Source organism: Qipengyuania sp. SM2507, from assembly GCF_053714505.1.
On the sequence record NZ_CM132307.1, the window covers coordinates 1,364,550 to 1,419,908 of the forward strand.

The 55,359-nt window shown below is 65.7% G+C and carries 55 protein-coding genes (2 of these 55 running past the window's edge); 32 read left to right on the forward strand and 23 right to left on the reverse strand.

Going from position 1 to position 55,359, the window contains the following annotated elements:
- Nucleotides 1–1,792, forward strand: the 3' portion of a protein-coding gene (locus ACWIKC_RS06665) for an acyl-CoA dehydrogenase C-terminal domain-containing protein (RefSeq protein ID WP_454599328.1). Its footprint begins 14 nt before the window's first position; only the last 1,792 of its 1,806 coding nucleotides appear in the window; the start codon falls outside the window, past its left edge; the stop codon is at nucleotides 1,790–1,792.
- Between the two features lie 146 nt (nucleotides 1,793–1,938).
- Here ACWIKC_RS06665 and cysK read toward each other — a convergent pair whose 3' ends face one another.
- The 4 genes from cysK to tyrS all read right to left on the reverse strand — a co-directional run bounded on the left by cysK (nucleotide 1,939) and on the right by tyrS (nucleotide 5,915).
- On the reverse strand, nucleotides 1,939–2,859 hold the full coding sequence (cysK, locus tag ACWIKC_RS06670; RefSeq protein ID WP_454599329.1) for a cysteine synthase A: 921 nt from the start codon (nucleotides 2,857–2,859) through the stop codon (nucleotides 1,939–1,941).
- On the reverse strand, nucleotides 2,856–4,082 hold the full coding sequence (locus ACWIKC_RS06675) for an MFS transporter (protein ID WP_454599456.1): 1,227 nt from the start codon (nucleotides 4,080–4,082) through the stop codon (nucleotides 2,856–2,858). Before ACWIKC_RS06675 ends, cysK begins: the two co-directional genes overlap by 4 nt.
- Nucleotides 4,083–4,237: 155 nt before the next feature.
- Entirely contained in the window at nucleotides 4,238–4,576 is a 339-nt protein-coding gene (locus ACWIKC_RS06680) for a PilZ domain-containing protein (protein WP_454599330.1), read from the reverse strand.
- Nucleotides 4,577–4,685: 109 nt separating this feature from the next.
- Nucleotides 4,686–5,915, reverse strand: a complete 1,230-nt coding sequence (tyrS, locus tag ACWIKC_RS06685; protein ID WP_454599331.1) for a tyrosine--tRNA ligase — start codon at nucleotides 5,913–5,915, stop codon at nucleotides 4,686–4,688.
- 32 nt (nucleotides 5,916–5,947) lie between these two features.
- Here tyrS and ACWIKC_RS06690 point away from each other — a divergent pair, with 32 nt between their 5' ends.
- Nucleotides 5,948–6,481, forward strand: coding sequence for a DOMON-like domain-containing protein (locus ACWIKC_RS06690; RefSeq protein WP_454599332.1), 534 nt, complete (start codon nucleotides 5,948–5,950; stop codon nucleotides 6,479–6,481).
- Here the strand turns inward: ACWIKC_RS06690 and ACWIKC_RS06695 are convergent.
- Nucleotides 6,478–6,963, reverse strand: a complete 486-nt coding sequence (locus tag ACWIKC_RS06695; RefSeq protein WP_454599333.1) for a TspO/MBR family protein — start codon at nucleotides 6,961–6,963, stop codon at nucleotides 6,478–6,480. The two genes, ACWIKC_RS06690 and ACWIKC_RS06695, sit on opposite strands and share 4 nt — an antisense overlap.
- A gap of 84 nt (nucleotides 6,964–7,047) precedes the next feature.
- Here ACWIKC_RS06695 and ACWIKC_RS06700 point away from each other — a divergent pair, with 84 nt between their 5' ends.
- Nucleotides 7,048–8,247: an exo-beta-N-acetylmuramidase NamZ family protein gene (locus tag ACWIKC_RS06700; protein WP_454599334.1), complete on the forward strand. Its 1,200-nt coding sequence runs from the start codon at nucleotides 7,048–7,050 to the stop codon at nucleotides 8,245–8,247.
- Nucleotides 8,248–8,329: 82 nt separating this feature from the next.
- Nucleotides 8,330–9,622, forward strand: coding sequence for a spinster family MFS transporter (locus ACWIKC_RS06705; protein ID WP_454599335.1), 1,293 nt, complete (start codon nucleotides 8,330–8,332; stop codon nucleotides 9,620–9,622).
- Nucleotides 9,623–9,679: 57 nt separating this feature from the next.
- Here the strand turns inward: ACWIKC_RS06705 and ACWIKC_RS06710 are convergent, their stop codons facing one another.
- The 4 genes from ACWIKC_RS06710 to ACWIKC_RS06725 form a co-directional block, all read right to left on the reverse strand.
- Nucleotides 9,680–10,087: a hypothetical protein gene (locus ACWIKC_RS06710; protein WP_454599336.1), complete on the reverse strand. Its 408-nt coding sequence runs from the start codon at nucleotides 10,085–10,087 to the stop codon at nucleotides 9,680–9,682.
- 85 nt (nucleotides 10,088–10,172) lie between these two features.
- Nucleotides 10,173–11,030 carry a DUF817 domain-containing protein gene (locus ACWIKC_RS06715; RefSeq protein WP_454599337.1) on the reverse strand — a complete coding sequence of 286 codons (858 nt, stop codon included), beginning with the start codon at nucleotides 11,028–11,030 and terminating at the stop codon, nucleotides 10,173–10,175.
- Nucleotides 11,031–11,081: 51 nt separating this feature from the next.
- A complete protein-coding gene (locus tag ACWIKC_RS06720; RefSeq protein WP_454599338.1) occupies nucleotides 11,082–11,450 on the reverse strand; it encodes a hypothetical protein in 369 nt (122 codons plus the stop codon).
- A 2-nt stretch (nucleotides 11,451–11,452) separates the two neighbouring features.
- Nucleotides 11,453–12,634, reverse strand: coding sequence for a vWA domain-containing protein (locus tag ACWIKC_RS06725; RefSeq protein ID WP_454599339.1), 1,182 nt, complete (start codon nucleotides 12,632–12,634; stop codon nucleotides 11,453–11,455).
- 134 nt (nucleotides 12,635–12,768) lie between these two features.
- Between ACWIKC_RS06725 and ACWIKC_RS06730 the strand changes: the two genes are divergently transcribed.
- Entirely contained in the window at nucleotides 12,769–14,169 is a 1,401-nt protein-coding gene (locus ACWIKC_RS06730; protein ID WP_454599340.1) for a methyl-accepting chemotaxis protein, read from the forward strand.
- A gap of 11 nt (nucleotides 14,170–14,180) precedes the next feature.
- Here the strand turns inward: ACWIKC_RS06730 and ACWIKC_RS06735 are convergent, their stop codons facing one another.
- The 4 genes from ACWIKC_RS06735 to ACWIKC_RS06750 all read right to left on the reverse strand — a co-directional run bounded on the left by ACWIKC_RS06735 (nucleotide 14,181) and on the right by ACWIKC_RS06750 (nucleotide 17,569).
- Nucleotides 14,181–15,032, reverse strand: coding sequence for an AAA family ATPase (locus ACWIKC_RS06735; protein ID WP_454599341.1), 852 nt, complete (start codon nucleotides 15,030–15,032; stop codon nucleotides 14,181–14,183).
- A gap of 75 nt (nucleotides 15,033–15,107) precedes the next feature.
- Nucleotides 15,108–16,403, reverse strand: coding sequence for a serine hydrolase (locus ACWIKC_RS06740; protein WP_454599342.1), 1,296 nt, complete (start codon nucleotides 16,401–16,403; stop codon nucleotides 15,108–15,110).
- Between the two features lie 60 nt (nucleotides 16,404–16,463).
- A complete protein-coding gene (locus tag ACWIKC_RS06745; protein WP_454599343.1) occupies nucleotides 16,464–17,048 on the reverse strand; it encodes a hypothetical protein in 585 nt (194 codons plus the stop codon).
- Entirely contained in the window at nucleotides 17,045–17,569 is a 525-nt protein-coding gene (locus ACWIKC_RS06750; RefSeq protein WP_454599344.1) for an RNA polymerase sigma factor, read from the reverse strand. Before ACWIKC_RS06750 ends, ACWIKC_RS06745 begins: the two co-directional genes overlap by 4 nt.
- Before the next feature lie 144 nt (nucleotides 17,570–17,713).
- Between ACWIKC_RS06750 and ACWIKC_RS06755 the strand changes: the two genes are divergently transcribed.
- Nucleotides 17,714–18,937 carry a bifunctional alpha/beta hydrolase/OsmC family protein gene (locus ACWIKC_RS06755; RefSeq protein ID WP_454599345.1) on the forward strand — a complete coding sequence of 408 codons (1,224 nt, stop codon included), beginning with the start codon at nucleotides 17,714–17,716 and terminating at the stop codon, nucleotides 18,935–18,937.
- Nucleotides 18,938–18,984: 47 nt separating this feature from the next.
- Nucleotides 18,985–19,566 (forward strand): DUF1353 domain-containing protein, encoded by a 582-nt coding sequence (locus ACWIKC_RS06760; protein ID WP_454599346.1) that lies wholly within the window; start codon nucleotides 18,985–18,987, stop codon nucleotides 19,564–19,566.
- Between the two features lie 2 nt (nucleotides 19,567–19,568).
- On the opposite strand, the gene parE is transcribed toward ACWIKC_RS06760, so the two are convergent.
- Nucleotides 19,569–21,560 carry a DNA topoisomerase IV subunit B gene (parE, locus tag ACWIKC_RS06765; protein WP_454599347.1) on the reverse strand — a complete coding sequence of 664 codons (1,992 nt, stop codon included), beginning with the start codon at nucleotides 21,558–21,560 and terminating at the stop codon, nucleotides 19,569–19,571.
- An 85-nt stretch (nucleotides 21,561–21,645) separates the two neighbouring features.
- Complete coding sequence (locus ACWIKC_RS06770) at nucleotides 21,646–22,803, reverse strand: penicillin-binding protein activator (protein ID WP_454599348.1); 1,158 nt, start codon at nucleotides 22,801–22,803, stop codon at nucleotides 21,646–21,648.
- A gap of 38 nt (nucleotides 22,804–22,841) precedes the next feature.
- On the opposite strand from ACWIKC_RS06770, the gene rsmI reads away from it, so the two are divergent.
- The 4 genes from rsmI to ACWIKC_RS06790 are packed head-to-tail and all read left to right on the forward strand — an operon-like array spanning nucleotide 22,842 to nucleotide 25,685.
- Nucleotides 22,842–23,699 (forward strand): 16S rRNA (cytidine(1402)-2'-O)-methyltransferase, encoded by an 858-nt coding sequence (rsmI, locus tag ACWIKC_RS06775; protein WP_454599349.1) that lies wholly within the window; start codon nucleotides 22,842–22,844, stop codon nucleotides 23,697–23,699.
- Nucleotides 23,696–24,046: a YraN family protein gene (locus tag ACWIKC_RS06780; RefSeq protein ID WP_454599350.1), complete on the forward strand. Its 351-nt coding sequence runs from the start codon at nucleotides 23,696–23,698 to the stop codon at nucleotides 24,044–24,046. The genes rsmI and ACWIKC_RS06780 overlap by 4 nt, the downstream gene beginning before the upstream one ends.
- A 40-nt stretch (nucleotides 24,047–24,086) precedes the next feature.
- Nucleotides 24,087–25,052, forward strand: coding sequence for a glutathione synthase (gene gshB, locus ACWIKC_RS06785; RefSeq protein ID WP_454599351.1), 966 nt, complete (start codon nucleotides 24,087–24,089; stop codon nucleotides 25,050–25,052).
- A 30-nt stretch (nucleotides 25,053–25,082) separates the two neighbouring features.
- Nucleotides 25,083–25,685, forward strand: coding sequence for a DedA family protein (locus tag ACWIKC_RS06790; protein ID WP_454599352.1), 603 nt, complete (start codon nucleotides 25,083–25,085; stop codon nucleotides 25,683–25,685).
- Between the two features lie 3 nt (nucleotides 25,686–25,688).
- Here ACWIKC_RS06790 and ACWIKC_RS06795 read toward each other — a convergent pair whose 3' ends face one another.
- Both ACWIKC_RS06795 and hemW read right to left on the reverse strand, forming a co-directional pair.
- Complete coding sequence (locus ACWIKC_RS06795) at nucleotides 25,689–26,588, reverse strand: tyrosine recombinase XerC (protein WP_454599353.1); 900 nt, start codon at nucleotides 26,586–26,588, stop codon at nucleotides 25,689–25,691.
- Nucleotides 26,585–27,736, reverse strand: coding sequence for a radical SAM family heme chaperone HemW (gene hemW, locus ACWIKC_RS06800; RefSeq protein ID WP_454599354.1), 1,152 nt, complete (start codon nucleotides 27,734–27,736; stop codon nucleotides 26,585–26,587). Before hemW ends, ACWIKC_RS06795 begins: the two co-directional genes overlap by 4 nt.
- Nucleotides 27,737–27,821: 85 nt before the next feature.
- Between hemW and ACWIKC_RS06805 the strand changes: the two genes are divergently transcribed.
- Complete coding sequence (locus ACWIKC_RS06805; RefSeq protein ID WP_454599355.1) at nucleotides 27,822–28,382, forward strand: CAP domain-containing protein; 561 nt, start codon at nucleotides 27,822–27,824, stop codon at nucleotides 28,380–28,382.
- Between the two features lie 25 nt (nucleotides 28,383–28,407).
- Here the strand turns inward: ACWIKC_RS06805 and rdgB are convergent, their stop codons facing one another.
- Both rdgB and rph read right to left on the reverse strand, forming a co-directional pair.
- A complete protein-coding gene (rdgB, locus tag ACWIKC_RS06810; protein ID WP_454599356.1) occupies nucleotides 28,408–29,034 on the reverse strand; it encodes an RdgB/HAM1 family non-canonical purine NTP pyrophosphatase in 627 nt (208 codons plus the stop codon).
- The gene (rph, locus tag ACWIKC_RS06815) at nucleotides 29,031–29,747 is read right to left on the reverse strand and encodes a ribonuclease PH (RefSeq protein ID WP_454599357.1); all 717 of its coding nucleotides are present in this window, start codon (nucleotides 29,745–29,747) and stop codon (nucleotides 29,031–29,033) included. The genes rdgB and rph overlap by 4 nt, the downstream gene beginning before the upstream one ends.
- A gap of 108 nt (nucleotides 29,748–29,855) precedes the next feature.
- On the opposite strand from rph, the gene hrcA reads away from it, so the two are divergent.
- The 4 genes from hrcA to ACWIKC_RS06835 all read left to right on the forward strand — a co-directional run bounded on the left by hrcA (nucleotide 29,856) and on the right by ACWIKC_RS06835 (nucleotide 33,096).
- Complete coding sequence (hrcA, locus tag ACWIKC_RS06820) at nucleotides 29,856–30,899, forward strand: heat-inducible transcriptional repressor HrcA (RefSeq protein ID WP_454599358.1); 1,044 nt, start codon at nucleotides 29,856–29,858, stop codon at nucleotides 30,897–30,899.
- Between the two features lie 64 nt (nucleotides 30,900–30,963).
- On the forward strand, nucleotides 30,964–31,500 hold the full coding sequence (locus ACWIKC_RS06825; RefSeq protein ID WP_454599457.1) for a nucleotide exchange factor GrpE: 537 nt from the start codon (nucleotides 30,964–30,966) through the stop codon (nucleotides 31,498–31,500).
- 7 nt (nucleotides 31,501–31,507) lie between these two features.
- A complete protein-coding gene (locus tag ACWIKC_RS06830) occupies nucleotides 31,508–32,737 on the forward strand; it encodes a threonine synthase (RefSeq protein ID WP_454599359.1) in 1,230 nt (409 codons plus the stop codon).
- A gap of 65 nt (nucleotides 32,738–32,802) precedes the next feature.
- The gene (locus tag ACWIKC_RS06835; protein WP_454599360.1) at nucleotides 32,803–33,096 is read left to right on the forward strand and encodes a hypothetical protein; all 294 of its coding nucleotides are present in this window, start codon (nucleotides 32,803–32,805) and stop codon (nucleotides 33,094–33,096) included.
- Between the two features lie 84 nt (nucleotides 33,097–33,180).
- Here ACWIKC_RS06835 and ACWIKC_RS06840 read toward each other — a convergent pair whose 3' ends face one another.
- Entirely contained in the window at nucleotides 33,181–33,690 is a 510-nt protein-coding gene (locus ACWIKC_RS06840) for a vgr related protein (protein WP_454599458.1), read from the reverse strand.
- On the reverse strand, nucleotides 33,687–34,172 hold the full coding sequence (locus tag ACWIKC_RS06845) for a copper chaperone PCu(A)C (protein ID WP_454599361.1): 486 nt from the start codon (nucleotides 34,170–34,172) through the stop codon (nucleotides 33,687–33,689). Before ACWIKC_RS06845 ends, ACWIKC_RS06840 begins: the two co-directional genes overlap by 4 nt.
- Before the next feature lie 164 nt (nucleotides 34,173–34,336).
- Between ACWIKC_RS06845 and dnaK the strand changes: the two genes are divergently transcribed.
- Nucleotides 34,337–36,265, forward strand: a complete 1,929-nt coding sequence (gene dnaK, locus ACWIKC_RS06850; protein ID WP_454599362.1) for a molecular chaperone DnaK — start codon at nucleotides 34,337–34,339, stop codon at nucleotides 36,263–36,265.
- Nucleotides 36,266–36,339: 74 nt separating this feature from the next.
- Complete coding sequence (gene dnaJ / locus ACWIKC_RS06855; RefSeq protein WP_454599363.1) at nucleotides 36,340–37,455, forward strand: molecular chaperone DnaJ; 1,116 nt, start codon at nucleotides 36,340–36,342, stop codon at nucleotides 37,453–37,455.
- 6 nt (nucleotides 37,456–37,461) lie between these two features.
- Here the strand turns inward: dnaJ and ACWIKC_RS06860 are convergent, their stop codons facing one another.
- Nucleotides 37,462–39,780 (reverse strand): patatin-like protein, encoded by a 2,319-nt coding sequence (locus ACWIKC_RS06860; protein WP_454599364.1) that lies wholly within the window; start codon nucleotides 39,778–39,780, stop codon nucleotides 37,462–37,464.
- Between the two features lie 71 nt (nucleotides 39,781–39,851).
- On the opposite strand from ACWIKC_RS06860, the gene radA reads away from it, so the two are divergent.
- From radA to ACWIKC_RS06910, 10 genes are all read left to right on the forward strand, one after another.
- On the forward strand, nucleotides 39,852–41,219 hold the full coding sequence (gene radA / locus ACWIKC_RS06865; RefSeq protein ID WP_454599365.1) for a DNA repair protein RadA: 1,368 nt from the start codon (nucleotides 39,852–39,854) through the stop codon (nucleotides 41,217–41,219).
- Nucleotides 41,220–41,240: 21 nt separating this feature from the next.
- Nucleotides 41,241–41,780, forward strand: coding sequence for a CvpA family protein (locus tag ACWIKC_RS06870; RefSeq protein ID WP_454599366.1), 540 nt, complete (start codon nucleotides 41,241–41,243; stop codon nucleotides 41,778–41,780).
- Nucleotides 41,777–42,217, forward strand: coding sequence for an iron-sulfur cluster assembly scaffold protein (locus ACWIKC_RS06875; protein WP_454599367.1), 441 nt, complete (start codon nucleotides 41,777–41,779; stop codon nucleotides 42,215–42,217). The genes ACWIKC_RS06870 and ACWIKC_RS06875 overlap by 4 nt, the downstream gene beginning before the upstream one ends.
- A gap of 55 nt (nucleotides 42,218–42,272) precedes the next feature.
- Complete coding sequence (locus tag ACWIKC_RS06880) at nucleotides 42,273–43,937, forward strand: MFS transporter (RefSeq protein ID WP_454599368.1); 1,665 nt, start codon at nucleotides 42,273–42,275, stop codon at nucleotides 43,935–43,937.
- Entirely contained in the window at nucleotides 43,930–44,964 is a 1,035-nt protein-coding gene (locus ACWIKC_RS06885) for an alanine racemase (RefSeq protein WP_454599369.1), read from the forward strand. The genes ACWIKC_RS06880 and ACWIKC_RS06885 overlap by 8 nt, the downstream gene beginning before the upstream one ends.
- A gap of 84 nt (nucleotides 44,965–45,048) precedes the next feature.
- A complete protein-coding gene (gene phaR / locus ACWIKC_RS06890; RefSeq protein WP_454599370.1) occupies nucleotides 45,049–45,609 on the forward strand; it encodes a polyhydroxyalkanoate synthesis repressor PhaR in 561 nt (186 codons plus the stop codon).
- 99 nt (nucleotides 45,610–45,708) lie between these two features.
- Nucleotides 45,709–47,253, forward strand: coding sequence for a proline--tRNA ligase (gene proS / locus ACWIKC_RS06895; protein WP_454599371.1), 1,545 nt, complete (start codon nucleotides 45,709–45,711; stop codon nucleotides 47,251–47,253).
- A gap of 87 nt (nucleotides 47,254–47,340) precedes the next feature.
- Nucleotides 47,341–48,690: a M28 family peptidase gene (locus ACWIKC_RS06900; protein ID WP_454599372.1), complete on the forward strand. Its 1,350-nt coding sequence runs from the start codon at nucleotides 47,341–47,343 to the stop codon at nucleotides 48,688–48,690.
- 22 nt (nucleotides 48,691–48,712) lie between these two features.
- Nucleotides 48,713–51,193, forward strand: a complete 2,481-nt coding sequence (gene rnr / locus ACWIKC_RS06905) for a ribonuclease R (protein ID WP_454599373.1) — start codon at nucleotides 48,713–48,715, stop codon at nucleotides 51,191–51,193.
- A 102-nt stretch (nucleotides 51,194–51,295) separates the two neighbouring features.
- Nucleotides 51,296–51,811 (forward strand): redoxin domain-containing protein, encoded by a 516-nt coding sequence (locus tag ACWIKC_RS06910; protein WP_454599374.1) that lies wholly within the window; start codon nucleotides 51,296–51,298, stop codon nucleotides 51,809–51,811.
- Nucleotides 51,812–51,864: 53 nt separating this feature from the next.
- On the opposite strand, the gene ACWIKC_RS06915 is transcribed toward ACWIKC_RS06910, so the two are convergent.
- Entirely contained in the window at nucleotides 51,865–52,317 is a 453-nt protein-coding gene (locus tag ACWIKC_RS06915) for a universal stress protein (RefSeq protein WP_454599375.1), read from the reverse strand.
- A 141-nt stretch (nucleotides 52,318–52,458) separates the two neighbouring features.
- On the opposite strand from ACWIKC_RS06915, the gene ACWIKC_RS06920 reads away from it, so the two are divergent.
- The 4 genes from ACWIKC_RS06920 to lpdA form a co-directional block, all read left to right on the forward strand.
- Nucleotides 52,459–53,799, forward strand: a complete 1,341-nt coding sequence (locus ACWIKC_RS06920) for a pyruvate dehydrogenase complex dihydrolipoamide acetyltransferase (RefSeq protein ID WP_454599376.1) — start codon at nucleotides 52,459–52,461, stop codon at nucleotides 53,797–53,799.
- 14 nt (nucleotides 53,800–53,813) lie between these two features.
- Nucleotides 53,814–54,308, forward strand: a complete 495-nt coding sequence (locus ACWIKC_RS06925) for a hypothetical protein (RefSeq protein WP_454599377.1) — start codon at nucleotides 53,814–53,816, stop codon at nucleotides 54,306–54,308.
- On the forward strand, nucleotides 54,305–54,727 hold the full coding sequence (locus ACWIKC_RS06930) for an acyl-CoA thioesterase (protein WP_454599378.1): 423 nt from the start codon (nucleotides 54,305–54,307) through the stop codon (nucleotides 54,725–54,727). The genes ACWIKC_RS06925 and ACWIKC_RS06930 overlap by 4 nt, the downstream gene beginning before the upstream one ends.
- A gap of 254 nt (nucleotides 54,728–54,981) precedes the next feature.
- Nucleotides 54,982–55,359: the 5' portion of a dihydrolipoyl dehydrogenase gene (gene lpdA / locus ACWIKC_RS06935; protein ID WP_454599379.1), read on the forward strand. Its footprint extends 1,032 nt past the window's final position; only the first 378 of its 1,410 coding nucleotides appear in the window; the start codon lies at nucleotides 54,982–54,984; the stop codon falls past the right edge of the window.

Consider the following 55,359-nt stretch of genomic DNA (forward strand, 5'->3'; position numbering starts at 1 on the left):
CGCTCCGACCCGTGACACCCGCTTCATTCTCAACGAGATGCTCGATCTCGCCGGTTTTGCGCATCTGCCCGGTTTCGAGATGGCCACCCCCGATGTCAGCGATGCCGTGATCGGCGAAGGCGGCAAGTTCTGCGCCGAAGTGCTCGCCCCGCTCAACCGCATCGGCGACGAAGAAGGCTGCACCCGCCACGAGGACGGCTCGGTCACCACGCCCGCGGGCTTCAAGCAGGCCTATGCGCAGTTCATCGAAGCGGGCTGGGGCACGATCTCGGCTCCGGAAGAATTCGGCGGGCAGGGCATGCCGCACGCACTCGGCTTCGCGCTCGAGGAGTTCATCTCCTCGGCCAACCAGGCTTTCGGCATGTATCCCGGCCTCACCAATGGCGCGGTCTCGGCGCTGATCGCCAAGGGATCGCAGGAGCAGAAGGACATGTATCTGCCCAAGATGATCTCTGGCGAATGGTCGGGAACCATGAACCTGACCGAGCCGCAATGCGGCACCGATCTGGGCATGATCCGCACCAAGGCCGAACCGCAGGCCGATGGCAGCTACGCGCTGACCGGGACCAAGATCTTCATCTCCGCCGGCGAGCACGATCTCACCGAGAACATCATCCACCTTGTCCTCGCCAAGACCCCCGGCGCGCCTGACAGCACCAAGGGCATCTCGCTGTTCGTGGTCCCCAAATTCCTCGTCAACGATGACGGCTCGGTCGGCGAGCGCAACACCGTCGTCTGCGGCTCCATCGAGGAGAAGATGGGCATCCACGGCAATTCGACCTGCCTGCTCAATTACGACGGCGCCAAGGGCTGGCTGGTCGGCGAGGAAAACAAGGGTCTCGCCGCAATGTTCATCATGATGAACGCGGCCCGGCTCGGCGTCGGCATCCAAGGTCTGAGCCAGGCCGAAGCCGCCTATCAAAACGCGGTCGCCTATGCGCTCGACCGGCGGCAGGGCAGGGCGCTGACCGGCGCCGCCGAACCCGAGGCACAGGCCGACCCGATCTTCGTCCACCCCGATGTCCGCCGCATGCTGATGGACGCCAAGGCCTTCACCGAGGGCATGCGCGCATTGTGCCTCTGGGGGGCGCTGCAGGTCGATCTGAGCCACAAGGCCGAGACCGAAGAAGAGCGCGAACAGGCCGATCTGATCATCGGACTGCTGACCCCGGTGATCAAGGGCTATGGCACCGACAAGGGCTACGAGGTCGCGACCAATATGCAGCAGGTCTTCGGCGGCCACGGCTATATCCGCGAATGGGGCATGGAGCAGTTCGTCCGCGACGCCCGCATCGCGCAGATTTACGAGGGCACCAACGGCATCCAGGCGATGGACCTGTGCGGTCGCAAGCTGGCTCAGAAGGGCGGCGCAGCGATCCAGGCCTTCTTCAAGATGATCGGCGACGAAGTGGAACAGGCCAAGGGCGACGAGACGCTCGGTCCGCTCGCCGAACCGCTTGGCAAGGCTCTCGCCGAGCAGCAGGCATCGACCATGTGGTTCATGAGCAATGCGATGCAGAACCCAAATCATCTGGGCGCCGGGGCGCATCACTATATGCACATGATGGGGATCGTGACTCTCGGCTTCATGTGGCTGCGGATGGCCAAGGTCGCGCAGGCGAAGCTGGCCGAGGGCGGGGACGACGCCGCGTTCTACGAAGCCAAGCTGGCAACCGCGCGCTATTTCATGGATCGCTATCTGCCCGATGTCGGCGCCTTCCGGCGCAAGATCGAATCGGGCAGCGACAGCATGATGGCACTGGACGAAGAGGCTTTCGCCACCGCGGCCTAAGCGCCCGATTTCAGGGTTGGTTGATCAAACACATCCGCGTCGCAACTCCTCGGGGAGGTCCGACGCGGAATGGTTTTGAAGGATGGGCGAGCGAAGCTAGCGGGTGGTTTGCCTGGAGGAAAACGCGATTCCGGCTGCTGCGCAGATCAATTCTCCGGCAGGAAATCCGGGACCGACAGATACCGCTCGCCGGTGTCGTAATTGAAGCCCATCACCCGCGTCCCATCGCCGAGCTCGGGAAGCTTGGCTGCGATTGCCGCCAGCGTAGCGCCGCTCGAGATGCCGACCAGGAGCCCTTCGACGCTGGCCGATTTGCGCGCCCATTCCTTGGCATCCTCGGGCTCGACCGCGATCGCGCCGTCGATCGACTGGGTGTGGAGATTGTCGGGAATGAAGCCTGCGCCGATGCCCTGGATCGGGTGCGGTCCGGGCTGTCCGCCGGCGATCACCGGTGAGCCCACCGGTTCGACTGCATAAGCCTTCATGCCCGGCCACTTCGCCTTGAGCACTTCGGCACAGCCGGTCAGATGGCCGCCGGTGCCGACGCCGGTGATCATCGCATCGAGCGGCGAATCGGCGAAATCGGCAAGGATTTCCTCCGCCGTGGTGCGAGCATGGACCTTCCAGTTCGCCTCATTGTCGAACTGGCTCGGCATCCAGGCGCCCTCGGTCTGCGAGACCAGCTCGCCGGCGCGCTCGATCGCGCCCTTCATGCCCTTGGCCTTGTCGGTGAGATCGAAGCTGGCGCCATAGGCCAGCATCAGCCGGCGACGCTCGACGCTCATGCTCTCGGGCATGACCAGCACGAGCTTGTAGCCCTTGACCGCGGCGACCATCGCCAGCCCGATACCGGTGTTGCCGCTGGTCGGCTCGATGATCGTGCCGCCGGGGCGCAATTTGCCCGATTTCTCGGCATCCTCGACCATCGCCAGCGCAATCCGGTCCTTGATCGAGCCGCCCGGATTGCCGCGCTCGCTCTTCACCCAGACCTCGTGATCGGGGAACAGCCGGGAGAGGCGGATATGCGGGGTGTTGCCGATGGTGGCGAGGACGGATGGGGCTTTCATGGGTTTCGCTCCTGGAGTTTTTCTTCGGGTGTCTCTTCTACCAATTCCTCAGGCGGGTCGAAGGTCCGGGTGGTGCGCAAAACAGGGAACACCCGGGCCCACAGCGCCACCGTGACGATCGCGCCGATCCCGCCGCTGGCGACCGCAGCGACCGGGCCGATCATAAAGGCGAGCGAGCCGGAAAAGAAATCGCCGAATTCGTTGGAGGCGCTGATCGTCAGCAGGCTGACAGACGACACGCGACCGCGCTTGTCGTCCGGTGTGTGCAGCTGGATCAGCGACTGGCGGATATAAACGCTGAACATGTCGGCCGCGCCGATGATGAACAGCATTGCCAGGCTGAGCGGCATCCAGGTCGAGACGCCGAACACCACCGTCGCGCCGCCGAACACCGCCACCGACCACAGCATCTTGGGGCCGACGTGGGTTCTGAGCGGAAAGATCGAGAACCACAGCGCGGTCACCACCGCGCCGCAGGCGGGCGCCATCGCCAGTTGCGCCAGCCCGGTTTCGCCGACCTCGAGGATATCGCGCGCATAGACCGGGAACAGCGCGGTTGCCCCGGCGAGGAAAACCGCGAACAGATCGAGCGTTATCGCGCCCAGCACCATCTTGTTGCGCCCGACATAGCGCAATCCGTCGACGATCTGGGCGATCGGGCGCGTGGTGCCGACGCTGTTCGAGCGCGGGACATGGCCGATGGTGCTGAGCGCGGTGAGCGAGACGAGAAAAAGCGCGGCGGCGATCGCGTAGGGCAGCGCCGGAATGATCGCATAGGTGTAACCGCCGATCGCCGGTCCCGCGATCATCCCGACCTGCCAGGCGATGCTCGACAGCGCGATCGCGTTGGGGAGGATGGTGCGCGGGACCAGATTGGGCGCGAGTGCGGAGAGCGCGGGGCCGCTGAAGGCGCGCACTACGCCCATCACAACCGCGATCGTGTAAAGCCATTCGAGCGAGATGGTCTGCTGCCAGGTCAGCCAGCCCAGCACGGCGGCGCAGAAGAACTGCACCATCACCGTGATCCGCGCGAGATTGCGGCGGTCGAAGCGGTCGGCGGCGAGCCCGGAGAACGGCGTCAGGAAGAACAGCGGGACGAACTGGAACAGCCCGATCAGCGCCAGCTGGCCGGAGGCCTCGGCCACCGACGAGCCGCCATCACGGGCGATGTTGTAGACCTGCCAGGCGATGATCAGCATCATCGCATATTGCGCCAGAGTCATCGCCAGCCGGCTGACCCAATAGGCGCGGAAATTGTGAATGCGGAAAGGGTGGCTCGGCTCGTTCACGCGCGCCCCATGGCAGCGGGCGCGCGGCATGGGAAGAAACTTCCCCTCCCAGCGGCTAAATCATCGCATTTCGGTGCGACGTTCAGGTGTCAGCGGGTGCGGCGCAGCCGCGGATTGGGCTGGAGCTCGTCGATCATGGCGAGGAAATCGTCGGGGCGAATGATCCGCTCGAACTGGAAACCCGCGCGGTTGTCGCGCATCCAGATGCAATAGGCCTCGATCCGGCCGACGATCGGCAGGCGGATGATCACCCGGTCGCCACGCGCCAGTTCGTTGGCATCGTCGATCATGAAGCCGGTGGCGGAGATGTTCGAGACATGCATCCGCACGTCGCCGGCGCGGAAATGCTCCGCGATCACGGGGTGATCGACTGGATGGCGCGCCATGCGCCGCTGGTCGGTGACGCTGAGCTGAGCTCCGGCACCCATGATAGCCAATCCTCCGTTTTCGCTGTGGTCCGACATATTGCAGCGCAAAGGCTGACAATTGGTAAAGCTGCACCCGCGAACCGACCGGATTCAAGCGCCCTGACGCAAGTCAGCCCCGGAGTATCGCATGCTTCTTCTTGCCAAGGCTCAGTCGCGCCTCGCTACCGGGTGCCAGAGTGAGCAGATAGCCGACATCGTCGAGCGTCACGCCATCGAGCTTGACCGCGCCTTCGGCCAGCTTGCGCTTGGCCTCGCCATTGGAGGCGGTGAAGCCCAATTCGGTCAAAGCGGCGCCGATCCGCATGCCTTCGGGGCCGAGCTGGAGCATGGGGAGATCCTCGCCTAGCCCGCCGCCGGCGAAGGTTTCGGAAGCCGTGGTTTCGGCGAGGGCGGCAGCCTCGGGTCCGCGCACCAGCGTGGTCACCGCATTGGCGAGGACGATCTTGGCGGCGTTGATCTCGCTCCCTTCGAGCGCCTCTAGCCGTGCGATCTCGTCGAGCGGAAGGTCGGTGAACAGCTTGAGGAAGCGGCCGACATCGCGGTCGTCGACATTGCGCCAATATTGCCAGAAATCGTAGCCGGGCAGTTGCGCCTCGTTGAGCCAGACCGCGCCCGAGGCGGTCTTGCCCATCTTGGCGCCGTCGGCGGTGGTCAAGAGCGGGGTGGTCAGCCCGAACAGTTCGCGCCCCTCCATCCGTCGGCCCAGCTCCATGCCGTTGACGATATTGCCCCACTGGTCGCTGCCGCCCATCTGCAAGCGGCAGTCGTAGCGCCGCGCCAGTTCGAGGAAGTCGTAGGCCTGGAGGATCATGTAGTTGAATTCGAGGAAGGTCAGCGGCTGTTCGCGCTCGAGCCGCAGCTTGACCGAATCGAAGGTCAGCATCCGGTTGACGGTGAAATGCGGCCCGACATCGCGCAGCAGCTCGATATAGCCGAGCTCGCCCAGCCATTCGTCATTGTCGACCATCACCGCATCGCTCGGGCCGTCCCCGAAGGTCAGCAGCCGTTCGAAGACGCTGCGGATGGAGGCGATGTTGTCCGCGATCATCTCCGAGGTCAGCATCCGGCGGCCCTCGTCCTTGCCGGAAGGGTCGCCGATCTTGGTGGTGCCGCCGCCCATCACCACGATCGGCTTGTGCCCGGCCTGCTGGAGGCGGCGCAGCATCATGATCTGCACCAGGCTGCCGACATGAAGGCTGGGCGCGGTGGCGTCGAAACCGATATAGCCGGGCACGACCTGCCCGGTGGCGAGCGCATCGAGGGCCTTGGCATCGGTCGCCTGGTGGATATAGCCGCGCTCGTCGAGCAGGCGCATCAGTTGGGATGTGTAGCTGGTCATGATGGTCAGCGCGCTAGCATGGGGGAGCCGGGGTGCAACAGATTGATTTGACGCCGCATCCCGCGAGCCCGCCTGAGGGCGAGTGGCAGGTGCGCTTTTCGTGTCAGGTGAGCGCGCACTGGCTGACGCTGCGCTGGCGGGTTTCGGGCAAGGGCGAACTGGCGGTCCCAAGGCTGGCGGGGCGGGGCCGGGCGGACGGATTGTGGCAGGCGACCTGTTTCGAGCTGTTCGTGCGGCATGGCGCGGGGCCGGGTTATTCCGAGTTCAATCTCTCGCCGTCGGAGCGCTGGGCGGCGTATGATTTCAGCGATTATCGCGAGGGTATGCGGGGGCGCGATCTGCCGCACGCACCGGTCTGCGCCTGGCGCGCGGGCTCGGCCTTCTCGCTTTTCGATGCAGCGATACCCTTGCGCGGACTACCGGAACTGCCCGCCGCTTTCGCGCCAAGCACGGTACTGGAGGAGGACGGGGGGACGAAGAGCTACTGGGCGCTTGCGCACCCCGCCGACAAGCCCGATTTCCACCATCCCGATGGTTTCATTCTGGCTCTCGAAACCGAGCGCTAGACCCGCTTGAACGGGCCGTTGAGCTGGACGATCTTGCGGTTGAGCAGCGTCGCGAAGGTTACCCAAGAAATATACGGCACGTTGAGCCAGGCGGCGAGGTCGGAATAGGGCGCGAGGCCCACCACCAGCGCCAGGACCGACAGCCACAGCAGCACGACCTCGCGCAGCGCCCAGTCGGGCCGTTTCGCCACGAAAAACAGCGGCGACCAGGCGAGATGCGCGAAGAAGTTCACTCCGAACAGCACGCCGATCAGCATCCGGTCGCCGGGTGCCGGGGCGTTGGTCCAGGCAAGGTAGAAGCTCCACCCGGCGAGCCCGAGGATCACCGTCCAGGCGGGGCCGAACAGCCAGTCGGGCGGCTGCCAGCTGGGTTTTTCGAGGTTGCGGTACCAGTCGCCGATCTCGGTCAGCAGACCGCCCGCACCGCCCAGCACGATCGCCCAGGCGGCACCGATGAGGGCAGGGGTCCAGTCGATATCCATGATGCAACATCAAGCCTTAGCCGCGGGGGTTCCCCCGTTGGAAAAACCTTTGCCTTTGTTGCCCCCTTGATACAACCGGTGAGGATGAAATTCGGTATCGACCGGCTGCTCGCCGACCCCGCCCTGCGCCGCCCCCTTGAGGGCAAACGCGTCGCGCTCGTCGCGCATCCTGCCTCGGTGACCGCGGACCTCACGCACTCGCTCGACTCGCTGATCGCGGCGGGGGTCAACGTCACCAGCGCCTTCGGCCCGCAGCATGGCCTGAAGGGCGACAAGCAGGACAATATGGTCGAGACCGGCGACGAGACCGACCCGGTCTACGGAATCCCGGTGTTCAGCCTCTATGGCGAGGTCCGCCGTCCGACCGGACAGATGATGTCCAGCGCCGATGTGTTCCTGTTCGACCTGCAGGACCTGGGCTGCCGGATCTACACTTTCGTCACCACGCTGCTCTACCTGCTCGAGGAAGCGGCCAGGCACGGCAAGGAAGTCTGGGTGCTCGATCGCCCCAATCCGGCGGGCCGACCGGTCGAGGGAACGCTGCTGGTACCGGGGCAGGAAAGCTTCGTCGGCGCGGCCGAGATGCCGATGCGGCACGGGCTGACGATGGGCGAGATGGGGCACTGGTTCATCGAACGCTTCGGTCTCGATGTCGATTACCGCGTGGTGGAGATGGAGGGCTGGCAGCCTGCGGGTTTGGGTCATGGCTGGCCCGAGGACCGCATCTGGATCAATCCTTCGCCCAATGCCGCCAACGTCAATATGGCGCGCGCCTATGCGGGCACGGTCATGCTCGAGGGCACCAATCTGAGCGAAGGGCGCGGCACCACGCGCCCGCTCGAAGTGCTGTTCGGCGCGCCCGATCTCGACGCCGGCGCGGTGCTGGCGACGATGCGCAAGCTCGCCCCCGACTGGATGGCGGGCTGCACCGTGCGCCCCTGCTGGTTCACCCCGACCTTCCACAAGCACGCGGATCAGCTGTGCGCTGCGCTGATGATCCACGCCGAGGGGCCGCAATACGACCACGCCGCCTTCCGGCCCTGGCGGCTGCAGGCGCTCGCCTTCAAGGCGATCCGTACACTCCACCGCGATTACGATCTGTGGCGCGATTTTCCCTACGAGTACGAGCTCGAACGGCTCGCGATAGACGTGATCAACGGTGGGCCTTCCTTGCGCGAATGGGTCGACGATCCGCAGGCCATTCCGGGCGATCTGGACCGGATCGCCAGTGCGGACGAGTCCTTCTGGTGCGAACAGATCGCGCCGATACTCCTCTACTCCTAATCGCCGGTTGACGCGGGACAGCGACTAGGGAAGGTTCGCTCCCGGCGACGGGCAGACCCGCGCATCGGGAGAGGGTCGAACCATGGCGACAGCCGCGCAATCCACAACCACGCAAAGCTCGCTCAGGGCCACCTTGTGGATCCTGCTGATCGTCTACATCTTCAATTTCATCGATCGCCAGATCGTCAACATCCTCGCCGAGCCGATCGCGCTCGAACTGGGGCTGAACGACACGCAAATCGGGCTGATGACCGGGCTCGCCTTCGCGCTGTTCTACACTGCGCTGGGCCTGCCGATCGCGCGCTATTCCGACCGCGCCACCACCAACCGCCCGCGGCTGATCGCGATCGCGCTGGCGACCTGGTCGGCGATGACAGCGCTGTGCGGGCTGGCGCAGAATTTCTACCAGCTGCTGCTCGCGCGGATCGGCGTCGGGGTCGGGGAGGCCGGCTGCACCCCGCCGGCGCATTCGCTGATCAGCGACCTCGTCCCGCCCGAGAAGCGCAGTTCGGCGCTGGCCTTCTATTCGCTCGGCATCCCCATCGGGACCTTGCTGGGGATGATGATCGGCGGGCTGCTCGCCGACTGGGTCGGCTGGCGGATGGCCTTTCTGATCGTCGGCCTGCCCGGCGTGGGGCTGGCACTGGTGGTGCATTTCGCGCTGCGCGAACCGCGCAAGGAGATGGCAGCGGCGCTCGAGGCGCACCGCACCCCGGCGCCCGAGATGTCGCTGTGGGTCTCGGTGCGCACGGTGATGCAGTCGCGCGCCTTCGTGCTGCTGCTGCTTGCCGGATCGACCGCCTCATTCCTCGCCTATGGCAAGACCACCTGGACGACGATCTTCTTCCAGCGGACGCATGAGCTGACTCCCGGCGAGGTCGGCTTCTGGTTCGGCATCGTCAGCGGCGCGGCAGGCATCTTCGGCACCTGGCTGGGCGGCTATCTCGCGGATCGTTTCGGCGCCAAGAACCGCCGCCATGTGCTGACCGCACCGGGGGTGGCGATGGCGGTGGCGGCACCGATCGCCTTCCTCGCCTATCAGGCCGCGACCTGGCAGGTCGCGCTGGTGCTGCTGATCATCCCGACGCTGTGCAATTCGATCTATTACGGTCCGACCTATTCCGCCGCGCAGGGCCTCGTTCCCTTACGCGCACGGGCGATTGCTGCTGCGGTGCTATTGTTCTTCCAGAACCTGATCGGGCTCGGGCTCGGCCCGCTGTTCTTCGGGATGCTCTCGGACCTGCTGCAACCCGCCTATGGCGAGGAAAGCGTGCGCTATGTGCTCTACGGCGCGGCGTTCCTGGGGCTGGTCCCGGCGTACTTCTTCTGGCGCTGCAGCCTGCGCTTGCAGGAGGAACTCGACCAGAAGGGCTAGCAGGTTCGCCCTGTGGCAAGGGGAGCGGGAGGGGGAGGCGGTGCCTTCCCTGCCACATTACTTGGCGGGACGAAGCCCGAATTGCTCCTCGATCTCCGGGATCGGCCGAATGTCCTCGGGATCGCCCATCGCGACGAGCACCGCGCAACCGTCCTCGCGGCGATCGACCGCCCAGATCGCCATCGCTTCGTCGCCGGTCGCGGGTTCGCGATCGAGCTCGGGCTGACCCATCTGCTCGCGCGCCTTGTGAATGCGGTCGCGGCAGATCGACTTGTCGATCTCGGCATCCTCACGGTTCTTCCAAGCCACCGCCGGCTCTTGGTAGGACGGCATGGCAGACAAGGGGTGGTTCGAAGTGGCGGTCGCACCGATTGGGGCGACATCCAGGCCCTGGTCCTGTGCCGGGGCAGGGCCCACTGCGGCGATGACCAGGAACGCGCTGGTCAGGACGATCGGTGTACCCATGGTTACTCTCCTTGAGCGGGCGAATACACCAATTCTGCTTGCATCTCAATTCGCACCTCGGCGGCCATTGCGCCGAACGCGCCCTTTAGTTCGTCGGTTCGGGCCCGCGGATCGGCTGGACCAGGCTGACGAGCACGAAGCTGATCAGCATCAACAGGAACCAGCTGCCGAGCTTGGCCAGCCCGACCATTTCCCAACCGTCTTCCTGCCCCGGATAGGACCAGGCGCGGGCGAAGGTGCTGATGTTCTCGGCGAACCAGATGAACACTGCGACGAGGAAGAACCCCAGCAGCAGCGGCATCCAGCGGTGCTCGCGCCAGTTGCGGAAGTGAACCCGCGTTCGCCAGAACAGCAGCGCGGTCGCGGCGAACAGCAGGTAGCGGATGTCCACCGTCCAGTGATGCGCGAAGAAATTGACGTAGATCGCGGCGGCGAGCAACCAGACCGCCCAGCGCGGCGGAAAATGGCTGTAGCGGAAGTCGAAAATCCGCCACACCCGCGCGATATAGCTTCCCACCGCGGCATACATGAAGCCCGAGAACAGCGGCACATCGCCGATCCGCAGCAGGCTCGGCTCGGGGTAGATCCACGAACCGGCGGCGGTCTTGAACAGCTCCATCACCGTGCCGATGACGTGGAAGATCAGGATGACCTTGGCCTCACCCCAGGTCTCGAGCCGAAAGCCCAGCATCCCCGCTTGGATCGCCAGCGCCGCGAGCGTGAGGAAATCGTAGCGCGCGAGCGGCGCATCGGCGGGGTACAGGTAATGGGTGCCCAGCAGCAGCGCCAGCATCAGCGCGCCGAACAGGCACGCCCAACCCTGTTTGAAGCCGAACAGCAGGAATTCGTACACCGCGAGCCGCCAGCCGGTGCCGGGATCGAAACCTTCGAGCCGCTGGCGGATCGCCTCGAAGCGGGTGTGGCGTTGGACGCTATTCGTCATGGAAGCGAGTGGTGAGTCTTCGACGAGAAGCATCGATACCACCTAAATCGCCTAAATGCGTGGCTCGGCCTGTCTCTTCCGTAAAGCCGCGGTTGCGCTTTCGGTCTCGCGGCATTCTGTCGGCAGAAGCTTTCTTGTATGCTTGTCATACAGTCGATCTCCCCATTCGGCGTGCGCTTTGTAGCCGACAGCAAGGGCAAACATGGCATACGCAATTCCGGGGATGGCGACGAAAATCAGCGGAAGGACTAAAGGCAGCGGAGCGTGCGTCGCTAGAGCGAACAGCGCCGGCACCGCGAAAACCCAGCCTTTGGCTGCTTCTCCTTCGAGCCCGCTGTTGAGGCGGAAGTAGCTTGCCCGGTGAGAGCCGAACAAACGCTTTCTGATTTCACAGCGTCTTCCTGCCAGGAAAGCGCGCAACCTCACCCCTGCTTGCGGCTCAATTCGCGCGTTGCCGCTTCCAGACCGTCGAGCGTCAGCGGATACATCCGATCGTTGACCAGCTGCTTCATCACCTTGGTGGACTGCGAATAGCTCCACTGCTTCTCGGGCACGGGGTTGAGCCAGACGGTTGCGGGATAGGTGTTGGTCACCCGCTTCATCCAGGTCGCGCCCGCTTCCTCGTTCATGTGTTCAACGCTGCCGCCGGGATGGGTGATCTCGTAGGGGCTCATCGCCGCATCGCCGACGAAGACGATCTTGTAGTCGTGGCCGTATTTGTGGAGGATGTCCCAGGTCTTGGTCCGCTCGGCCCAGCGGCGGCGGTTGTCCTTCCACACGCCTTCGTAGAGGCAGTTGTGGAAGTAGAAGAACTCGAGGTTCTTGAACTCGCTGGTCGCCGCGCTGAACAGCTCCTCGGTGACCTTGATGAAGGGATCCATCGACCCGCCGACATCGAGAAACAGCAGCAGCTTGACCGCATTGTGCCGCTCGGGCCGCATGTGGATGTCGAGCCAGCCCTGCTTGGCGGTGCCCGAGATCGTGGCGTCGATATCCAATTCGTCCGCCGCGCCTTCGCGTGCGAAGCGGCGCAGCCTACGGAGCGCCATCTTGATGTTGCGGGTGCCCAGTTCCTTGCTGTTGTCGAGATTCTTGAACTCGCGCTTGTCCCACACCTTGAGCGCGCGCTTGTGCTTGCTCTCGCCGCCGATCCGCACGCCCTCGGGATTGTAGCCCGAATTGCCGAAGGGCGAGGTGCCACCGGTGCCGATCCACTTGTTTCCGCCCTCGTGGCGTTCCTGTTGTTCGGCGAGCCGCTGTTTCAGCGTCTCCATGATCTCGTCCCAGCCGCCCAGCTTCTCGATCTCGGCCATCTCCTCGGGCGAAAGGAATTTCTCGGCGACCGATTTGAGCCAGTCCTCGGGGACATCGACCGGGTTCTGGCCGTAATCCGAGATGATTCCCTTGAAGACTCGCTGGAACACCTGATCGAAGCGATCGAGCATGCCCTCGTCCTTCACGAAGGTCGCGCGACTGAGATAATAGAACGCTTCGGGGGTCTGCTCGATCACCTCGCGGTCGAGCGCCTCCAGCAGCGTGAGGTGCTCCTTGAAGCTGGCCTTGATCCCGGCCGCCCGCAGCTCGTCCATGAAGTCGAAAAACATATGGCTTGCATAACGACGCTCCAAGCGGAGCGCCAGCCTCGCGGCGCACATTTCGGAGATGGCGCGCATGCTTAAGATGCCGATAACACATTGCGATTATGACCAGCCCCGAATTACGGGGGATTAGGCTCATCATGGATTGCACTGCTCTGGACGCACGCGGGGCATCCGCGCTTGATTCGATACCCGAGGCTTGTGGCAAGGTCACCGTAGGGTGCTCCGATGTCGCAGGTATCGTCCAGGCGGTGATCGACACCTCGGGCGTGCTGCGCGCCGAACATCTCGAACTGCAGGGCACGGTCCACGAGCTCGAGAAGGACCAGCGCCGCGTCGCCGAAGCCAGCGACGAGGCGCGGCTGCTCTCGGCCAGCGCGATCGAGCGGCTGGGGCAGGGCACCAGCCAGATCCAGTCCTCGCTGTCGCAGATCACCAAGCTGCTCGACATGGTCGAGACGCTTGCGACCCATGTCACCGGCTTTGCCGCGGCGATGGACCAGGTGAAACGCTGCTCAAAGGACATCGCGCAGATCGCCGAGACCACCAATATCCTCGCATTGAACGCCACCATCGAAGCGATGCGTGCGGGCGATGCCGGACGCACCTTCGCGGTCGTCGCCAACGAGGTGAAATCGCTCGCTGGCGAGACCCGCAAGGCGACCGACGAGATCGGCGAAGTGATCGAGACGCTGGGGACCGAAGCCACCACCGTGATCGACCGGATCGAGGAGGGCGCCAAGGCCAGCAGCCACGCCAAGAACTCGGTCGCCAGCATCGAACAGACGCTCACCGGGGTCACCGATCTGGTCCAGGAGGTCGATGCCCAGAACGACCAGATCGCCAAGGCGACCGCTATGATGACCGGCAATGTCATGCGGGTACAGGGCGTGCTCGAGAGCTTCGACAAGGCCGCCAACGGCAACGAGCAGAAGCTCGCTACGGTGCACAGCCGTATGGAAGACCTCGAGATGGTCGCCAGCGACATGTTCGACCGCCTGGTCCAGGCCGGGCTCTCGCCGCAGGACGGCCTGATGGTCGAAAAGGCGCAGAACCAGGCGCGGCTGATAGAGAAGCTGGCAGAGGAGGCGATCGCTGAGGGCGAATTGAAGCTCGAACAGCTGTTCGACCAGGATTATCGCCGGATCGAAGGTTCGAACCCGCCGCGCTTCCGCACCGGGCTGATGGACTGGGCGCACCGCCACTGGCGTCCGGCGCTCGACGCACTACCGGCGGAAGACGAGCGGATCATGGCAGCCGCCTGCACCGACATGAAGGGCTATCTGCCCACCCATATCAGCAAGCATTCGCGGGCCCCGACCGGCGATCTCACCCATGACACCGAGTTCTGCCGCGACGGACGGATGATCCTCGAACCGATCGACCAGAAGGCCAAGCGCAGCTTCGCACCCTACATGATGGCGGTCTATCGCCAGGAAGGCGACGGTAGGACCTATCGCGTAGTGCGCAACGTCTATGTGCCGATGACCATCCAGGGCCGCCGCTGGGGGGATTTCGAAGTCGCCTATTCGATCGACTGATCGGGCAAGAACTAGCCCGGATTGCGCCGTGCCATGAAGGCGAGCCGTTCGAACATCATAACGTCCTGCTCGTTCTTGAGCAGCGCGCCGTGGAGCGGGGGGATCGCCGAATTGGGGTTGCTGTCCTGGAGCACCTCGAGCGGCATGTCCTCGTTGAGCAGCAGCTTGAGCCAGTCGAGCAGCTCGCTGGTGCTGGGCTTCTTCTTGAGCCCGGGGACCTCGCGCAGTTCGTAGAACATGTCCATCGCCTTGGTGACGAGCGTCTTCTGGATATCGGGGAAGTGGACCTCGATGATCTCCCGCATCGTGTCGCGATCGGGGAATTTGATATAGTGGAAGAAGCAGCGGCGCAGGAAGGCGTCGGGCAGTTCCTTCTCGTTGTTCGAGGTAATGATCACGATCGGACGCTCGGCGGCGGTGATCGTCTCATGCGTCTCGTAGACATCGAAACTCATGCGATCGAGTTCCTGCAGCAGATCGTTGGGAAACTCGATATCGGCCTTGTCGATTTCGTCGATCAGCAGCACCGGCAGCTCGGGCGCGGTGAAGGCTTCCCACAGCTTGCCCTTCTTGATGTAGTTGGCAATGTCGTGAACCCGCTCGTCGCCGAGCTGGCCATCGCGCAGCCGGGCGACGGCATCGTATTCGTAGAGGCCCTGCTGCGCCTTGGTGGTCGATTTGACGTTCCACTCGATCAGCGGCGCGCGCAGCGATTTGGCGACTTCTTCCGCCAGCACCGTCTTGCCCGTCCCCGGCTCGCCCTTGACCAGCAGCGGCCGCCGCAGCGTCACTGCGGCGTTGACCGCGACCTTGAGATCGTCGGTGGCGATGTAGTTCTGGGTGCCTTCGAAGCGCTTCGTCATCATATTCCCCGAAATTGTCAGATTGCGATTTGCAACCCGGTTAGGGATGCAGCCGCGTCGGGGCAAGGGTGCGCGTTACCGGGGCAGCGCGAGGATCCGCTGGGCGATCGCCAGCAGGGTCGTGGTGTCGGTCTCGGCAGCGGGATTGTTCCAGCTAAGCGCCAGCATGTACCAGGTCCCCGCCTCGTCGCGCAGCAGCCAGCTTAGGTTGCGCACGCCCGGCTCCGAGCCACCCTTGTAGCCGACATAGCTCCAGTCCGCCCGGGCGCCGTCGTCCAGCGCGGTGTTCACCGCCATGATTTGCCGCGCGGTGTCGTCCTCGGTCTCGGCGAGCCGCCGCATCAGCCTGCGCTCGTCTTCCATGCTGGCGAACCATTCGATGCTGTCGATCATCACCGGGGTTCCGCCCGCAAAGACAGCGAGGATCGGAGCGGGATCGGCGCCGGTTGTGTCCAGCTGCGCGAGGATGGCGCGGCGCCCCGCTTCGTCCGCCTGCGCATAGGCCGCGCCCTGACCGCCGCCCTTGAGCACGAACATCTCGATCGTCTTGAGGAAGGGGGTCGAAAGTTCAGGCGCCGAATGACCGGTCGCGCGCATCTCCGCTTCGATCGCCTCGCGTCCGACGGCGTCGATCAGCAGGTCGGTGGCAGTGTTGTCGCTGATCGAGATCATCAGCGTGGCCGCGGTGTGCAGCGTCAGCGGCGCGCCATCGGGCCAGTTCTGCGTGATGCCGCTGGGAAAGCTCTTGTCGCCCAGCGTGACGACATCGTCCCAGTCCAGCCGTCCTTCCTGCACCGCGCGATCCAGCGCCGAGAGGATATAGAGCTTGAAGGTCGAGCCCAGCGCATAGGGCTGCTGCGGATCGCCGAAGGCGAAAGCGGGCTCACCCTCGAGCGGGCCGAACCAGACCGCGGCGCTGCCGGGCAGGGCGGTGAGATCGGCGGTGACCTTGTCCGCGCTGTCGTCGAGCGGCTCGAAGGACTGGAAGAGCAGTTCGGTAATCTTGCCCGGCGCTTCGGCCTGGATCGCGATCCCGCCGCTCGCCAGCGCGCGTTCCATGCGGATGGTGATTGCGGCGCGGGTGGGGCTGACCGCCTCGATCGATTCGACCGACAGCGCCTGGCCGAACTGGCCCGTCAGTTGACTGCCGATGATCTTGAGCTGCTCGGCCGAAACGCTTTGCAGGAATGTGTCGGCCATCGCCTCCTCGGGGACGAGCGTGCCGTTGATCAGCTCCACCACCTGCGCGGTGCGCTGCTCGAGCATACTGGCCTGGGCCGGCTCATCCATCGCCATCTCCTGCGCCGCGAGCGGAACGACAGGGGCGAGGGCAAGGCCAAGCGAGAAAAGGGCGGGGGCAAGAAATTTCATGCGAATACTCCTTCATTGCGATATCGTAGCGGGGAATTCGGGTGGCTCAAGCTTGCGGGCTCACCCATGGCGGATCAGGCTGTCGAGGTCGGCAATCTGGCGGTCGAGGCGGCTGGCCGCCCACCGGTTGAGTGCGATCACCGCGGCGAAAATGCCCAGCGCTCCCGAAGCGGGCCCGGCGATTCCCGAGAGCGCGACCGACCAGCCCGCCTGCTGCGCGACCTTGAAGGTCACCGTTCCGAAAAAGACCAACACCCCGGGAACCAGCGGCCCGATATACCAGACCGGGACCGAGCGCAGCGCGACGCTCTGATGCGCAAGCTGGCGCCTCAGATGCGCGACGCAGCTGTCTTCGGGGTGCCGTTCGAGGTTGGAGCCGCGGCGATGCAGATTCCACATCAGCACCAGCGCCCCCGCGATCACCAGCAGCGGACCGAGCGCCAGCAGCCATTCCCCAATTGCGAATGCGGCGATGGCACCCGCGCCGAACAGCGCGATCACCAGCACCCCGGCGGCATATTCGATGCCGTTGCGTCGCCGGATCACGCGCTCGAAGCGGGTGGCGCGCGCCGTGCAGGCGTCGGGGGCGGCGAAATGGGCATCGCCGGCCAGCGCGGCCCAGCCGTCAAGTCCGGGTTTGCTCATCGCTCGTCTCCTGTTTCTGGGGGAAGTTCGAAATGGTGCGCGAGCTGCACGCGGATGCGGTGAAGCCGGGTCGTCGCCGCGCCCGGCGAAAGCCCGGTGATATCGGCAATGTCCTGTCCGGCCTCGCCCTCGAGCCACAGCAGGATGAGCTGCGCATCGAGCGCGGGAAGGCGGCGGATCAGTTCGGCGACCCGGTCGAGAGCGTGCGCCTCGGCGGCCTGCGCTTCCGATCCGCTCTGGACGAGGAATTCGTCGATCTCCTCGATCCCCATTTTCGCCGGTTGGCGCAGCGCATGCGCGACATGCTCGGCGGCGACATTGTGCGCGACGCGGAACACCCAGGTCTTGAGGCTGCAGCGCCCGTCGAAACGCTCGAGGCTGCGCCATATTTCGCAATGAATGTCCTGCTCGAGATCGCGCGCCTTCTCGGCGTCGCGCTCGAACGCGCGCGCCAGCCGCGCGACCGCCGGGGCGAATTGCCTGCCCGCCTTAGCATAGAGAGCGTGTCTGTCCGTCTGCATGGTCCTTTAGTCCGGTGCGGCGGGACTTTCTTACACGGACGGCGAGATTTTTGCGTTGCCGCGCGCGCAGGACTTCCTAAGCCGTCGCGGCAAGAGGGCGCCACACAGGTTTGCGCCCGAACCGACCCCGAAACCGGAGACCCCATGCCGACCGAGACCATCACGATCCAGACCGAGGCCGGACACGCGCTCGAAGGCTCGCTCGAACTGCCGACCGGGCTGACACGCGGTATCGCGCTGTTCGCGCATTGCTTCACCTGCACACGCCAGAGCAAGGCGGCGGTGGCGGTGGCACGCGCGCTTTCGAAGGAAGGCATCGCCTGCCTGCGGTTCGATTTCACCGGGCTGGGGGGCAGCGGCGGAGAATTCGGACGCGCGGGCTTCGCCACCGATGTCGCCGATCTGGTGCTGGCGGCGCGCTATCTGGTCGAACGCTTCGAGCAGCCGGTGCTGCTGGTCGGGCACAGCCTAGGCGGTGCGGCGGTGCTGGCTGCGGCGGAGGATATCGGACCCGACAACGTCGCCGCGATCGCTACCATCGGTGCGCCTTCGGACGTTCCTCACGTACTCGAACGGATCGAGGGCGATCTCGCCGCGATCCGCGAGACCGGCGAGGGCGAGGTGTCGATCGGCGGGCGGCCCTTCCGGCTGGGGCGCGAATTCATCGAGCGGATCGAAAACGCCGATCTGCTCGCCGAGGTCGGCAAATTGCGCAAGCCGGTGCTGCTGCTGCATTCGCCGACCGATGCCATCGTCGGGGTCGACAATGCATCCGCGCTGTTCCGCGCAGCCAAGCACCCCAAGAGCTTCGTCAGCCTCGAGGGTGCCGACCACCTGCTGCTCGACGCCCGCGATGCCGAATTCGCCGCGAGTATGATCGCCAGCTGGGCGCATCGCTACCTGCCGCTGCGCGACGACTGGCCGATGCCGGAAGAGGGCGTGGTGGTGAAGACCGGCCACGGCAAGTTCGGGACCGAGGTCCACACCCGCGACCATCGCTTCCTCGCCGACGAGCCACGCAGCTACGGTGGCGACGATACCGGCCCCACGCCCTACGACCTGCTGCTCGCCGCGCTTGGCACCTGCACCGCGATGACTATGAAACTGTACGCCGACAAGAAGGGCTGGCCCTTCGAAGGCGCGTCGATCCAGCTGACGCATGAACGCGACCACGAGGCGGATTGCGCGGAATGCGTGCGGGCAGAGGGTGGGGCCGCCGGAGTCCAGGCGCTGACACGGCGGATCGAACTGCTGGGCGACGAATTGACGGGCGAACAACGCGCGCAGATCATCGCAATCGCGGATAAATGCCCGGTCCACCGGACGCTCGAAGGGCCACTCCATATTCAGACTACTGCCGAGATTTGACAAATTGTTCCCATCGCTGTTTATTGGAGCAGTATTTGGGGGCAAATATGAAAAATAAAATTCTCTTTATAGTCGCAATGTTTGGCGTAGCTGGCTGCGCGACGATCCCGACGCCGAAGATTGATCCTGACAGGGATGACTACTTCGGCATCGTTACCGAACCGCTGGTCTGGAAAATCGGAAACACCAACGAACGGATCGTCGTACCGGCCGGTTTCGTGACCGATTACGCCAGTATACCGCCCGGAGTTCGCATTTTCATCGGAAGGCGGGGACGGCACAGCCGTGCAGCGATCGTCCATGATTACCTCTACTGGTCGCAGAAATGCAGTCGCGAGCAGGCAGACAATCTGATGGCGATCGGTATGCGTGAATCGGATGTTCGAAACTTTACCCGCTGGAGTGTCGATCGGGGGCTCGATGCTGGCGGAGTTTTCGCCTGGCGAGGGAACAGGAAGCGCCAACAGTCAGGCGAAATCAGGATCCTGCCGACCCGGTACATCGCAGAGTTCGGATCGCGATCCTGGATGAGTTACCGACAGCAATTGGAGAGCTCGGGCGTGAACGACGCGCCTGTCAGCGACAACGGATCCTATTGCCGGCTCGGGAGCAGCGACCGAGTGCCCTAAATCTAGGCGTCGATCAATTCCTTGTCGAGTTCACCGGCCCGGTTCTGGATGAAGTTGAAGCGGTGCTCAGGGTTGCGGCCCATCAGATGGTCGACCAGTTCCTTGACCACCGCGCGGTCCTCGAACTCGGTCGGCAGGGTGATGCGAATGAGACTGCGGCTGTCGGGGCTCATGGTCGTCTCGCGCAATTGCTGCGGGTTCATCTCGCCCAGGCCCTTGAACCGCCCGACATCGACCTTCTTGCCCTTGAACACCGTGGCCTCGAGTTCGGCGCGGTGTTCGTCGTCGCGCGCGTAGCGGCTCTCCTTGCCAGCGGTCAGCCGGTAGAGCGGCGGCTGCGCGAGGAACAGGTGCCCGCCGCGCACGATCTCGGTCATCTCCTGAAAGAAGAAGGTCATCAGCAGCGTCGCAATATGCGCGCCGTCGACATCGGCATCGGTCATGATGATGATACGATCGTAGCGCAGCGAGCCCGGGTCGCAGTCCTTGCGCACCCCGCAGCCCATCGCCAGCGTCAGATCGGCGATCTCGGCATTGGCGCGGATTTTGTCGGCGCTGGCGCTGGCGACGTTGAGGATCTTGCCGCGGATCGGCAGGATCGCCTGCGTCTTGCGGTTGCGCGCCTGTTTGGCGCTGCCGCCGGCGCTGTCGCCCTCGACGATGAACAGCTCGGTCTCGGCATCGGTCTCGCCCGAGCAATCGGTGAGCTTGCCGGGCAGCCGCAGCTTCTTGGCATTGGTCGCGGTCTTGCGCTTGATCTCGCGTTCCTGCTTGCGGCGCAGGCGCTCGTCCATCCGCTCCATCACCTCGCCGAGCAGCGCCTTGCCGCGCTCCATATTGTCCGAGAGGAAATGGTCGAAATGGTCGCGCATCGCGTTCTCGACCAGCCGCGCCGCCTCGGGCGAAGTCAGCCGGTCCTTGGTCTGGCTCTGGAACTGCGGTTCGCGGATGAAGACGCTGAGCATCACCTCGGCGCCGGTCATCACGTCGTCGGCGCTGATGTCCTTGGCTTTCTTGGTCCCGGTCAGCTCGCCGAAGGCACGCAAGCCCTTGGCCAGCGCGGCGCGGAGTCCCTGTTCATGGGTGCCGCCATCGGGGGTGGGAACGGTGTTGCAATACCAGCTGGTCGAGCCGTCGGAATAGAGCGGCCAGGCGATCGCCCATTCGGCGCGGCCCTGCGAGATGCCGTCCTCGCCCGCGGCGAAATCGTGGCGACCGGCAAACGGCTGCGCGGTGACGCAGGGGCGCTCGCCGATCTGCTCGGCGAGATGGTCGGAGAGCCCGCCGGGGAATTTGAACACCGCTTCCTCGGGCACCTCGTCGCTGGCGAGACTGGCAGCACATTTCCAACGGATCTCGACCCCGGCGAAGAGATACGCCTTGGAGCGGGTGAGCTTGAACAACCGCTTGGCGCTGAAGGAGCGGTCGCCGAAAATCTGCGTGTCGGGGGTGAAGGCAACGGTGGTGCCGCGGCGGTTGGGGGTGGGGCCGAGCTCTTCGATCGGCCCGAGCGATTCCCCGCGCGCGAATTCCTGCGCATAAAGCTGCCGGTCGCGCGCAACCTCGACGCGGGTGTGGCTCGATAGCGCATTGACCACGCTGATCCCGACGCCGTGCAGTCCGCCGCTGGTGGCATAGGCCTTGCCCGAGAACTTGCCGCCCGAATGCAGGGTCGAGAGGATCACCTCGAGCGTCGACTTGCCGGGATATTTGGGGTGTTCGGCCACCGGAATGCCGCGGCCGTTGTCGGCGACCGTGACACGGTTGTCCTCGTCGAGCCGCAATTCGATCCGCGTGGCGTGCCCCGCGACCGCCTCGTCCATCGCGTTGTCGAGCACTTCGGCGACGAGATGGTGCAGCGCGCGGTCGTCGACCCCGCCGATATACATGCCCGGGCGCCGCCGGACCGGCTCGAGCCCTTCGAGCACCTCGATCGAGGATGCGTCGTAATCGCCGCTGGAGGCGGGGGTGTTTTCGAACAGATCGTCAGACATTCGGCCGCTATATCGCGCGCGATTCCCCGGCGGCAAGCGAAGGCACGGTCTTATCGTCAGTGTTGGCCCTCAAGGATGGGGGCGCTCAGTCCTCGAAGCGGGTCGGCGCGGCATCGACGATCACCACTTCGCCATCGCGGACCTCGCGCACTTCGAAGCTGCGCTCGACAACCCCGTCGCGCTGGAAACGGAAGGCGCCGTCGAGACCGAGGAAGCCGCCGCGGTCGCGCAGGTTCGCGGTGGGGAAGTCGCGGCCAACGCGCCAGTCCTGCGCCACCCGCAGCGCCAGCAGCACCGCGTCGTAGCCGAGGGTCGAAATCCGATAGGGCTGGCCGCCGAAGCGCGCCTCGTAGCTATCGACGAAGCGGCGATAGCGATTGTCCGAAACGGCGGAGAAGATTGCGCCGCGCAAGGCCGGGGCACGGGTGACCGCCACTTCGCCGCTCCACAATTCGGTCCCGAGGATGCGCGTGTCCTGGCCGCCCACGCGCACTCCCGCCTGTTGCGCCAGCCGCGGGGAATCGGCGATCAGCACGGTGTCGTAGCCGCCTCGGCTGCGCAGCCGGTCGGCGGCCGACATGATCGAGGTGTTGCCGCGCGCATAGCGTTCGGCACCGGTCACCCGCCCGCCATAGGATTGGACCGCGCCCTGCAACGCCGCCTCGGCGCGGCGGCCGTATTCGCCGTCGGGCGCGATCACCGCGAAATCGCGCGCACCCTGGCTGCGCGCATATTGCACCGAACGACGGATCGATTGCTCCGGAATGTGCCCCATGACGAAGACATCGGGCGAGGCGATGGTCGCATCGTTGGAGAACGAGATCAGCGGCACATCCGCGGGCCGCGCTTCGGCCAGTACCGCGCCGACATTGTCGCCCATCAGCGGGCCCAGGATCAGCTTGTTGCCATCCGCCACTGCCCGGCGCGCCGCGTCGCGCGCGTCGCCCGACGTATCGTAGGTGGTGATGCGCAGATTGCCGGCGTCGGTATCGAGCAGCGCCATGGTCGCGGCGTTGGCGATCGACTGGCCGACCGCGCCGTTCTGGCCCGACATCGGCACCAGCAGCGCGATACGGTGATGGGTCTGGTCGTCGGGCAGCGCGGTCGCGCTGGGCATCGGGGTCGGGGTCTCGACCGGACGGCTGACCGGTTCGCCGCTCTTGGGAATGATCGAGCAGGCGCCCAGCAATGCCGCAAGGCCGGTGACGGCGATCTGCCGACGGGTGATTGTAAAGCGCTTCATCCTTGCCGCGTCCCTCATTGCTGGTTCATGGGTTCGCCGTGAGCGAAACCGCATCCTCTGTGCCCGAACCTCTTGAACCCGGGCTCTATATCGTTGCGACCCCGATTGGCAATCTCGGGGATATCACCATGCGCGCCGCCGATGTGCTGCGGCGCTGCGATGGCGTCGCCTGCGAGGACACGCGCGTAACCGGCAAGCTGATGAAGCATCTTGGCATCTCCAAGCCAATGTGGCGCTACGACGATCACAGCGAGCACCGCGACCGCGGGCGACTGGTGGACTCGATGCGCAGCCGCGCGGTCGCGCTGGTCAGCGATGCGGGCACCCCGCTCGTCTCCGACCCGGGCTATCGGCTGGTCAATGATTGCCGTGCCGAAGGCATTGCGGTCACCGTGCTGCCCGGCGCCTGCGCCGCGATCGCCGGACTGAGCGTCTCGGGCCTGCCCAACGACCGTTTCCTGTTCGCCGGCTTCCTGCCCAGCAAGGACAAGGCCCGGCGCGACGTTCTGGCCGAATTGGCGGTGATCGACTGCACGCTGATCTTCTACGAAACCGCGCCGCGGCTGACCAAATCGCTCGCGGCGATTGGTGAAATACTCCCCGATCGTGAGATCGCGGTGGCGCGCGAGCTGACCAAAATGCACGAGGAATTGCGCCGCGGGCTCGCCGACGGACTGATCGCCTGGTTCGAGGCGCATCCCCCCCGGGGCGAGATCGTACTGCTGATCGGGCCGCCGCTGGAGCAGCGGCAAGCGAGCGCGGCTGATGCCGATGCGCTACTGCTCGCCGCGCTCGAGACCAGCAAGGCTTCTCAGGCGGTGGCACAGGTCGCGAAGTCCACCGGGCTCGACCGCAAGCTGCTCTATGCCCGCGCGATGGAGCTCAAGCGCGGATGAAGCGCCAGCGCGCCGAGCGGAGCGGGCGCGAGGGAGAAAGACGCGCAGGCCTCTGGCTGCGGGCGAAGGGCTGGCGCATCCTCGCGAGCCGGGTGAAAACACCGCGCGGCGAGATCGACCTGATCGCCAGGCGTGGATCGCTGGTCGCCTTCGTCGAGGTCAAATACCGCCGCAGCAGGGCCGAGCTCGACCACGCGATCGACGAATATCGCCTGAGCCGCGTCGCGGCGGCGGTGGAATGCGTCGCGCATGAGTATGCCGGGGAGGGCGACGACATCCGCATCGACGTGATCCTCCTTGCGCCGGGCAGCCTGCCACGCCACATCACCAACGCCTGGCAGCCGTGAGGCTGCGCCGCCCCGATCCGCCATATCCGAGGTAATCCCCATGAGCCTACGCGTCGCCGTCCAGATGGACCCGATGGAATCGATCAAGATCGCCGGCGATTCATCGTTCGCGCTGATGGAAGCGGCGCAGGCGCGGGGGCATTCGCTGATGCATTACGATGTCGGCACGCTCGCCTGGGAAAGCGATGGCAGCGCGCGCGGGAAAATCACGGCACATGGCGCGCCGGTGACGGTCCAGCGGGTCGAGGGCGATCACTTCACCATGGAGGAACGGCGCCGGATCGATCTCGCTCGCGATGTCGACGTCGTGCTTATGCGGCAGGATCCGCCCTTCGATCTGGGCTATATCAGCGCCGCGCTGATCCTCGACCGGCTGCGCGGCGAGACGCTGGTGGTCAACGACCCGCGCGAGGTGGTCAACGCGCCCGAAAAGATGTTCGTGCTCGATTATGCGCAATTCATGCCGCCGACGCTGGTGGCGCGCAGCCTCGAGGATGTGCGCGCCTTCCACGCCAAGCACGGCGCGGTGGTGGTCAAGCCGCTGCACGGCAATGGCGGCAAGGCGATCTTCCTGATCGACGAGGACGGAACCAATCTGTCCGCGCTGTTCGAGGTCTTCAACCAGACCTGGCCCGAGCCGCATATGGTCCAGCCTTTCCTCCCCGAGGTTTCGCAGGGCGACAAGCGGATCGTGCTGGTCGATGGCGAATTCGCCGGGGCGATCAACCGCAAGCCTGGCGAGGGCGAGTTCCGCTCAAACCTCGCGCAGGGCGGCTATGCCGAGGCCGCCGGGCTGACGCCGCGCGAGGAGGAAATCTGCGCCGCCATGGCGCCTGAACTCAAGCGCCGCGGGCTGGTCTTCGTCGGGATCGACGTGATCGGCGGCAAGTGGCTGACCGAGATCAACGTCACCAGCCCGACCGGGATCGTTGCGATCGACCGCTTCAACGGCACCGACACCGCGGGCCTGATCTGGGACGCGATCGAAAAACGCCTGGCGGCGTGAACGCATCGCCGCTGCGCCCGTTGGGCTGACATGGATTCACTCATCGTCGCCATCGTCGAACGTCTCGGCCTCGCCGGGATCGCCCTGCTCATGGCGCTGGAAAACGTCTTTCCGCCGATGCCCTCCGAAGCGATCATGGGTTCGGCGGCGCTGGCGATCGAGCGCGGCTCGATGCAATACTGGCCGGTGATGATCGTCGCCACCTTCGGTACGCTGGTTGGGAATTATGCCTGGTTCTACATCGGCGACCGCTGGGGCTACGAACGGCTGGGCCCGTTCGTCGACCGCTGGGGTCGCTGGCTCACGCTCGAATGGGAAGATGTCGAGCGCGCTACGGTATTCTTCGAGCGGTATGGCCACTGGGTGGTGTTCTTCCTTCGTGCGGCCCCCTTCATGCGTACCATGATCAGCCTGCCCGCAGGGCTGGCGCATATGAACAAGCTCAAGTTCTGCGTTTTTACTGCGGCTGGCGCGGCGCTTTGGAACGCGATCCTGATCGGCGGGATGCAATGGCTGTCGCGCACCTTCGATGATTCCGATGTCGTCAGCTGGGTGGTCATTGCCACCCTGGTGCTGGCGGTGATCGCCTATGTCTGGCGGCTCGCGACCTGGAAGCCGCGTAGCCAGCGCTGAGTCTCAGTCCTGCGCTTCGCGTGGGTGCGCGCCCCGATAGGTTTCGAGCAGGCTGGCGGCATCGACCCGCGTGTAGATCTGGGTCGAACCGAGGCTGGCATGGCCGAGCAATTCCTGCAGGCTGCGCAGATCGGCGCCGGCACCGAGCAGATGGGTCGCGAAACTGTGGCGCAACGCATGAGGGGTCGCGGTGGCGGGGAGGCCCAGCACGATGCGGGCGCGTGCGGTGGCCTTCTGGACCATGCCCTGGGACAGCGGCCCACCGCGCGCGCCGCGAAACAGCAGCTCATCGGCATCTAGCGGGAAGGGGACCTTCGAGGCGTAATCCGCCACCGCCTCGGCGACGATGGGCAGGATCGGCACCACGCGCTGCTTGCCCCCCTTGCCGGTCACCGACAGACGCTCGCCCAGTGGCACATCGCTGCGTTTAAGCGAAAGCGCCTCAGCGATCCGCACTCCTGCGCCGTAAAGCAGCAGTAGCACCGCGCGGTCGCGCGATCCGATCCAGCCCTCGCCAGCCAACGCATGAACCGTATCGGCGAGATTGACCGCCTCGTCGGGGGTGATGGGGCGGGGAAGACCCTTCTTGATGCGCGGTCCGCGCAGCCGCGGACCACCGCCACCCGGCGCGCCAGTCTGTTGGCGGGCGAAGCCGACGAAGCCCTTCAAGGCCGAGAGCTCGCGCGCCGCCGAGGCGTTGGAAAGGCCCTCGGCGCGGCGCGCCGCGAGTTGGCCACGCAGCGCACCGGTATCGATCGCGGCGACCGCATCCCAGCTTCCGAGTTCCAGCCGCTGGAGCAGCCGCTGCGCGGCGGCGCAATAGGCGCGCACGGTGTGCGGCGAGCGGCGGCGGGTCTGAGCGAGATGGTCGTGCCAGATGGCCAGCAGCGCTTCGCGCGTCACGCCGCCACCAGTTCGCTGGCGACCAGATCCGCGAGGAGCGCGTCGAGCAGCGGCATGCCCGCATCGGTGACCACGATCCTTGAGTCTTGCGTTGCGACCAGCCCGAGATCGCGGTGCAGTGCCAGCTTGCCTTCATCGATCAGCTCCGCGCGGGAAAACCCGAACCGCGCCGACAGCTCGGCGCAATCCACCCCTTCGCCCAGCCGCAGCCCCATTAGCAGCGCCTCGGTGGCCTGCTCGGCGCGACCGAGCACCCGCTCCTCGACGATCCCGTGACCGGAAGCCTCGATTGCCGCCAGATAGTTCTCCGGCTTGCGGTGGCGCTGGGTCGCCAGCCCGCCGCGGCGGCCATGCGCGCCAGGTCCGATCCCAGCGTAATCGCGATAGCGCCAATAGGTGAGATTGTGGCGGCTCTCCTCGCCGGGGCGCGCGTGATTGCTGATCTCGTAAGCGGGCAGACCCGCGGCAGCGGTCATGTCGCGGGTGAGCGCGAACAGATCCGCCGCGCGCTCGTCGTCGAGCGGCTCGAAGACTCCGCGCCTGACATCGGTGGCAAAGCGCGTCGCGGCTTCGATGGTCAGCTGGTAGAGCGAAAGATGACCCGTCCCGAACGCCAGCCCGCGCTCGAGTTCTCGGCGCCAGGCCGTATCGTCCTGCCCGGGCCGGGCGTAGATGAGGTCGAAGGAAACGCGAGCGAAATGGCGTTGCGCGACTTCGATCGCCGACACCGCCTCGTCCGAATTGTGCAACCGCCCGAGGAACCGCAGCGCGTCATCCTCGAAGGATTGCACGCCCAACGAGACGCGGTTGACCCCCGCCGTAGCCAACGCAGCGAAATTTCCCGCTTCGACCGAGGATGGGTTGGCCTCCAGCGTGATCTCGATATCCGGAGCGAATCCCCACAGGCGTTCGGCCTCATCCAGCAGCCCCGCCACCAGCGCGGGCGGCATCAGGCTGGGGGTGCCGCCGCCGAAAAAAATGCTCTCGAGTTGCTCGCCGCCGGCAAGCTGCGCCTCATGGCGCAGATCGGACAACAGCGCCGCTTCCCATTGGGAATGCACGATTGTCTCGCGGACATGGCTGTTGAAGTCGCAATAAGGGCACTTCGCGAGGCAGAACGGCCAGTGGATGTAGAGGGCTTTCGCCATGGATTCCTTCAGCGAATCTTAATCTGCGCGATGCATTTTCGAGCGAATGGGCCTGATTGGGAAATTTTTGCTGTTCGGCAGCACCTTGGCTTTCATATGTGCCACGGCTGCGCCCCTATTCGCAAGCGAAGCCTCGTGGCGCGGCAGTTCCACCAGCGCCGAGCGCGAGGCGCAAATACAGAACGCGGCTTATGGTTTCGATCCCGCCGACCGGATCGCCTCGCGCATTCTCGACACCCACAACGCCGAACGCGAGCGGCTGCGGCTGCCGCGACTGAAATGGAACCCGCATCTCGAACGCGAGGCCGCCGAATGGGCGCGCTCGCTTGGTCGCCGCGGGGTGCTCGAACATGCAGACGGGCAGCAACGCAACGGCACCGGCGAGAATTTGTGGATGGGCACCGCGGGCGCCTGGAACGTCGAGACGATGGTCGGGATGTTCCTCGACGAGCGTAAACACTACCGCCACGGCGCCTTTCCCGATGTCTCGCGCACCGGAAACTGGGCCGATGTCGGACATTACACGCAGATCGTCTGGCGCGACACACGCGAGGTCGGTTGCGCGATGGTCACGAACCGCGGCAACGATGTGCTGGTGTGCCGTTACTGGCCCGCGGGCAATGTCTGGGGCGCGAAGGCCTTCTGAGATGCTTGCGGCGCAGGCGTAAGTATCAAGGGAACTGCTCGGCGACCAGCTTCGCAAAGGCGTCGGCGCGGTGGCTGATGCGGTGTTTTTCTTTCGGCTCCAGCTCGGCGAAGGTTCGCTCCATACCCTCGGGCACGAACACCGGATCGTAGCCGAACCCAAGTTTTCCACGCGGGGGCCACACCAGGCTCCCCGGCGCGCGACCCTCGTAGACCGCGCTCTCGCCATCGGGCCAGGCCAGCGCCAGCACGCAATGGAAGGCGGCGGCGCGCGAGGCATCGGGCCCGCGCTGCTGCAGCATCCCCTCGACCTTGCCCATCGCCATAAACCAGTCGCGACCCGCAGAGCCTTCGAACCATTGCCGCTCGGCCCAGTCGGCAGTGTAGACTCCTGGCCGCCCGTCGAGCGCCTCGACCGCCAGCCCACTGTCGTCGGCCAGCGCGACGATGCCCGAGGCCTCCGCTGCGGCATGCGCCTTAAGCAGCGCGTTCTGGACGAAAGTCGTGCCCGTCTCGGCCGGTTCCGGCAGGCCCAGCGACCCGGCCGACAGGCAATTGAGCCCATGCGGCTCGAGCAGCGCCGAGATTTCCTTCAGCTTGCCAGCATTATGCGTGGCGATCACCAGCGAGCCGGGGCCGAGACGACGGGTCACCGGCGCACGGCCTCCTCCTGCGCCGCGAAGATGCGGTCGCAGCCGATCCGCGCAAGCCGCAGCAGCCGCAGCAGGCCTTCCTCGTCATAGGCAGCGCCCTCGGCGGTGGCCTGCGCCTCGGCGATCTTGCCGCCCTCGAGCAGGACGAAATTGGCATCTGCCTCGGCGTTGGAATCCTCGGGGTAGTCGAGATCGAGCACCGGAGTGCCCTGGTATATCCCGCAGGAGACCGCGGCGACCTTGGACAGGATCGGATCGTGGCTGATCGCGCCGCTCTTCATCAGCCCGTTCACCGCGAGACGCAGCGCCACCCAGGCGCCCGAAATTGCCGCAGTGCGGGTGCCGCCATCGGCCTGGATCACATCGCAATCCAGGGTGATCTGACGCTCGCCGAGCTTCTTCATATCGACCACCGAGCGCAGGCTGCGCCCGATCAGGCGCTGGATTTCCTGAGTGCGGCCCGACTGCTTGCCGCGCGCGGCCTCGCGATCGCCGCGGGTGTGGGTGGCGCGCGGGAGCATCGAATACTCGCCGGTGACCCAGCCCTGGCCCTTGCCGCGCATCCAGGGAGGAGTGCGATCCTCGACGCTGGCGGTGCACAGCACGCGGGTATCGCCAAAGCTGATCAGGCAGGAACCCTCGGCGTGCTTGGTGAAGCCGGTCTCGATGGTGATGGCGCGCATTTCGTCGGGCGCACGTCCTGAAGGTCGCATGGGGGTCTCCGTAAATGGGTCTGTCGCGCAGGTTGCGCGGGGGAATGGTGACGAGCCGATAGGCGCTTGGGGCTTGAGGGCGCAAGCGATGTGTCTAGATACTCTCTCATGTCCTCGCCCCCGCTCACCGAACTGACCGATCGCGCCCGCGACATCTTCCGGCTGGTGGTCGAGGGCTATCTCGACAGCGGCCAGCCGGTCGGCTCGAAAACGCTCTCCAGCGACAGCGGGCTCAATTTATCGCCCGCCTCGATCCGCTCGGTGCTGGCCGAGCTCGAACAGCGCGGGCTGCTCTCGGCGCCGCACACCAGCGCTGGGCGGATGCCGACCGAGAGCGGCTTGCGGCTGTTCGTCGATGCGATGATGCAGGTGGGCGAACCCACCGAGCGCGAGCGCGCCGCGATCGAGCAGCGCATTGCCGAGCCGGGTCCGATCGAGCGCGCGTTGGAAGAAACCAGCGCACTGCTGTCCGATCTCTCGGGCGCGGCGGGGATGGTGATGGTGCCGCCGCGCGAGTCGCGGCTGGCGCAGATTTCTCTGACCGCGCTCGACGCCAACCGCGTGCTCGCCGTGCTGGTAGCCGAGGACGGCCATGTCGAGAACCGCATCCTCGCGCTGTCGGCCGCAGCGCTGGGAACCTCGCTCGAACAGGCGAGCAATTATCTCACCGCGAAGAGCGCCGGGCGCACGCTCGCCGAAGCCTCGCGGAACATCGAACACGAGATCGCCACTGGCCACACCGCGCTCGACGATGCGAGCCGGGACCTAGTGTCGCGCGGGCTCGCCACCTGGTCGCAGGACGCCGCCGAGCGCCCGGTGCTGATCGTGCGCGGCCAGGCAAAACTGCTCGACGATGCCGCCCTGTCCGATATCGAGCGCGTGCGCTCGCTGCTCGACGATCTGGAAAGCAAGCAATCGGTCGCCGAACTGCTCGAGAACGCGCGCCATGCCGAGGCGACGCGGATCTTCATCGGCAGCGAAAACCGGCTGTTTTCGCTTTCGGGCTCCTCGGTGATCGCCGCGCCCTATCGCGACCGCGACGGAAAGGTGGTCGGCGTGCTCGGCGTGATCGGCCCGACTCGGTTGAATTACGCCAGAGTCGTGCCCATGGTAGATTTCACGGCCCGACAGCTGGGCAAACGTATCGGATAGAACGGGAATTTTCGTGAGCGACGACAACAAGAGCAAGCCGCGCGACGCTGCGGTCGAGAAGGAAATGGAAGGCGTGCCGGAGGAATTCCGGGACAATGGCGAGGACGGCGACGGGGAAGAGGACTCGCTTACGGAAGCGCTCGAATCGCTGCGCGGCGATCTCGAAGCGGCCAAGCAGGACGTGCTCTACGCCAAGGCCGATGCCCAGAACGTCCGCCGCCGCGCCGAAAAGGACGTCCAGGACGCGCGCAATTACGCCGCCACCGGCTTCGCGCGCGACATATTGAGCGTGGCCGACAATCTTGGCCGCGCAGTCGATTCGGTCCCCGCCGAATTCCGCGAGGACGAGAAGATGAAGCGCTTCATCGTCGGGATCGAGGCGACCCAGCGCGAGCTCGACAAAGTGTTCGGCCAGCACGGTATCACCCGCATTGCTGCCAAGGGCCTGCCGCTCGACCCCAACCAGCATCAGGCGATGATGGAAGTGCCAACGGACGAGCACGATCCGGGCACGATCGTGCAGGAGATGCAGGCCGGCTATATGATCAAGGACCGCCTGCTGCGGCCCGCGATGGTGGCCGTCGCCAAGAAGCCGGACTGATCGCCGGGTGTCTCTAACGGATAATCTGGTCGGCGAACGGCAGACCTTCGTCACCCATCTCGAATGCTCGCTCACTGGCGAACGCTACGAGGCGGACCGACTTCATGGCCTGTCGCAAGCGGGCCGGCCGCTGCTGGTGCGCTACGATCTCGGCGCGCTGGGCAAGGCGCTGACGCGCGATATGCTCGAAGCGCGGCCCACCGATCTGTGGCGCTGGCGCGAACTGCTCCCGGTGCGCCACACCGAAAACATCGTCAGCCTCGGCGAGATCGAGACCCCGCTGATCCCGATCCCCCGCTCGGGCGGGCCCAATGTGCTGGTCAAGGACGAGGGCCGGCTCCCCACCGGCAGCTTCAAGGCGCGCGGACTGGTGATGGCGGTGGCGATGGCCAAAGAACTCGGAGTCACCCGGATCGCCATGCCCACCAACGGCAATGCCGGCGCAGCACTCGCCGCCTATGCCACCCGCGCCGGGATCGAGACCGTGGTGCTGTGTCCGGACGACACGCCCGAGATCAACGTCCGCGAGATCGCCGCTCGGGGCGCGCGGGTGTACCGCGTCAACGGGCTGATCGACGAATGCGGCGCGATCGTGGGGAAGGGCGCGGCCGAGGGGCTGTGGTTCGATTTCTCCACACTCAAGGAGCCATATAGGATCGAGGGCAAGAAGACGATGGGGCTCGAACTCGCCGCGCAGCTCGGCTGGCGGCTGCCCAAGGCGATCTTCTACCCCACCGGCGGCGGCACCGGGCTGATCGGCATGTGGAAGGCCTTCGACGAGCTGGAACAGCTCGGCTGGATCGGTTCCGAACGCCCCGAGATGTTCGCGGTGCAGGCCAGCGGCTGTGCGCCGATCGTGCGCGCCTTCGAGGCCGGCGAGGAGCATGCCGAGCGCTGGGAAAATGCGCACACCGTCGCCGCGGGCATCCGCGTCCCCAAGGCGGTGGGCGATTTCCTCATCCTGCGGGCTGTCCGCGAGAGCGGCGGCCGGGCGATCACGGTCGAGGAAGAGGCGCTGCTGCGCGCCACCGCCGAGAGCGCATTGCAGGACGGCATGCTGCTGTGTCCCGAAGGGGGAGCGACGCTCGCGGCGTGGCGGCAGGCCGTGACGCAGGGCTGGGTCGATGCGGAGGAAGAGGTGGTGCTGTTCAACTGCGCAACCGGGCTCAAATATCCGCTGCCCGACCGATCGGCCACGCTCGACAAGGACACTCTGCCCGATCTGGCCAGTCTGTAGTTCCGGGAACCCGCGCGCGCTCCGTCCGTAATTTGCGCAACAGGGTTCAAACGGAGAGAAAAATCATGAAGACCAAACTGCTGCTCGTCCCCGCACTCGCCATGTCGACCTTGAGTCTTGGTGCCTGCGCCGAAAACTATGCCGTCGAAGGTGCCGGCATCGGCGCTGCGGCCGGTGCGGGTCTTGCTGCGCTTACCGGTGGGGATATCGTCCGCTATGCGCTGGCAGGCGGTGCCGCAGGCGGCTTGGGCGGCTATTTCGTCGACAAGAACGATGGTTGCGATGGCTACGGCCGCGACGGCTATCTCGACGACGATTGCTTCGGCACGCGCGGCTATCCGGTCGATCCGCGCCGCTAGTCCTCAAGCACCAAACCAACCCCAAAGGCCCCCTCCGGCACTCAGCCCGGGCGGGGCCTTTTGCTTGTTTGCCATCCGCAGCGCCTATCCCGCGCCCTTGAAGCGCACGAGCAGCTCGTATGCCTCGGCACCGGCGACGCCCGCCACCCGGACCCCGTTGCGCAGCCAGAAGGCATGTTTGACGATCTCGGCCTGCTGTTCGATCCCGTAGCGTTCGAGGGGCCAGCCGGGCTTGAGACTGTAGTCGTAGCGCGCCCAGGGCATTCGATGGGTGACCAGATACCAGTCGCCGCGCGTCTGTGTCTGCCACACATGGGTCAGCTCGTGTACCAGCAGGCCCTGGCGGATCACGCTCTCACGGGAGAAATCGTCGCAATATCCGCTGCCTTGCGGATGAAAGTGCAAATGTCCGCGCGGTGCCATGGTGACCGCGCGGGGCTGGAACGGAAACCATTTGCGCCGCCGGATCCTCACCGGGCCGCAATCGAGCGCGTCGCCGAACACAGAGCGGGCGATGCGGCGTTCTCCTGCGGTCAGCCCCCGCTCGCCGCCGACCGGGCAGGACGCCGGCGGGTCGCTATCGGCTGGGTTCAGCGTTCGTCGCCCGCCGCCTGGATCGGGACTTCGAAGCTGTGCTTGTCGCCGCCCGCCGCGATCAGGGTGATCTCGGTGGTGCCGCCCGCCGCCAGTTCGGGCGAGAGATCGAAGGCCATCACATGCTTGCCGCCGGGTTCGAAGCTCACGCGGTCGCCCGGCCGCATCATCAGCGGCGGCATTTCGCCCATGGTCATTTCGAAATCGTATTCCATCATGTCGTGCAGTTCGGCACGGTCCGCCCCAGCGACATCCGCGTTGCGGATCGCAAGATTGCGTTCGCCGTCATAGGCGATGTCGAAATAGAGCGCCGCCGGATTGCCTTCCACGGGAGGCAACATCATCCGCGCATTGGTGATCTCCAGACCTGCGATCCCGTCGGGCGCGGCATCCTCGACCGGGGTCCCTGCCCCGTCCGAACATGCGGCCAGGGTGAGCCCGGTTCCGGCGAGCAGCAGAGCGGCGTAAACTGGCTTCATCATTGAAAATTCCCTCCAAACAACGGCGTGTTTTCTAGCCGAGCGCGTCCCTTGTGCCAAGAAAATGCGCACCTATATCTTCGAGGTAACCGAGCCGCCGAAAGGTTCCGCCATTCATGGGGAACCGTCCGAGCGGCGTCCAATCAATAGAAGCAGATGGGGAATCCATGAGCAAAGTTATCGGAATCGACCTCGGCACCACCAATAGCTGCATCGCGGTTATGGACGGGGGCAAACCCAAGGTCATCGAGAATTCCGAAGGCGCGCGCACGACGCCTTCGATCGTCGCCTTCACCAAGGATGGCGAGCGTCTGATCGGCCAGCCGGCCAAGCGCCAGGCGGTCACCAACCCCGACAACACGCTGTTCGCGATCAAGCGCCTGATCGGGCGCCGCTTCGACGATCCCATGACCAAGAAGGACATGGATCTCGTTCCCTATGACATCGTCAAGGGCAAGAACGGCGATGCCTGGGTCGAAGCCGGCGGCGAAGACTATTCGCCCAGCCAGGTCTCCGCCTTCATCCTCCAGAAGATGAAGGAAACCGCCGAAAGCTATCTCGGCGAAACCGTCACCCAGGCGGTCATCACCGTCCCCGCCTATTTCAACGACGCCCAGCGTCAGGCGACCAAGGACGCCGGCCAGATCGCCGGTCTCGAGGTGCTGCGCATCATCAACGAGCCGACCGCGGCCGCGCTCGCCTATGGAATGGACAAGGACGAGGGCAAGACCATCGCGGTCTACGATCTCGGCGGCGGTACTTTCGACGTCTCCGTACTCGAGATCGGCGATGGCGTCTTCGAGGTAAAGTCCACCAATGGCGATACCTTCCTCGGTGGTGAGGATTTCGACATTACGATCGTCGAATATCTCGCGAACCAGTTCGAGAAGAAGGAGAGCATGGATCTTCGCAAGGACAAGCTTGCGCTCCAGCGTCTCAAGGAAGCCGCCGAAAAGGCCAAGATCGAGCTGTCCAGCTCGCAGACCACTGAAGTCAACTTGCCCTTCATCACCGCCCGTATGGAAGGCGGCAGTTCCACCCCGTTGCATCTGGTCGAGACGATCAGCCGCTCGGATCTGGAAAAGCTGGTCGGCGACCTGATCAAACGCACGCTCGAGCCGTGCAAGAAGGCGCTGGCCGATGCCGGCGTTTCGAAGGACGAGATCGACGAAGTGATCCTGGTCGGCGGCATGACCCGCATGCCGCGGGTCCGCGAAGTGGTCGAGGAATTCTTCGGCTCCAAGCCGCACACCGGCGTGAACCCCGATGAGGTCGTCGCCATGGGCGCCGCGATCCAGGCGGGCGTGCTGCAGGGCGACGTCAAGGACGTCTTGCTGCTCGACGTGACCCCGCTGTCGCTCGGCATCGAAACGCTGGGTGGCGTGTTCACCCGGATGATCGATCGCAACACCACCATCCCGACCAAGAAGAGCCAGACCTATTCGACCGCCGAGGACAATCAGCAGGCGGTTACCATCAAGGTCTTCCAGGGCGAACGCGAGATGGCGGCCGACAACAAGCTGCTCGGCAATTTCGACCTCGTCGGCATTCCTTCCGCGCCGCGCGGCGTGCCGCAGATCGAGGTCACCTTCGACATCGACGCCAATGGCATCGTCAACGTCAGCGCCAAGGACAAGGGCACCGGCAAGGAGCAGACGATCAAGATCCAGGCTTCGGGCGGTCTGTCCGACAGCGATATCGATCAGATGGTCCAGGATGCGGAGAAGTTCGCCGAGGAAGACAAGAAGCGCAAGGAAGGTGCCGAGGCCCGCAACCAGGCCGACAGCATGGTCCACACCACCGAAAAGCAGCTCGAAGAGCACGGCGACAAGCTCGACGCCGATCTCAAGGGCGAAGTCGAGGCGAAGATCGCCGAGGTGAAGACCGCGCTCGAAAGCGACGATCCCGAGAAGATCAACGCCGCCGCGCAGGAACTGACGCAGGTCGCCATGAAGATGGGCCAGACCATCTACGAGCAGGAGCAGGCCAAGGCCGCCCCCGCCGATGGTGAAGCCTCCGCCGACGAAACCGGCTCGGGCGACGAAGATGTCGTCGACGCGGAATTCTCCGAGGTCGACGAAGACAACAAGGGCTGATCGCCTGATGAACACCCCGTCGCCACCGGTGCTAGCCAGCGCCGGTGGCGGCTAGGTATTTGGCGGGAGAATTTATGTCAGCCACCGAAATCGATTTCTACGAATTGCTTGGCGTTTCGCGCGATGCGGACGGCGGCACCATCAAATCCGCGTATCGCAAGCTTGCGATGGAGCACCACCCGGACCGCAATCCGGACTGCACCGAAAGCGAGGCCAAGTTCAAGGCGATCAGCGTCGCCTACGACTGCCTCAAGGACCCGCAGAAGCGCGCGGCCTACGACCGCTACGGCATGGAAGCCTTCCAGCAGGGGATGGGCGGCGCGCACGGCCAGCAAGGCTTTGGCGATATCGGCGATATCTTCGAAACCATCTTCGGCCAGGCATTCGGCGGCGGTGCCCAGCGCGGACCGCGCCGCGGCGCCGATCTTCGCTACGACATGCAGGTCAGCCTGGAAGAAGCCTTCCACGGCAAGGACACGCAGGTCGAGATCGAGGTCTCGAAACACTGTGACGATTGCCACGGCAGCGGTGCCCGTCCCGGAACCCGCGCGCGTGCCTGCAACCTGTGCCAGGGCCACGGCAAGGTCCGCGCCAAGCAGGGTTTCTTCGTGGTCGAACGGCCATGCCCCAATTGCCACGGCCGCGGCGAGGTGATCACCGATCCCTGCCGCACCTGCCGCGGCGAAGGCAGGGTCGACACCCCGCAGACGCTCGACGTCGAGATCCCGCCCGGGGTCGACACCGGCACCCGCATCCGGCTGTCGGGCAAGGGTGAGGCCGGACCGCAGGGCGCGCCTCCGGGCGATCTCTATATCTTCGTCCATATCGCGCCGCATGCGATCTTCCAGCGCGAGGGCACCACGCTCGCCACCCGCGTGCCGATCAGTTTCACGCAAGCCGCGCTTGGCGGCGAGATCGAAATCCTCGATCTCGCGGGAGAGGCGGTGACGCTCTCGATCCCGACGGGCATCCAGTCGGGCAAGCAATTGCGCCAGCGCGGTGCGGGCATGCCCGTGCTGCAGGGGCGCGGGCGCGGCGATCTGGTAGTGGAAATCGCGGTCGAGACCCCGACCAAGCTTACCAAGGAGCAGCGCGCGCTGCTCGAACAGTTCCGCGAGACCGAGACCGGCGACGAATGCCCCGAAAGCCGGGGCTTCTTCGAGAAGCTGAAAACCGTTCTGGGCGCCTAGCCGCCGCTATTCGGGCAGGCGCTCGGCGATCTCGCGGCGCAGCGAGTCGATCAGCCCGCCCGAACAGCGGCCCGCCGCCTCTTCCTCGTCCAGTATGGCGATAAAGGCGGCGCGCTTGAAGCTTCGAGTGTCCTCCTCGGGCAGCTTGTCCTCGAGGGTCGAGCCGACCAGATCGATCATCCGCTCGGCGCCATGGAGCCGGCCCCAGAGATAATCGGTCTCGCGATAGGCACGGCTGAAGAAGGCGCCGAAATTGTAGAATTCGGTCCCGCGCAAGGTGGCCCTGGTCCCGCCCTCGCGGATACTCCGAGCGTCCTCGGGCGAGATGCGATCGACCTTGGCGGGATCGAATTCGGACAGCCCCTCATCGCGTAGCAGCGCCAGTGTGGCAACGTCGTAATAGGGAAAGCCCAGATAGGTCAGCAGCATCCGCCGCTTGAGGTCCTTGGGCATCTTGCCCAGCGCCTCGGCGAGCAGCAGTTCGGCCTCGTCGTCGACCTGCGGCAGCAGGCGGTTATCCTCGAGGTGATCGAGCACCGCCGCCGGATCCTGCAGCACGTTCTCCGCCAACTTCCCGAAATCCGGACCTAGCGACGCCAGCCCCTCGCGGTCGAAATAGAGCGCGAGGATCCCATAGAGTGCATCGCGCGCGGTCTCCAGCGCATCGTCGGGGATATCGGGATCGGCTTCCCAGTCGCGGGCGACGCGGCGCGCGAGCAGCCGCAGCCGGCGGATCCGAAACCCCAGATCATGCGCGCGGAAGAAGGCGATCGCGCCATCATGCGCCCCGCCGCCGGGCGCCGAGAGACTTTCCAGCCCCCTCCGCGCCAGTTCCTCGCGAAACACCGCCTCGATGGCTTGCGCGTCGGGCAGACCCAGTTGCGGCGCCGCCTCCAGCGTCAGCCTGGCGAGCCGCGCGAGGATACCCGACACCTTGGTCTGGGCGTAGGACTGGAAGGCGAAGCCGGCCTGTTCGGCCGCTGCGGTCTGCGCGCGCTGGCGCCAGTTGCGCAGTCGCCGCGGGGTCGGCTTGTCGAGAAACAGCGTCCGCCCGAACAAGCGATCGACCGCGCCTTCGACATCGGGGCGCAGCCGGGCGACAATTCGCCGCAGCCGCAGCGCCTCGCGGCTTTGCTCCTCGAGAGCCTCGAGATTGTCGCGGATCGGCTGCTCGCGCGGAATGGTGGAGAGCGATCCGATGATGGCCGAGAAGAACCCCACTGGCTTCTTCTCCATCTCGCGCAGCGCGCTCGAACGGTCGGGTCGCGGATCGACATAGACGAAGTGTCGATCGACCTCGCGCTGCGCGGGCCGCCCCTTTAGCGCCGCGATCGCCCCTTCGAAGGGCTTGTTGACCAGCACCGAGCCGTCGATCAGCGAGACCTGATCGACAGTGCCCTCGCGCAGGTGGACTGGCATGATCCGTTCGAGGAAATGGTGCCGGTTCGCCCAGGGACGCCCGGTCTTTTCCGCCAGCGCGTCGATCTCCGCCACCATCAGCGGGGGGAAGGCGCCGGGGAAGCTGGCCGTGGCGCGCGCGGCGAACACCAGCTCGACCGGATCGGCGAAATCCTGCCCGCCCGAATAGGGCGTCTGGCTGCGGAAATCGATCGGCATGCGATGCTCGCTTTCCTCCACCACCGGCGGGCTGTTGAGCCGCAGCAGCGACAGATGGCCGTGGAAATCGGTGGCGGTGACGAACAGGTCGAGCGGATGCCGCGGCGGCAGCAGCGGCGCCTCGGGCTCGGTCCGCGCCATCGCGGCAAAGGCGCGTTCGAGCAGCGCGGAAAACCCGGCACCGCTGAACGGCGGCTCGAACCAGCGTCCGCGCATGAAGCTCGACACCTTGCGGCGGACCTCGTCACGCGTTTCGGGCGCCACGCTCTCGCTGACCAGATTGCCCGGGCGGCTGAGCACCCAGCGCACCAGCGGCTGGGTCCAGAATTTGGCGAAACGCCACATCGGACGGGCATCGGGATCGACCAGCTCGTCGACATCGGCCATGTCGAGCCAAAGATCGGTGAGGGGATCGAGCGAATAGCCCGAATGCACCGCCTGCGCGAGGAACACCGCGTTGATCCCGCCCGCGCTTGCGCCGGTCAGGATATCGGGCAGGACGCGCAGCCGCAGTTGCCGCTCGGCTTCGATATGCTCGAGGAGTCCGCGATAGACCCCGGCGACGCCGCCGGGTTTCTCGCTGCCGTCGTGATAGGCGCGGCTGGCGCGCGCAAGGTGCCACACTTCCTTGGTGACCCCGTGCATGTAGACCGCGAGGCTGACCCCGCCATAACAGACCAGCGCAATCCTGAGTTCTTTTTGCCGCATCGCGGCGACAGTGGCGCAGCCAGCCCGCGAAGGCAATTGCGTTCCTGCAATGTTCCGGTTATCGCACCCCCATGGCCAAACCCAAACGCCGCTATGTCTGCCAGGCCTGTGGCAGCGTCTCGCATCGCTGGCAGGGCCAATGCCCCGATTGCGCCGAATGGAACACGCTGGTCGAGGACGCGCCTGCCACGGTTTTCGCGCAGAAGCACGATCTGTCGAGCGGCGGGCGCGGGATCGAGTTCGTCTCGCTCGACAAGCCGGGTGCCTTGCCGGTGCGCGCTACCACGGGGCTGGCCGAATTCGACCGAGCGCTGGGTGGCGGGCTGGTGCCCGGCTCGGCGATCCTGATGGGCGGCGATCCGGGGATCGGCAAATCCACGCTGCTGCTCCAGGCCGCTGCGGCGGTCGCGCGCGCGGGCAAATCATGCATCTATGTCAGCGGCGAGGAAGCGACCGCACAGGTGCGGATGCGCGCGGGACGGCTGGGGCTGGGCGATGCCCCGGTGCGGCTCGCCGCCGCCACCAGCGTGCGCGATATCCTCACCACGCTGGGGCAGGGCGAACCGCCCGCCATGCTGGTGATCGATTCGATCCAGACCATGCATTCGGATAGTATCGAGGGCGCGCCAGGCACAGTCAGCCAGGTGCGCGGCTGCGCTTTCGAGCTGATCCGCTACGCAAAGGAAAACGGCGTCGCGCTGGTGCTGGTCGGCCATGTCACCAAGGACGGCTCGATCGCCGGCCCGCGCGTGCTCGAGCACATGGTCGATGTGGTGATGAGCTTCGAGGGCGAGCGCAGCCACCAGTACCGCATCCTGCGGGCGCTCAAGAACCGCTTCGGCGCGGTCGACGAGATCGGGGTCTTCTCGATGGCGGGCGACGGGCTCGAAGAGGTGGCCAACCCCTCGATGCTGTTCCTTTCGGGACGGCAGGAACAGCTCGCGGGCAGCGCGGTGTTCCCGGCGATGGAGGGGACGCGGCCGGTGCTGGTCGAGATCCAGGCCCTGATCGTGCGGTTGCAGTCGGGGGCGACGCCGCGCCGCGCGGTGGTCGGCTGGGACAATGGCCGGATGGCGATGCTGCTGGCGGTGCTCGAAGCGCGCTGTGGCCTCAATTTCAGCTCGGCGGAGGTCTATCTCAATGTTGCCGGGGGATATCGCCTCTCCGATCCCGCTGCCGATCTGGCGGTCGCCGCCGCGCTGGTCAGCGCGCTCGCCGACAAGCCCCTTCCCGCGCGCAGCGTCTGGCTCGGGGAGGTCTCGCTCGCGGGCGAAATCCGCTCGGTCGCGCACGCGCCGCTGCGGCTGCGCGAGGCGGCCAAGCTGGGATTCGAGCGCGGATTCGGCCCGCGCGACGTCGATCACGCCTCTGCAAAGCTGGAATATCGCGAGGTTGGCCAGTTGCCCATTCTCGTCGACCGCGTCATGGGGGGTACATAGTCCTGGTGCCTTGGAAGTGTGATGACGGGTTTCGACTGGATAGTGCTGGGAATTGTCGGCCTGGCGGCCGCTGGCGGGTTCATGCGTGGTTTCGTGCAGGAAATGTTTTCGCTCGCCGCCTGGGTGCTGGCGGTCTTCGCGATCCGGTTCCTGCATAAGCCGCTGACCGAAGCACTGGCCGGCTATATCGGGCAGGACATCACCACCGCGGTGCTCGCCTTCGCGCTACTGCTGCTGATTCCCTATGCCGCGATGAAGGTCATCGCCAGCAACGTCAGCGGTGCCTCGCGCAGTACGGTGCTGGGTCCGATCGATCGCGTGCTCGGCTTCGGCTTCGGCGCGCTCAAGGGCGCCGTGATCGTGGTGATCGCCTTCTCGCTGCTGGTGCTGGGCTATGACAGCGTCTGGGGCTTCAAGGGCCGCCCCGACTGGATTTCGGCCGCGCGCTCCTATGATTTCGTCGATGCGAGCTCGCGCAGCATGGTCGTAATGGTCGCCGAGCGGCGTGCGCAATTGCGCGACGAGCGCAAGGCGGCGGAAGCCGTCGACGACGCGGTATGAGCGCAAACGGCGCGGCCGTGCTCTATTCGCCCGCGCTGCTCGGCCTCGCGGTCGAACTGGCCGAATACCCGCTTACCGACGAACTCGCGCTGCACGGCGAGGCGCGTTCTCGCAGCTGTGGCAGCACGCTTGCGCTGGGCTGCACGACCGACGGGGACGGAGCCATCGCCACAATCGGGATGCGGGTCAGCGCCTGCGCGGTCGGGCAGGCTTCGGCGGCGATCTTTGCCAGAGAAGCGCATGGCCGCGACGCGGGATCGCTGGAGCGCAGCCTCGCCGGGGTCGAAAGCTGGCTTGCCGGATCCTCCGAGCGTCCCGCCTGGCCCGGGCTCGAGGCGCTCGATCCAGCGCTGCCGCACGCCGGGCGGCACGAAGCGATCCGCCTGCCGTGGAGAGCCGCCCTGGCCGCGCTTTCCAAGCTTCCGACCGCGCGCTAAACCTGCGCATCGGCACGCGGCAACAGCGCGGCAACAAGGGGAGGGGGACGCGACCATGGCCACCAGCACAAGCGCGAGCGATCCCGCAGCGGCACTCGCCATGCGCGAGCCAAGCGAGAGGGAAATCCGCCTGGTCATCGCCGCCAGCTCGGCGGGGACGATCTTCGAGTGGTATGATTTCTTCATCTACGGCACGCTCGCCGGGCTGATCGGAGCGGCCTTCTTTCCCAGCGACAACGAGACGCTGCAGATCCTGCTGGTCTGGGCGGGGTTCGCGGTCGGCTTCGGCTTCCGCCCGCTCGGCGCCATCCTGTTCGGCTTCCTCGGCGACCGGCTGGGGCGCAAGTACACCTTTCTCGTCACCGTCACGCTGATGGGGGTCGCGACCGCAGGGGTCGGCATGATCCCCACTGCGGCCAGCATCGGTATCGCCGCGCCGATCATCGTGATTGGCTTGCGTATCCTGCAGGGGCTGGCGCTGGGCGGCGAATATGGCGGCGCGGCGATCTATGTCGCCGAACACGCTCCACCCGAGAAGCGCGGCTTCTACACCGGCTTCATCCAGGCCAGCGTGGTGGGCGGCTTCGTGCTCTCGATCGCGGTGGTGATCGCCTGCCGCGCGTTCTTTACCGATGAGGAATTCGCGGAATGGGGCTGGCGGGTGCCGTTCCTGCTGTCGCTGATCCTGCTGGCGATTTCGCTGTGGATGCGGCTCAAGCTGTCCGAGAGCCCGGTGTTCCAGGCAATGAAGGCTGCGGGCGAGACCGCCGGCAATCCCTTCGTCGAAAGCTTCACCTATCCCCGCAACAAGCGCCGCCTCGTGATCGCCTTTGCTGTGACCGGGATCCTGACGACGATCTGGTATACCGCCTTTTTCTCAGGCCTCTCGTTCCTGCGCGGACCGATGCGGCTCGAGGAAAGCGTGGTTGAATGGATGCTGCTCGCGGCCGGGCTGATCTCGATGAGCTTCTACGTGATCGTCGGGCGCTGGTCGGACCGGATCGGGCGCCGTCGCCCGATCGTTATCGGCGCGTTGCTGAGCCTGCTGCTGCTGTTCCCGATCTTCTGGGGGATGGGCAGCCTCGCCAATCCGGGTCTGGCCGAGGCTGCGCGCGAGCGACCAGTGGTGGTCGCGGGGAGCGAATGCTCCACAGATCCCTTCGCCGAACTGTTCGACCGCGAGCAGACGCAATGCGGGAAACTGCTCGAGACGCTGACCGCCAACGGGGTCGCCTACAGCGTCGAACCAGCGCAGGCGCTGTCGCTAACGGCAGGCGGAGAGACGATCGCGCTGCAGCCCGAATGGTTCGCCGACGGCGCAGCCCGGCGCGACGGGCTGCTGGCGGCGTTGACCGCGCAGGGCTTCGATTTCGAGCGCGAGGCGCCGCCACTGGCGAACATCCTCGGCATCGTCGCGCTGTTGCTGGTGCTCGGGCTGCTCTCGGCGCTGACCTATGGCTCGGTCGCGGCGCTGCTCGCCGAGCTGTTCCCGCCACGGATACGCTACAGCTCGATGTCGATCCCCTATCATATCGCCGCGGGCTATCTCGGTGGCTTCCTGCCGCTGATCTCGGGGATCATCGTGGCGCGCTCGGGCGATGCCTATGCCGGGCTGTGGTACACCTGGGTCGTCGTCGCGCTTGGGCTGGTTGTGGTCTGGTGGGGCCTCCCCGGCGGCCCGCCGCGCGATTTCTCCGACGATGTAGTCGACAGTGGCTGAGGCGCCGCCGACCACGCTCCGACTCAAGCTCGACGAAGCGGCGTTGGCCGCCAACTGGCGCGCGCTCGATACAATGTCGGGGACAGCGCGTGCCGGGGCGGCGGTTAAGGCCGATTGCTACGGTTTGGGGATTGCACGCTGCCTGCCGGTTCTGCGCGACGCTGGCTGCCGGGATTTTTTCGTGGCGCATTGGTCCGAGGTGAAGCCGCTGCTGGCACAAGTGCCCGCGTCGCAAATTTCGGTTCTGCACGGGGTGCTCGACGCCGCGCAGGCAGCCTACGCCCGCGCCACCGGCGTGCGCCCTGTGATCGACAGCCTGCATCAGGCGCGGGTCTGGACCGAGAGCGGCGGCGGGCGCTGCGACCTGATGGTCGACAGCGGGATCAACCGGCTCGGAATAAGTCTTGCCGAGGTCGGCGATCCGCTGCTCCAAAGCCTCGATGTCGAGGTGCTGATGTCGCATCTCGCCTGCGCCGACGAAGACAGCGCGATGAACGCGCGCCAGCTCGCGACCTTTCGCGAAGTCATCCCGCTCGTGGCGCATCGCGAAGCGAGCCTCGCCAACAGCGCCGGTATCGCACTTGGCCCCGACTACCATTGCGACCTGACGCGTCCCGGCCTCGCGCTCTACGGTGGCGTTCCGCGGCCCGAATTCGCCGACACCATCCAGCAGGTGGCATACCCCGAAGCCGCCCTGCTGCAGGTCCGCGATGTCCCCGCTGGCGCCACTGTGGGCTATAACGCGACCTTCACCGCGCCCGCGCCGATGCGCGTCGGGGTGGTCTCCCTCGGCTATGCCGATGGCATCCTTCGCAGCTGGGCGGGCGCGCATCTGGTGCATGGCACCCGCCAGCTTCCCATCCTCGGGAAGGTCTCGATGGACATGATCGTCGTCGACCTCGCGCAGGCTCCCGATTTGCACGAGGGCGACTGGGTCTCGCTGCCCTATCACTTGCCCGATGCTGCGCGGCAAACCGCTCTTTCGCAATATGAATTGCTGACCGCGCTCGGCGACCGCTTCGGCTGACCGGCCCCGGTCCTGCACCTGTGTTGCGCTGCACATTGTGCAGGTGCTAATGCAGCATGGAGGCAGAGAGAGGGACGTTGACACATGGCCAAGCGCACGCGCGATGGAGACCCCATCGTCATCAAGAAATACGCCAATCGGCGGCTCTACAACACCGACACTTCGAGCTATATCACGCTCGACGATCTGGCGAAGATGACCCGCGAGAATGTCGATTTTTCGGTGATCGACGCCAAGAGCGGTGACGACATCACCCACACCATCCTGACCCAGATCATCGTCGAGCAGGAGAGCACCGGCGAACAGATGCTCCCGGTCAGCTTTCTGCGCGATCTGATCTCGATGTATGGCAATTCGATGCAGGGCATGATGCCCAGCTATCTGGAAGCCAGCATGGCCAGTTTCCGCAAGAATCGCGAGCAATTGCAGGAAGCGTTCCAGAAGGGCGTCGAGGCCAATCCGATGGCCCGGATGGTCGAGACGAATCTCAAGCTGATGCAGAACGCCGCCGAGGTCTTCATGCCCGGGGGCAAACCGCCCATTGCCAAGCCGCCTACTGCCAAGCCCGCACCCAAGGACGAGCTGGCGCAGATGCGCGAGCAGATGGCGGCAATGCAGAAGAAGCTAGACGAACTCGACAGCTAGCGGCGTGCCTTGCTCTTCCGTGTAAAACCCGTCTCGACGCGCCTCGACCCTTGCGGCTAGGGATGCGCCCTTCCTTGATTCATTGAACGAGATTGCCCGATGGCCGAGATTCGCCACGCCCTGACCGCCCGCCGCGCCGGTGATTTCGCCGCCTGGTATCAGGAGGTCATCGCCGCCGCCGACATGGCCGAGGAATCGGGCGTGCGCGGCTGCATGGTGATCAAGCCCTGGGGCTTCGGCATCTGGGAGCGGATGCAGCGGCTGCTCGACGACCGGATCAAGGCGACCGGCCATGACAATGTCTACTTCCCGCTGTTCATCCCGCTCGCCAATTTCGAGCGCGAGGCCGAGCATGTCGAGGGGTTCGCCAAGGAAATGGCGGTGGTCACCCATCACCGGCTGATCGCGGGCAAGGATGGCGGACTGGTCCCCGATCCCGAGGCCAAGCTGGAAGAACCGCTGGTGGTGCGCCCGACCTCGGAAACCATTTTCGGCGATGCCATGGCCCGCTGGATCCGCAGCTGGCGCGACTTGCCCTTGAAACTCAACCAATGGGCCAATGTCGTGCGCTGGGAGATGCGCACGCGGATGTTCCTGCGCACCAGCGAATTCCTCTGGCAGGAAGGCCACACCGCGCATGCCGACGAGGTCGAGGCGCGCGAGCACACCTTGCGGATGCTCGAGGTCTATCGCGCCTTCGCGGAAGACGATCTCGCCCTGCCGGTGATCGCGGGCGAGAAGCCCGAGAACGAACGCTTCCCCGGCGCAGTCGAGACCTGGTCGATCGAGGCGATGATGCAGGACGGAAAGGCGCTGCAGGCCGGAACGAGCCACTATCTCGGCACCAATTTCGCGCGCGCCAGCGGCATCCAGTTCCAAGACAAGGATGGCGGCCAGACCTATTGCCACACCACCAGCTGGGGCGTCTCGACCCGCATGGTCGGCGCAATCATCATGACCCATGGCGACGATGACGGCCTGCGCGTGCCGCCGCAGATCGCGCCCTGGCAGGTGGTGATCCTGCCGATGCTGCGCGACAAGCCCGAAGACGAGGCACTGCTCGCCTATTGCGAGGAATTGCGCGCTATGCTGGCAAGCGAGCGCGCTTTCGGCGAGCCGGTGCGCGTGCTGCTCGATACCAAGCCCGGCAAGGCCGCGGCCAAGCGCTGGGACTGGGTGCGCAAGGGTGCCCCCGTCATCGTCGAGGTTGGCGGGCGCGACATGGAGCAGGGCGTGGTCTCGCTGCTGCGCCGCGACAGCCTGTGGGACGCCGGCTCCGGCAAGCCTGCATTCGAAAACCCGGCGCGCGATGCGCTGGCGCAGTCCATCACCGGTATGCTCGCCGAGATCCAGGACGGGTTGCTGGAACAGGCGAGCGAACGGCGCGAGGCGAACATTACCCGCAACGTGACCGACATGGCGACGGTCGAAGCGCATTTCGCCGAGGACAAGCGCTATCCGGGCTGGCTCGAAGTGCAATGGTCGAAGCCCACCGGCCCTGCGCTCGATGCGGTTGTCGAGCGGTTGAAGGCGCTCAAGCTGACCGTCCGCAATGTGCCGATCGACGCGCTTCCCGCCGACGGGCCCTGCATCTTCACCGGCGAACCCGCGGTCGAGCGGGTGCTGCTAGCGCGCGCCTATTGAGCTTCGTCCGGGGATCGGGAACGTGATACGGACATGTGTACGGAAGGGGCGTTGATCTTTGCGCATAATCCCGCAACGGTAGGGGCCATGAGAAAAATCGCCCTGCTCGCCGCCGTCCTTGCCACTCCGCTTGCCGCCCAGACCCAGCCCGCAGACGAGGTTTCCGCCGATCGGCTGCGCGCCGATGTGGAAAAGCTGGTTTCCTTCGGGACCCGCCACACGCTGTCTGAACAGGACGATCCCGAGCGCGGGATCGGCGCGGCGATCGATTGGGGCGCGGAGGAAATGCGCAACATCTCGGCCGATTGCGGCAATTGCCTCGAAGTGATCCTGCCCGAACGGATGATCGAGGGAGCCCGGGTGCCGACCCCGACGCGGCTGCGCAATGTCGTCGCCATCCAGCGTGGAACCGAGCGTCCCAATGAAGTCGTCGTCGTGCAGGGGCACATCGACAGCCGGGTTTCGGATGTCTCCGATTTCACCAGTGATGCGCCGGGCGCCAATGACGACGGTTCGGGCACTGCGCTGGTGATCGAGGCGGCGCGGGTGCTGTCTGCCAACAGCCATCCGACCACCATAGTCTATGCGTTGCTTTCGGGTGAGGAACAGGGGCTTTTTGGCGGCCAGCTGCTGGCCGACTGGCTCGGCGAGCAGGGCTTCACGGTCAAGGCGGTGCTCAACAACGATGTCGTCGGCAACAGCTGCGGCAGCGACGGTTTTTGCGATCCCGACCACGTCCGGGTGTTCTCCGAAGGCCCGCGTGCCGATCTCACCGATCCCTTGCGCGCCGCGCAGCGCCGCGAGGGCGGCGAGAACGATTCCCCCAGCCGCAACCTCTCGCGCTGGATCGACGGGCTCGCCGAGCAAGACGAGGCCGGTCTCGATGTCCGCCAGATCTGGCGGGTCGATCGCATGGGGCGGGGCGGGGACCAGATCCCCTTCCTCGAGGCGGGCTATCCCGCAGTGCGCTTCAGCGTTGCGGTGGAGGATTACGACCACCAGCACCAGGACCTCCGCACCGAGGATGGCACAGTGTACGGCGACACGGTCGACGAGATGGATTTCGCCTATCTCGCCAGGGTGACCCAGCTCAATGTCCGCGCGCTCGACCGGCTGGCCTCCGTGCCCGTGCCGCCGGCCCCCACGGCGCAGGCCGCGGTTCGCACCTCGACGCTGATCGAATGGGCGCCCGTGGCGGGCGCAGCCAGCTACGAGGTCTATCGCCGCCGGACCGATCAGCCCTCATGGGAAACCGCGCCGGTGGTGGTGGTGCCCAACACTGCGGCCCTCCGTACCGATCTGACGGCTGTCCGCGGCGACGACTGGTTCTTCGGGGTCAACGCCTGCTCCGCGCAAGGCGCCTGCAGCCCCGTCGCCAGCGCGGTCCCGGCGGGACAATTCGCGCCCGTCTCAGTCGAAGAGGATGACAGCGAGTAGCCGCGACCCCATATGGCGAGGCATGAATAAGAAAACCGATACCACCAGCCGCACAGCCGGCATGCCCTCCCAGACCGAGATCATCGAGTTCATCCAGAGCTACGATGGCGCTGCGGGAAAGCGCGAAATCGCCAAGGCGTTCGGGCTGAAGGGGCAGGAAAAGATCACGCTCAAGAAGCGGCTCAAGCAGATGGCCGAGGAAGGGCTCATCGACGGTAAGCGCACCGCCTATCATCGTTCGGGCGATGTCCCCAAGGTCACCGTGCTCAAGATCGTATCGATCGAGGATGGCGAGCTCTACGCCGAACCCGAGAGCGAGGACCCCGAGGCCGAAGGCAAGCCGCAGCGCCTGCTGGTCAAGGAAAGCAAGAAACACGGCGCACTCAAGCGCGGCGACCGGATCCTCGCGCGCACCGAGCAGACCGAGCACGGCTGGCGCGCGCATCCCATGAAGAAACTGCCCGCGCGCAGCGAAGGGCTCATGGGGGTCGTCGAGATCGACCAGGCTGGCAAGGCCTGGCTCGCGCCGGTCGACAAGAAGGTCCGCAATTCCTCACCCATCTCCGATCTCGGCGGTGCCGAGGATGGCGAGCTGGTGATCGTCGAGCGCACCGGCAATTCGCCGCGCGCCGGGGTCAAAGTGGTCGAGGTGGTCGGCGATCCGCTGGCCCCCAAGAGCTTCAGCATGATCGCCATCGCCAAGCACGGCATCCCGCATGTCTTCCCAGACGAGGTCGTGGAAGAGGCCAAACACGCCGCCAAGCTCCCGCTCTCGGACGACAAGCGCGAGGATTTGCGCAAAGTGCCGATCATGGCGATCGACCCCGCCGATGCGCGCGATCACGACGATGCGATCTGGGCCGAGCCAGACGGATCGGGCGGCTACCGCGCCATCGTCGCCATCGCCGATGTCGCCTTCTACGTCCGCCCCGGCGGCGCGCTCGACAAGGAAGCTCGCAAGCGCGGCAATTCGGTCTATTTCCCCGATCAGGTCGTGCCGATGCTTCCCGAGGTGCTCAGCGCCGATGTGTGCTCGCTCAAGCAGGATGTCGACCGCGCGGCGATGGCCTGCCATCTGCGGATTTCGCCCGCGGGCCAGATTACCGAATGGCGTTTCACCCGCGCGATCGTCCGGCTGGCGCGCAACATCGCCTATGAGGACGCGCAGGCCGCTATCGATTCCGACGACGCGCCCGAGGCGCTGACAAATCTGTGGGGCGCGTGGAAGCTGCTCCACCAGGCGCGGACCGCGCGCGATCCGCTCGAGCTCGACCTGCCCGAGCGGCAGGTGCGCTTGAACGACAAGGGCCAGATCGAGGAAATCGCGGTGCGCGAGCGGCTCGATGCCCACCGCGTGGTCGAGGATTTCATGATCGCCGCCAATGTCGCCGCGGCCAAGGCGCTCGAGGCCAAGACCGCCCCGGTGGTCTATCGCGTCCACGAACCGCCGAGCCGCGACAAGCTGATCGCCTTGCGCGAATATATGGCGACGCAGGGTCGCAAGATCGCGCTGGGCCAGGTGATCACGCCCAGCCTGTTCAACCGCCTGCTCAAGGATGTCACCGACGAGGCCGAGAAGGTGCTGGTGATGGAAGCGGTGCTGCGCAGCCAGTCGCAGGCGTATTACGGCCCCGCCAATGCCGGACATTTCGGCCTCTCGCTGGGCTCCTACGCGCATTTCACCTCGCCGATCCGGCGCTATGCCGATCTGCTGGTCCACCGCGCGCTGGTCGATGCCTACAAGCTCGAACAGCCCAAGCCGGAAGGTGGGCTGCCGGCAGGTAGTGGCCTCGCCGACCGCGACCGCGATTCGCTGCAGGCGATCAGCGACGCGATCAGCCAGACCGAACGCCGCGCGATGGAAGCCGAACGCGACACCATCGACCGCTATGTCGCCGCCTGGCTCTCGGGCCGGGTGGGCGAGACCTTCGACACCCGCATCACCGGGGTGCAGGGCTTCGGCTTCTTCGCCACGATCGAGAAGCTGGGCGGCGACGGGCTGGTCCCGGTCTCGACGCTGGGCCGCGAGTATTTCCGCTACGACGAGGCGTCGCAGACGCTTGTGGGCGAGGGCAGCGGCACCAGCTATTCGGTCGGCGACAAGCTCAAGCTGACGCTGGCCGAAGCCAATGCGCTGACCGGGGCATTGAAGTTCGAGGTGCCCGAAAGCGAAGGCAAGGGCATCGAACCGCGCGGCAACCGCGATGGTGGGCGCAAGAAGCCGGGCGGTCGCAGTGGTGGGCGTCCCGGCGGGCGCTCTGGTGGCCAGGGCGACAAGGGCGGTCCCCCAAGAGGCAAGGGTGGCCCGGCAAAGGGGAAACCGGCGCATGGCAAATCCGCACAGGGCAAATCCGCACAGGGCAGACCCGCGCAGGGCAAGCCAGCGCAGGGTAAGTCCCCAGCGGGCAAGTCTGGGGAGGGCAAGTCCACGACAGGTCAGCATGCACAGGGCCAGCGCGGCCGCCCTGCGAACATCCGGCACCAGGGGCGCAACAAGAAGTAGGGCTGCGGGGCGGTGGTCGGGTTCGTTCCTTTACCGCCCCGCCGCCCTCTTCCCGGAACAGCCGCGCATCGCACACATTGCATGGGGAAAGGAGATACCCCCATGCTGCCCCCCGGTGCCGCCGCGCCCCACCTCGACCTTCCGCTGACGATCAAGGCGCGTTTCTTGCTGTCCGACCAGCATCCCGACGCTTTCACCATGCTGGTGTTCTATCGTGGCAGCCATTGCCCGATCTGCAAGCAATACCTCACCGAGCTCGGCGGGCGGCTGGAGGATTTTACCAGCCGCGGGGTCAATGTCTTCGCGATCTCGATGGATTCGCCCGAGCGCGCCGCGACCGCGCATGAGGAATGGGACACGCACGACCTTCCGCTGGCGCATTCGCTGAGCGAGGATCAGGCGCGTGAATGGGGTCTGTTCCTTTCCGCCGCGCGCGCCGACAGCAAGGAGCCTGAAGTTTTTTCCGAGCCCGGACTGTTCCTGCTGAAACCCGACCGCTCGGTCTATTTCGAAGTGGTCCAGAGCGCGCCCTTCACCCGGCCCGATCTCGACCAGCTGCTCGAGAGCATCGATTTCATTGCCGATAAGGATTATCCGACCCGCGGCACGCGCACCTGAGCGGCGCCGTTGCGAAACCAGCCCCGCTCAAGCCAGCCGCTCAGGTCAGCCGCTCAGGCCAGCCGGTCGAGCGCCTCTCGGTCGAGCCCGCCGGGTATGATGTACAGCGGGCAGGGTAGCGTCCCCGCATGTGCGGAAAAGTGGCTCACCAGTGGGCCCGGTCCGCCCTCGGCGCTCGCGCCCAGCACCAGCGCCGCGATATCCTCGCGCTCCTCCAGATAGGTTCGCACGATCGCTTCGGGGTCGCCCAGCCGCACCGCGATCTGCGGCATCTTGCCGCTCTCGGCGAAGATGTTTCCCGCCGCGGAATTGGCCATCACCTCGGCGCGCTCGCGCGCTTCCTGCTCGATGGTCGCCTGCACCCCGCCGAAGGCGTTGAAATTCTGCCGCGGCACCAGCGCCAGGATATGCACCGAGCCCCCGGTCCGCGCGGCGCGGTGGCTGGCGAAGCGCAGCGCGCTCTTGGCCTCCTCGGTCTCGTCCATGACGACAAGGTATTTGCGCATCGGCTCTCTTCGCTCCCCAAATGCTCAGAATTGTGGGGTATCCGGCTTATTGGTATTCTGTGCAAGAACCTTGCGGGAAGCGGGCAAATTGGCCAGAGGTGCGGCACGCCATTCCGACGCAGCGAGGACGCGCTCCACCCCATGCCGATCGCCATCAAGATGCCCGCCCTGTCCCCCACCATGGAGGAAGGCACGCTCGCCAAATGGCTGGTCAAGCCGGGCGACACGATCAGCTCGGGCGACATCATGGCCGAGATCGAAACCGACAAAGCGACGATGGAATTCGAAGCGGTGGACGAAGGCATACTGGCCTCGATTGCGGTCGAGGAAGGCAGCGAGGGCGTGAAGGTCGGCACCGTGATCGCAATGCTCGCCGAAGAGGGCGAGGATGTGGAGGCGGTGGCCGAGGGCGGGGATGGTGAGAGCTCTTCTGACGATGGCAAGGACAGCGCGCGTGCTTCGACAGGTTCGGCACGAACGGATGATGGTGCAGAAGATTCCCAAGCCAAGGAAGAACCCACCCCCGTTCGCCCTGAACCAGTCGAAGGGCCCGCACCCAAACCCGAGGGCGATCGCATCATCGCCAGCCCGCTCGCCAAGCGCATCGCCGAGCAGCAGGGCGTCGACCTCGCCACCGTGACCGGCAGCGGCCCCAACGGCCGCATCGTCAAAGCCGATGTCGAAGCCGTCGAGGCGGACACCGCCGCTCCCGCGAAACCGCAGGACGATGCCACCGCCGAGATGGCCGCGCCGCGCACACCGTCGAAGACCCCCGCCGAGAGCGAATACGGTGCACCCTACGAAGAAGAAAAGCTCTCCAGCGTGCGCAAGATCATCGCGCGCCGCCTTACCGAGAGCAAGCAGCAGGTCCCGCATTACTATCTCGCGGTCGATGTCCGGCTCGATGCGTTGCTCGACCTGCGCAAGCAGCTCAACGCCACGCTCGAGGCCGACGGGGTCAAGCTGTCGGTCAACGATCTGCTGATCAAGGCGCTGGCGCGCGCGCTGATGCGGGTGCCGCAATGCAACGTCAGCTTCCAGGGCGAGACGATCCACAAATACACCCGCGCCGATGTCTCGGTGGCGGTCGCCGCGCCCAGCGGGCTGATCACCCCGATCATCACCGAGGCCGACACCCGCGGGCTCGCCTCGATCAGCACACAGATGAAGGCGCTGGCCGAGAAGGCCCGCGAGGGCAAATTGCAGCCGCACGAATATCAGGGGGGCACGGCCAGCCTCTCCAATCTCGGCATGTTCGGGATCAAGCAGTTCGATGCGGTGATCAATCCGCCGCAGGGCATGATCATGGCGGTCGGCGCGGGCGAGCCGCGGCCCTATGTAGTCGACGGCGCGCTCCAGGTCGCCACCGTGATGACCGCCAGCGGCAGCTTCGACCACCGCGCCATCGACGGTGCCGACGGCGCGCAGCTGATGGAAGCCTTCAAGCAATTGTGCGAAAACCCGATGGGCCTGGTGGTTTGATGAACGATCGCCGCATGAAAAAGATAGCGAGCCTCTGCGCGTCTATCGTCCTGCTGGGCGCGACCGCCTGCGATTACCAGAACGACCCGGGCGAGCCTCGCACCTACGACATGCAATCCGCCGAGGAGGCCGCCATGGTCGACGCGCGGCCGGTGCAGATCGGGTTCGACGGGCGGCGCTTCGCGGCCTGCGCCAGCTATGGCGAGGTCACCAGTTTCAATCCGCGCGGCGAGGACACGCTGACAGTGCGCGCCGCGCCTGCCGGGAGCGCTTCGGAAGTCGACCAGCTCGCCGCGGGCACCGGCGTCGCCATGTGCCAGAAGGTCGGCGGCTGGATCGGCATCGTCTATCCGCCCCCGGCTGATGCGGTCGAGGAAGGCGAGGAGGTCGAGGAACTGATCAATTGCGGGGCCGGATCTCCGGTTCCGAACGCGCGCAATTACGAGGGCCCGTGCCGCTCGGGCTGGGTCCGCGAGGAATACATCCGCTTGATGGGAAGCCAATCATGACCGAGCGCGTCCCGATGATCCGGATCACCGCCATGCCTGCCGACACCAATCCCTATGGCGGGGTATTCGGCGGCTGGCTGATGAGCCAGATGGCGCTCGGCGCAGGCGCGCTTGCAAGCCGGTCAGGGCAGGGCAAGGCGGTGGTCGTCTCGGCCAGCGATTTCGCTTTTCCCGGCGTGATGGCGGTGGGCGACGAGCTCTCGGTCTATTGCGATATCGTCGCGGTCGGCAAGACCTCGATGACGGTCGAGGCCGAGGCCATCGCCCGCGAGCGCAATGGCGAGGCGACCACTCGCGTTGCCGAGGGAACCTTCAAATTCGTCCTGCTCGACGACCAGGATCGCCCGCGTCCGGTGCGGCTCTCCGCCGAAGCGGCGTTGCCCCTGCGCGAAAAGGCAGGCGCGCAGAACGATGCCTGAACGCTTTCCTACACGGGTAGCACTGGGCCATGGTCGGACCATGATTCGCACCCGGTTTTCCGCTGCATTTCCGGCTTCGGCAAAAGCCAGACCGGGCTGTGACCTTGCGCTTCCGGAAAGCCACAGTGGCATTTGCACAAGGCCGCAGAATTCCGCGGCGCAGCGGCGAAAGTCGCATGTCTTAGAACCCGTCGTAGTGTCACCTCCCGCTGGGGACTTCGCGCGCGCCGGGCACAGCAACGCACAAGGTTGGTATGGCTGAAAAATACGATTTGATCGTGCTTGGGAGCGGGCCGGGCGGCTATGTCGCGGCGATCCGGGCTGCGCAGCTTGGGCTCAAGACCGCGATCGTCGAGCGCGAGCTGCTCGGCGGGATTTGCCTGAACTGGGGCTGCATCCCGACCAAGGCGCTGCTGCGCTCGGCGGAGATCTTCCACTATATGCAGAATGCTGGCGATTACGGGCTCAAGGCCAAGGAGATAGAGGCCGATCTCGACGCGGTGGTCAAGCGCAGCCGCGGCGTCGCCAAGCAGCTCAATCAGGGCGTCACCCACCTGATGAAGAAGAACAAGATCGCGGTGCATATGGGCGAGGGCAGGTTGACCGGCCCGACCTCGTTGACGGTGAAGACC

What these genes read in the sequence shown, in the direction of transcription:
- ACWIKC_RS06760 (WP_454599346.1), top strand. Translation starts at nt 18,985, where the DNA reads ATGAAAAATAAAATTCTCTTTATAGTCGCAATGTTTGGCGTAGCTGGC.
- ACWIKC_RS06725 (WP_454599339.1), bottom strand. Translation starts at nt 12,634, where the DNA reads ATGTTTTTCGACTTCATGGACGAGCTGCGGGCGGCCGGGATCAAGGCC.
- ACWIKC_RS06735 (WP_454599341.1), bottom strand. Translation starts at nt 15,032, where the DNA reads ATGACGAAGCGCTTCGAAGGCACCCAGAACTACATCGCCACCGACGAT.
- dnaJ (WP_454599363.1), top strand. Translation starts at nt 36,340, where the DNA reads ATGTCAGCCACCGAAATCGATTTCTACGAATTGCTTGGCGTTTCGCGC.
- phaR (WP_454599370.1), top strand. Translation starts at nt 45,049, where the DNA reads ATGGCCAAGCGCACGCGCGATGGAGACCCCATCGTCATCAAGAAATAC.
- dnaK (WP_454599362.1), top strand. Translation starts at nt 34,337, where the DNA reads ATGAGCAAAGTTATCGGAATCGACCTCGGCACCACCAATAGCTGCATC.
- ACWIKC_RS06915 (WP_454599375.1), bottom strand. Translation starts at nt 52,317, where the DNA reads ATGCGCAAATACCTTGTCGTCATGGACGAGACCGAGGAGGCCAAGAGC.
- gshB (WP_454599351.1), top strand. Translation starts at nt 24,087, where the DNA reads ATGAGCCTACGCGTCGCCGTCCAGATGGACCCGATGGAATCGATCAAG.
- ACWIKC_RS06710 (WP_454599336.1), bottom strand. Translation starts at nt 10,087, where the DNA reads ATGGGTACACCGATCGTCCTGACCAGCGCGTTCCTGGTCATCGCCGCA.
- hemW (WP_454599354.1), bottom strand. Translation starts at nt 27,736, where the DNA reads ATGGCGAAAGCCCTCTACATCCACTGGCCGTTCTGCCTCGCGAAGTGC.
- ACWIKC_RS06845 (WP_454599361.1), bottom strand. Translation starts at nt 34,172, where the DNA reads ATGATGAAGCCAGTTTACGCCGCTCTGCTGCTCGCCGGAACCGGGCTC.
- ACWIKC_RS06825 (WP_454599457.1), top strand. Translation starts at nt 30,964, where the DNA reads ATGGAAGGCGTGCCGGAGGAATTCCGGGACAATGGCGAGGACGGCGAC.
- ACWIKC_RS06740 (WP_454599342.1), bottom strand. Translation starts at nt 16,403, where the DNA reads ATGAAATTTCTTGCCCCCGCCCTTTTCTCGCTTGGCCTTGCCCTCGCC.
- ACWIKC_RS06900 (WP_454599372.1), top strand. Translation starts at nt 47,341, where the DNA reads ATGAGAAAAATCGCCCTGCTCGCCGCCGTCCTTGCCACTCCGCTTGCC.
- ACWIKC_RS06680 (WP_454599330.1), bottom strand. Translation starts at nt 4,576, where the DNA reads ATGGGTGCCGGAGCTCAGCTCAGCGTCACCGACCAGCGGCGCATGGCG.
- ACWIKC_RS06835 (WP_454599360.1), top strand. Translation starts at nt 32,803, where the DNA reads ATGAAGACCAAACTGCTGCTCGTCCCCGCACTCGCCATGTCGACCTTG.
- ACWIKC_RS06925 (WP_454599377.1), top strand. Translation starts at nt 53,814, where the DNA reads ATGAAAAAGATAGCGAGCCTCTGCGCGTCTATCGTCCTGCTGGGCGCG.
- ACWIKC_RS06700 (WP_454599334.1), top strand. Translation starts at nt 7,048, where the DNA reads ATGAAATTCGGTATCGACCGGCTGCTCGCCGACCCCGCCCTGCGCCGC.
- ACWIKC_RS06745 (WP_454599343.1), bottom strand. Translation starts at nt 17,048, where the DNA reads ATGAGCAAACCCGGACTTGACGGCTGGGCCGCGCTGGCCGGCGATGCC.
- ACWIKC_RS06715 (WP_454599337.1), bottom strand. Translation starts at nt 11,030, where the DNA reads ATGACGAATAGCGTCCAACGCCACACCCGCTTCGAGGCGATCCGCCAG.
- ACWIKC_RS06675 (WP_454599456.1), bottom strand. Translation starts at nt 4,082, where the DNA reads ATGACTCTGGCGCAATATGCGATGATGCTGATCATCGCCTGGCAGGTC.
- ACWIKC_RS06910 (WP_454599374.1), top strand. Translation starts at nt 51,296, where the DNA reads ATGCTGCCCCCCGGTGCCGCCGCGCCCCACCTCGACCTTCCGCTGACG.
- rnr (WP_454599373.1), top strand. Translation starts at nt 48,713, where the DNA reads ATGAATAAGAAAACCGATACCACCAGCCGCACAGCCGGCATGCCCTCC.
- ACWIKC_RS06880 (WP_454599368.1), top strand. Translation starts at nt 42,273, where the DNA reads ATGGCCACCAGCACAAGCGCGAGCGATCCCGCAGCGGCACTCGCCATG.
- ACWIKC_RS06695 (WP_454599333.1), bottom strand. Translation starts at nt 6,963, where the DNA reads ATGGATATCGACTGGACCCCTGCCCTCATCGGTGCCGCCTGGGCGATC.
- ACWIKC_RS06770 (WP_454599348.1), bottom strand. Translation starts at nt 22,803, where the DNA reads ATGAAGCGCTTTACAATCACCCGTCGGCAGATCGCCGTCACCGGCCTT.
- ACWIKC_RS06750 (WP_454599344.1), bottom strand. Translation starts at nt 17,569, where the DNA reads ATGCAGACGGACAGACACGCTCTCTATGCTAAGGCGGGCAGGCAATTC.
- tyrS (WP_454599331.1), bottom strand. Translation starts at nt 5,915, where the DNA reads ATGACCAGCTACACATCCCAACTGATGCGCCTGCTCGACGAGCGCGGC.
- ACWIKC_RS06755 (WP_454599345.1), top strand. Translation starts at nt 17,714, where the DNA reads ATGCCGACCGAGACCATCACGATCCAGACCGAGGCCGGACACGCGCTC.
- parE (WP_454599347.1), bottom strand. Translation starts at nt 21,560, where the DNA reads ATGTCTGACGATCTGTTCGAAAACACCCCCGCCTCCAGCGGCGATTAC.
- ACWIKC_RS06780 (WP_454599350.1), top strand. Translation starts at nt 23,696, where the DNA reads ATGAAGCGCCAGCGCGCCGAGCGGAGCGGGCGCGAGGGAGAAAGACGC.
- rph (WP_454599357.1), bottom strand. Translation starts at nt 29,747, where the DNA reads ATGCGACCTTCAGGACGTGCGCCCGACGAAATGCGCGCCATCACCATC.
- ACWIKC_RS06920 (WP_454599376.1), top strand. Translation starts at nt 52,459, where the DNA reads ATGCCGATCGCCATCAAGATGCCCGCCCTGTCCCCCACCATGGAGGAA.
- ACWIKC_RS06790 (WP_454599352.1), top strand. Translation starts at nt 25,083, where the DNA reads ATGGATTCACTCATCGTCGCCATCGTCGAACGTCTCGGCCTCGCCGGG.
- hrcA (WP_454599358.1), top strand. Translation starts at nt 29,856, where the DNA reads ATGTCCTCGCCCCCGCTCACCGAACTGACCGATCGCGCCCGCGACATC.
- ACWIKC_RS06870 (WP_454599366.1), top strand. Translation starts at nt 41,241, where the DNA reads ATGACGGGTTTCGACTGGATAGTGCTGGGAATTGTCGGCCTGGCGGCC.
- ACWIKC_RS06730 (WP_454599340.1), top strand. Translation starts at nt 12,769, where the DNA reads ATGGATTGCACTGCTCTGGACGCACGCGGGGCATCCGCGCTTGATTCG.
- radA (WP_454599365.1), top strand. Translation starts at nt 39,852, where the DNA reads ATGGCCAAACCCAAACGCCGCTATGTCTGCCAGGCCTGTGGCAGCGTC.
- ACWIKC_RS06705 (WP_454599335.1), top strand. Translation starts at nt 8,330, where the DNA reads ATGGCGACAGCCGCGCAATCCACAACCACGCAAAGCTCGCTCAGGGCC.
- cysK (WP_454599329.1), bottom strand. Translation starts at nt 2,859, where the DNA reads ATGAAAGCCCCATCCGTCCTCGCCACCATCGGCAACACCCCGCATATC.
- ACWIKC_RS06860 (WP_454599364.1), bottom strand. Translation starts at nt 39,780, where the DNA reads ATGCGGCAAAAAGAACTCAGGATTGCGCTGGTCTGTTATGGCGGGGTC.
- ACWIKC_RS06875 (WP_454599367.1), top strand. Translation starts at nt 41,777, where the DNA reads ATGAGCGCAAACGGCGCGGCCGTGCTCTATTCGCCCGCGCTGCTCGGC.
- ACWIKC_RS06930 (WP_454599378.1), top strand. Translation starts at nt 54,305, where the DNA reads ATGACCGAGCGCGTCCCGATGATCCGGATCACCGCCATGCCTGCCGAC.
- proS (WP_454599371.1), top strand. Translation starts at nt 45,709, where the DNA reads ATGGCCGAGATTCGCCACGCCCTGACCGCCCGCCGCGCCGGTGATTTC.